The 57,671-nt window shown below is 68.4% G+C and carries 43 protein-coding genes (2 of these 43 only partly in view); 19 read left to right on the top strand and 24 right to left on the bottom strand.

The genetic code is table 11. The features are described from left to right. Window positions 1-9,300, top strand: partial view of a filamentous hemagglutinin N-terminal domain-containing protein gene (locus tag ACVCL3_RS05610; protein ID WP_447100680.1) — the 3' portion only. Its footprint begins 1,509 nt before the window's first position; 9,300 of the gene's 10,809 nt are visible here — the last part of the coding sequence; its start codon lies off the left edge, out of view; its stop codon occupies window positions 9,298-9,300. Then, window positions 9,279-10,424, top strand: a complete 1,146-nt coding sequence (locus ACVCL3_RS05605; RefSeq protein WP_447100679.1) for a hypothetical protein — start codon at window positions 9,279-9,281, stop codon at window positions 10,422-10,424. Before ACVCL3_RS05610 ends, ACVCL3_RS05605 begins: the two co-directional genes overlap by 22 nt. A gap of 39 nt (window positions 10,425-10,463) precedes the next feature. Here the strand turns inward: ACVCL3_RS05605 and tssA are convergent, their stop codons facing one another. Both tssA and ACVCL3_RS05595 read right to left on the bottom strand, forming a co-directional pair. Continuing rightward, the gene (gene tssA, locus ACVCL3_RS05600) at window positions 10,464-11,498 is read right to left on the bottom strand and encodes a type VI secretion system protein TssA (RefSeq protein ID WP_395117330.1); all 1,035 of its coding nucleotides are present in this window, start codon (window positions 11,496-11,498) and stop codon (window positions 10,464-10,466) included. An 89-nt stretch (window positions 11,499-11,587) separates the two neighbouring features. Beyond that, on the bottom strand, window positions 11,588-12,142 hold the full coding sequence (locus ACVCL3_RS05595) for an NADPH-dependent FMN reductase (RefSeq protein WP_447100678.1): 555 nt from the start codon (window positions 12,140-12,142) through the stop codon (window positions 11,588-11,590). A gap of 28 nt (window positions 12,143-12,170) precedes the next feature. On the opposite strand from ACVCL3_RS05595, the gene dapD reads away from it, so the two are divergent. The 5 genes from dapD (at window position 12,171) to dapE (ending at window position 16,327) form a co-directional block, all read left to right on the top strand. After that, entirely contained in the window at window positions 12,171-13,127 is a 957-nt protein-coding gene (dapD, locus tag ACVCL3_RS05590) for a 2,3,4,5-tetrahydropyridine-2,6-dicarboxylate N-succinyltransferase (protein WP_447100677.1), read from the top strand. A gap of 101 nt (window positions 13,128-13,228) precedes the next feature. Beyond that, window positions 13,229-13,582: a Spx/MgsR family RNA polymerase-binding regulatory protein gene (locus tag ACVCL3_RS05585; RefSeq protein WP_395117336.1), complete on the top strand. Its 354-nt coding sequence runs from the start codon at window positions 13,229-13,231 to the stop codon at window positions 13,580-13,582. Between the two features lie 31 nt (window positions 13,583-13,613). Next, complete coding sequence (locus ACVCL3_RS05580) at window positions 13,614-14,081, top strand: DUF2165 family protein (protein ID WP_447099545.1); 468 nt, start codon at window positions 13,614-13,616, stop codon at window positions 14,079-14,081. A 2-nt stretch (window positions 14,082-14,083) separates the two neighbouring features. Further along, complete coding sequence (locus ACVCL3_RS05575) at window positions 14,084-15,145, top strand: VIT1/CCC1 transporter family protein (protein ID WP_395117339.1); 1,062 nt, start codon at window positions 14,084-14,086, stop codon at window positions 15,143-15,145. A gap of 42 nt (window positions 15,146-15,187) precedes the next feature. Continuing rightward, complete coding sequence (gene dapE / locus ACVCL3_RS05570; RefSeq protein ID WP_447100676.1) at window positions 15,188-16,327, top strand: succinyl-diaminopimelate desuccinylase; 1,140 nt, start codon at window positions 15,188-15,190, stop codon at window positions 16,325-16,327. An 84-nt stretch (window positions 16,328-16,411) separates the two neighbouring features. Here the strand turns inward: dapE and ACVCL3_RS05565 are convergent, their stop codons facing one another. From ACVCL3_RS05565 to ACVCL3_RS05515, 11 genes are all read right to left on the bottom strand, one after another. Further along, window positions 16,412-16,615 (bottom strand): Sec-independent protein translocase subunit TatA, encoded by a 204-nt coding sequence (locus ACVCL3_RS05565; RefSeq protein ID WP_447100675.1) that lies wholly within the window; start codon window positions 16,613-16,615, stop codon window positions 16,412-16,414. Window positions 16,616-16,629: 14 nt separating this feature from the next. Continuing rightward, complete coding sequence (locus tag ACVCL3_RS05560) at window positions 16,630-17,271, bottom strand: nitrous oxide reductase accessory protein NosL (RefSeq protein WP_447100674.1); 642 nt, start codon at window positions 17,269-17,271, stop codon at window positions 16,630-16,632. 12 nt (window positions 17,272-17,283) lie between these two features. Then, complete coding sequence (locus ACVCL3_RS05555) at window positions 17,284-18,117, bottom strand: ABC transporter permease (protein ID WP_447099312.1); 834 nt, start codon at window positions 18,115-18,117, stop codon at window positions 17,284-17,286. Continuing rightward, window positions 18,114-19,043: an ABC transporter ATP-binding protein gene (locus ACVCL3_RS05550; RefSeq protein WP_447100673.1), complete on the bottom strand. Its 930-nt coding sequence runs from the start codon at window positions 19,041-19,043 to the stop codon at window positions 18,114-18,116. Before ACVCL3_RS05550 ends, ACVCL3_RS05555 begins: the two co-directional genes overlap by 4 nt. Further along, window positions 19,040-20,305, bottom strand: a complete 1,266-nt coding sequence (locus ACVCL3_RS05545; RefSeq protein ID WP_447100672.1) for a nitrous oxide reductase family maturation protein NosD — start codon at window positions 20,303-20,305, stop codon at window positions 19,040-19,042. The genes ACVCL3_RS05550 and ACVCL3_RS05545 overlap by 4 nt, the downstream gene beginning before the upstream one ends. Window positions 20,306-20,358: 53 nt before the next feature. Further along, window positions 20,359-22,305, bottom strand: coding sequence for a TAT-dependent nitrous-oxide reductase (nosZ, locus tag ACVCL3_RS05540; RefSeq protein WP_447100671.1), 1,947 nt, complete (start codon window positions 22,303-22,305; stop codon window positions 20,359-20,361). Window positions 22,306-22,338: 33 nt separating this feature from the next. Beyond that, on the bottom strand, window positions 22,339-24,528 hold the full coding sequence (locus ACVCL3_RS05535) for a 4Fe-4S binding protein (RefSeq protein WP_447100670.1): 2,190 nt from the start codon (window positions 24,526-24,528) through the stop codon (window positions 22,339-22,341). Continuing rightward, window positions 24,528-25,595, bottom strand: coding sequence for an FAD:protein FMN transferase (locus tag ACVCL3_RS05530; protein ID WP_447100669.1), 1,068 nt, complete (start codon window positions 25,593-25,595; stop codon window positions 24,528-24,530). Before ACVCL3_RS05530 ends, ACVCL3_RS05535 begins: the two co-directional genes overlap by 1 nt. Before the next feature lie 47 nt (window positions 25,596-25,642). Continuing rightward, window positions 25,643-26,719, bottom strand: coding sequence for an NAD(P)/FAD-dependent oxidoreductase (locus tag ACVCL3_RS05525; protein WP_447100668.1), 1,077 nt, complete (start codon window positions 26,717-26,719; stop codon window positions 25,643-25,645). Window positions 26,720-26,913: 194 nt separating this feature from the next. Beyond that, window positions 26,914-27,822 (bottom strand): cyclase family protein, encoded by a 909-nt coding sequence (locus ACVCL3_RS05520; RefSeq protein WP_447100667.1) that lies wholly within the window; start codon window positions 27,820-27,822, stop codon window positions 26,914-26,916. Between the two features lie 20 nt (window positions 27,823-27,842). Further along, window positions 27,843-29,576: a hypothetical protein gene (locus tag ACVCL3_RS05515; protein WP_447100666.1), complete on the bottom strand. Its 1,734-nt coding sequence runs from the start codon at window positions 29,574-29,576 to the stop codon at window positions 27,843-27,845. Window positions 29,577-29,777: 201 nt separating this feature from the next. On the opposite strand from ACVCL3_RS05515, the gene ACVCL3_RS05510 reads away from it, so the two are divergent. Further along, window positions 29,778-29,921, top strand: a complete 144-nt coding sequence (locus ACVCL3_RS05510) for a hypothetical protein (protein ID WP_447100665.1) — start codon at window positions 29,778-29,780, stop codon at window positions 29,919-29,921. Between the two features lie 187 nt (window positions 29,922-30,108). On the opposite strand, the gene ACVCL3_RS05505 is transcribed toward ACVCL3_RS05510, so the two are convergent. From ACVCL3_RS05505 to ACVCL3_RS05485, 5 genes are all read right to left on the bottom strand, one after another. Further along, window positions 30,109-30,264 carry a hypothetical protein gene (locus ACVCL3_RS05505; protein WP_168709697.1) on the bottom strand — a complete coding sequence of 52 codons (156 nt, stop codon included), beginning with the start codon at window positions 30,262-30,264 and terminating at the stop codon, window positions 30,109-30,111. A gap of 104 nt (window positions 30,265-30,368) precedes the next feature. Further along, window positions 30,369-30,758, bottom strand: coding sequence for a hypothetical protein (locus tag ACVCL3_RS05500; protein WP_136259908.1), 390 nt, complete (start codon window positions 30,756-30,758; stop codon window positions 30,369-30,371). A gap of 57 nt (window positions 30,759-30,815) precedes the next feature. After that, window positions 30,816-33,074, bottom strand: a complete 2,259-nt coding sequence (locus ACVCL3_RS05495) for a toll/interleukin-1 receptor domain-containing protein (protein WP_447100664.1) — start codon at window positions 33,072-33,074, stop codon at window positions 30,816-30,818. Between the two features lie 251 nt (window positions 33,075-33,325). Then, window positions 33,326-35,743: a penicillin acylase family protein gene (locus ACVCL3_RS05490; RefSeq protein ID WP_447100663.1), complete on the bottom strand. Its 2,418-nt coding sequence runs from the start codon at window positions 35,741-35,743 to the stop codon at window positions 33,326-33,328. A 26-nt stretch (window positions 35,744-35,769) separates the two neighbouring features. Next, window positions 35,770-36,537 carry a phosphodiester glycosidase family protein gene (locus tag ACVCL3_RS05485; protein WP_447101569.1) on the bottom strand — a complete coding sequence of 256 codons (768 nt, stop codon included), beginning with the start codon at window positions 36,535-36,537 and terminating at the stop codon, window positions 35,770-35,772. 169 nt (window positions 36,538-36,706) lie between these two features. Here ACVCL3_RS05485 and ACVCL3_RS05480 point away from each other — a divergent pair, with 169 nt between their 5' ends. Next, window positions 36,707-37,195: an NUDIX hydrolase gene (locus tag ACVCL3_RS05480; RefSeq protein ID WP_447100662.1), complete on the top strand. Its 489-nt coding sequence runs from the start codon at window positions 36,707-36,709 to the stop codon at window positions 37,193-37,195. A gap of 51 nt (window positions 37,196-37,246) precedes the next feature. Here the strand turns inward: ACVCL3_RS05480 and ACVCL3_RS05475 are convergent, their stop codons facing one another. The 3 genes from ACVCL3_RS05475 to ACVCL3_RS05465 form a co-directional block, all read right to left on the bottom strand. Then, on the bottom strand, window positions 37,247-38,023 hold the full coding sequence (locus tag ACVCL3_RS05475) for a lipoate--protein ligase family protein (RefSeq protein WP_447100661.1): 777 nt from the start codon (window positions 38,021-38,023) through the stop codon (window positions 37,247-37,249). Continuing rightward, the gene (locus ACVCL3_RS05470; protein WP_447100660.1) at window positions 38,020-38,307 is read right to left on the bottom strand and encodes a biotin--protein ligase; all 288 of its coding nucleotides are present in this window, start codon (window positions 38,305-38,307) and stop codon (window positions 38,020-38,022) included. The genes ACVCL3_RS05475 and ACVCL3_RS05470 overlap by 4 nt, the downstream gene beginning before the upstream one ends. 147 nt (window positions 38,308-38,454) lie before the next feature. Continuing rightward, window positions 38,455-40,530 (bottom strand): phytase, encoded by a 2,076-nt coding sequence (locus ACVCL3_RS05465; protein ID WP_447100659.1) that lies wholly within the window; start codon window positions 40,528-40,530, stop codon window positions 38,455-38,457. A 225-nt stretch (window positions 40,531-40,755) separates the two neighbouring features. Between ACVCL3_RS05465 and ACVCL3_RS05460 the strand changes: the two genes are divergently transcribed. After that, the gene (locus ACVCL3_RS05460) at window positions 40,756-43,203 is read left to right on the top strand and encodes a TonB-dependent receptor plug domain-containing protein (RefSeq protein ID WP_447100658.1); all 2,448 of its coding nucleotides are present in this window, start codon (window positions 40,756-40,758) and stop codon (window positions 43,201-43,203) included. A 154-nt stretch (window positions 43,204-43,357) separates the two neighbouring features. Beyond that, window positions 43,358-44,650 carry a histidine-type phosphatase gene (locus ACVCL3_RS05455; RefSeq protein ID WP_447100657.1) on the top strand — a complete coding sequence of 431 codons (1,293 nt, stop codon included), beginning with the start codon at window positions 43,358-43,360 and terminating at the stop codon, window positions 44,648-44,650. A gap of 95 nt (window positions 44,651-44,745) precedes the next feature. Here the strand turns inward: ACVCL3_RS05455 and iolG (ACVCL3_RS05450) are convergent, their stop codons facing one another. Next, window positions 44,746-45,723 (bottom strand): inositol 2-dehydrogenase, encoded by a 978-nt coding sequence (gene iolG / locus ACVCL3_RS05450; protein WP_447100656.1) that lies wholly within the window; start codon window positions 45,721-45,723, stop codon window positions 44,746-44,748. Between the two features lie 13 nt (window positions 45,724-45,736). Further along, on the bottom strand, window positions 45,737-46,720 hold the full coding sequence (gene iolG / locus ACVCL3_RS05445; protein WP_447100655.1) for an inositol 2-dehydrogenase: 984 nt from the start codon (window positions 46,718-46,720) through the stop codon (window positions 45,737-45,739). A 131-nt stretch (window positions 46,721-46,851) separates the two neighbouring features. Between iolG (ACVCL3_RS05445) and ACVCL3_RS05440 the strand changes: the two genes are divergently transcribed. The 8 genes from ACVCL3_RS05440 (at window position 46,852) to ACVCL3_RS05405 (ending at window position 57,526) form a co-directional block, all read left to right on the top strand. After that, entirely contained in the window at window positions 46,852-47,742 is an 891-nt protein-coding gene (locus tag ACVCL3_RS05440) for a MurR/RpiR family transcriptional regulator (protein ID WP_447100654.1), read from the top strand. A gap of 72 nt (window positions 47,743-47,814) precedes the next feature. Continuing rightward, window positions 47,815-49,764: a bifunctional 5-dehydro-2-deoxygluconokinase/5-dehydro-2-deoxyphosphogluconate aldolase gene (locus ACVCL3_RS05435; protein WP_447107246.1), complete on the top strand. Its 1,950-nt coding sequence runs from the start codon at window positions 47,815-47,817 to the stop codon at window positions 49,762-49,764. 1 nt (window position 49,765) lies between these two features. Beyond that, entirely contained in the window at window positions 49,766-51,598 is a 1,833-nt protein-coding gene (gene iolD / locus ACVCL3_RS05430) for a 3D-(3,5/4)-trihydroxycyclohexane-1,2-dione acylhydrolase (decyclizing) (protein WP_447100653.1), read from the top strand. Continuing rightward, window positions 51,595-52,485 (top strand): myo-inosose-2 dehydratase, encoded by an 891-nt coding sequence (gene iolE / locus ACVCL3_RS05425; protein ID WP_447100652.1) that lies wholly within the window; start codon window positions 51,595-51,597, stop codon window positions 52,483-52,485. The genes iolD and iolE overlap by 4 nt, the downstream gene beginning before the upstream one ends. A gap of 205 nt (window positions 52,486-52,690) precedes the next feature. Next, window positions 52,691-53,509 carry a 5-deoxy-glucuronate isomerase gene (gene iolB, locus ACVCL3_RS05420; RefSeq protein ID WP_447100651.1) on the top strand — a complete coding sequence of 273 codons (819 nt, stop codon included), beginning with the start codon at window positions 52,691-52,693 and terminating at the stop codon, window positions 53,507-53,509. A gap of 174 nt (window positions 53,510-53,683) precedes the next feature. Next, window positions 53,684-55,180: a CoA-acylating methylmalonate-semialdehyde dehydrogenase gene (locus tag ACVCL3_RS05415; protein ID WP_447100650.1), complete on the top strand. Its 1,497-nt coding sequence runs from the start codon at window positions 53,684-53,686 to the stop codon at window positions 55,178-55,180. A gap of 182 nt (window positions 55,181-55,362) precedes the next feature. Then, window positions 55,363-56,709 (top strand): MFS transporter, encoded by a 1,347-nt coding sequence (locus tag ACVCL3_RS05410; RefSeq protein ID WP_447100649.1) that lies wholly within the window; start codon window positions 55,363-55,365, stop codon window positions 56,707-56,709. A gap of 4 nt (window positions 56,710-56,713) precedes the next feature. Then, window positions 56,714-57,526, top strand: coding sequence for an inositol monophosphatase family protein (locus ACVCL3_RS05405; RefSeq protein ID WP_056716325.1), 813 nt, complete (start codon window positions 56,714-56,716; stop codon window positions 57,524-57,526). Window positions 57,527-57,551: 25 nt separating this feature from the next. On the opposite strand, the gene ACVCL3_RS05400 is transcribed toward ACVCL3_RS05405, so the two are convergent. After that, window positions 57,552-57,671, bottom strand: the end of a protein-coding gene (locus ACVCL3_RS05400) for an NAD(P)/FAD-dependent oxidoreductase (protein ID WP_447100648.1). The gene runs 768 nt beyond the window's last position; the window shows 120 of its 888 coding nt (coding positions 769-888); its start codon lies off the right edge, out of view; its stop codon occupies window positions 57,552-57,554.

The raw sequence follows: 57,671 nt of genomic DNA, 5'->3' as shown, positions 1-57,671 counted from the left end.
AATTCCGAAGCTGGCGACATCACCCTCAATGCCGACCTCGACTACAACGGCAAGGGAACCAACTCGCTCACGTTCAATGCGGCGAACGACATCGTCATCAACAACAAGATATTCGATTCGGTGCTTGGCGGCGACGTGCTGAACCTGTCGTTGCTCGCCGGCCGCAACATTTCGCTCAACAACGATATCTCGCTGGGCGGTGGTACGGCCACGCTGACTGCGACTGCAGGCAGCATCTCGCGCACTGCGGGCACGATTTCCGGCAGCGCCCTGACTCTCACGGCGGGCGGCACCAATGGCGCGATCGGCGCATCGGGTGCCATCCAGACGGACGTCGACAGCATCGTGTTCAGCGCGAAGGGTACCGGCGCGGTCAACATCGTTGATGCCAATGGCGTGAATGTCAGCGGTACCGCCGGCAGCGGCAATGTCGGCATCACCACCACCACGAGCGATCTGGGCGTGGTGGGTTCGGGCATCGTCACCGCCGGTGGTGCGGTGACGCTCGGAGCCGCCGGCGGCGGCGCGCGCATCAACATCGGCACGGGCGTCGCAGTGGATACCACCAATGGTGTCGCTACCGGCGCAAACGTCAGCCTGGTTGCAGACAACGTCGACATACTCGGAACCATCAATGCCGGCACCGCCGGTATCGTGGCCATCCGGCAGGCTACGGCGGGAAGGCTCATTTCGCTGGGCCCCGACGCTCCGTTTCCCGCAGATCCCCAGCTTGGCGTGACGAGTGCCGAACTGGATCAGATCACCGCCAACACGATCGTGATCGGTGACGCCAACAGCGGTGACCTGGGTATCACGGCGGCCATCGCTCCGGCCCACGCCACCACCCTCTCGCTGAATACCGGAGGGACCATCTCGCAAGTGGGGGGAGCCACCATCACGGTCGGCACCCTGACTGGCAGCTCGGCCGGTGCCACCACGTTGGGAGAGGCCAACCAGATCGGCAATCTCGGAAGTTTCACCGCCTCAAGCTTCAGTCTGACCAATGCCGCTGCGCTCACGCTTGTCGGCAACGTGACGACCAGCGGAGCACAAACCTACAACACGGCATTGGTGTTGGGCGGCGACCGCGTGTTGAGCGGTAGCGACATCACCTTTGCCTCGACTGTCGACGGCGCGCATGCGTTGACCGTGAACGCCAGCGGAGTCACCAGGTTCGACGCTGCGGTCGGCGGCACGACGGCGTTGACCAGCCTGATCACGGATGCCGCCGGCAGCGCCACGTTGAGTGGCAATGTCGCCACCAGCGGCATGCAGAGCTGGGGCGACGCGCTGACGCTCGGTTCCAATGTCATGCTGACTGGAACGACGATCAGCCTGGCGGCCGTGACAGGTGCCGGCAACAACCTGACGGTGACCGGCAATGCGGTGCTGGCAGGGGCGGTGGCTGGTGTGGGCGTGCTGCAGGTCAGCGGCACGACGAATCTCAATACCGCCAGCGTGAGCACCAGCGGTGACCAGGCCTACAACGGCTCGGTGACGCTGGGTGCCAATGCAACGCTGGCCAGCAGTGGCAGTGGCACGATCGGCTTCGGCTCCACGGTGAATGGCGCGCACACGCTGGCGGTGAACACCGGCGGCGCCGCCAGCTTCGGCGGCGCGGTCGGCGCAACGACGGCACTGACCAGCCTGACGACGAACAGCGGCACGTTCAGCGCGGTCGACCTGACCGTCAACGGCCCGTTGTCGGTCACCACCACGGCCGGAGGGATCACGCAGGGAGCCGGTTTCTACACGGTCAACGGAACATCGACTTTCAACGCCGGCAGCAACGCGATCACGCTGACCTCGCTCAACGACTTCATCGGTACGGTGAGCCTGACCGGCGGCACCACGCAGATCACCGATGCCAACGCGCTGGCGCTGGGTACCTTGCAAACAGGCAGCCTGACGGTCAGCAGTGGCGGGGCGCTTGACCTGGGCCATGGTTCGGTTGCCGGCGACCTGTCGGCAACTTCAGGGACGTCCATAACGCTCAATGGAGCGCTTGCCGGACTCGGCAACGTGGCGTTCAGCGGATCTGCGCCAAGCGGTACTGGAAGCATCGCCGGCACCGGATCGATTACAGGCATCGGTGGGTCACCGTTTGCGCTTGTCGGCGCCAACCAGGGCACCTCCGGCGGGATCAGCTTCACGGGTTTCATCGCGGCCGACGCCACGGCGGTCACCGGTGCTGCGGGTTTCGACGATGCCAGCAAGGTCAGCCAGGGCATGACCTTCGTCAACGCCACCAGCGTGGGCGGCAGCGGCACGATCGCGAACGTGGTCGGCAGCTTCGCCGACAACACCGGGACCTCGTCGGCGAGCGGCATCGTCTACAGCGGCTTCGATGCGGTGACGGGCACCGGTGGCAGCGTGACCGGCGTGACCGGCAGCTTCAATCTCGGCACGAAGGTGTCCAGCGCGTCGACGCTCGACTACAGCGGCTTCGGCGTCACCACGCTGACCGGCAGCGGGGCCGGTGCCACGATCGCGGGCAGCGGCCAGACCTACACGCTGGACAACACGGTCATCGACCAGGGCAGCAGCGGTGGCGTGACCTGGACGGGGTTCGGCAACATCGCCGATACCAGCGGCACGGTGGCCTTCGGCACCGGCGGCAGCGTCAGTGGCAACGTGACGGCGGCGACGCTGAACTACGGCAGCCACAGCGGTGCCGTGACGTTCGACCTGGCCGATGGCAGCGGCGCGACCACGGGCATCGGCGGGACGTGGGCGGGCGTCACGGCGGTCACGGGCAACGGCAATGGGGCGATTACGGGCAGCAGCACCTTTGCCCTGAGCGGAGCCAACGCGGGCTCGGCGGGCGGTGTTGCCTTCACCGGCTTCACGGCCGCCGACGCGGCGACCATCACCGGTGCCGCGGGTTTCAACAGCGCGGCCAAGAGCAGCCTCGGCATGACCTTCGCCAACGCCACGAGCGTGGCGGGCAGTGGCGCGATCACGAACCTGGGCGGCACCGCGTTCAACCTGAGCGGCACCAAGACGGGCAATGCCGGCGGTGTCGGCTATAGCGGCTTCACCGCGGCCGACACGACGACGGTCACCGGTGCTGCGGGTTTCGACGATGCCAGCAAGGTCAGCCAGGGCATGACCTTCGTCAACGCCACCAGCGTGGGCGGCAGCGGCACGATCGCGAACGTGGTCGGCAGCTTCGCCGACAACACCGGGACCTCGTCGGCGAGCGGCATCGTCTACAGCGGCTTCGATGCGGTGACGGGCACCGGTGGCAGCGTGACCGGCGTGACCGGCAGCTTCAATCTCGGCACGAAGGTGTCCAGCGCGTCGACGCTCGACTACAGCGGCTTCGGCGTCACCACGCTGACCGGCAGCGGGGCCGGTGCCACGATCGCGGGCAGCGGCCAGACCTACACGCTGGACAACACGGTCATCGACCAGGGCAGCAGCGGTGGCGTGACCTGGACGGGGTTCGGCAACATCGCCGATACCAGCGGCACGGTGGCCTTCGGCACCGGCGGCAGCGTCAGTGGCAACGTGACGGCGGCGACGCTGAACTACGGCAGCCACAGCGGTGCCGTGACGTTCGACCTGGCCGATGGCAGCGGCGCGACCACGGGCATCGGCGGGACGTGGGCGGGCGTCACGGCGGTCACGGGCAACGGCAATGGGGCGATTACGGGCAGCAGCACCTTTGCCCTGAGCGGAGCCAACGCGGGCTCGGCGGGCGGTGTTGCCTTCACCGGCTTCACGGCCGCCGACGCGGCGACCATCACGGGCGCTGCAGGTTTCGACGACATTGCCAAGACCAGCCAGGGCATGACCTTCGTCAACGCCACCAGCGTGGGCGGCAGCGGCACGATCGCGAACGTGGTCGGCAGCTTCGCCGACAACACCGGGACCTCGTCGGCGAGCGGCATCGTCTACAGCGGCTTCGATGCGGTGACGGGCACCGGTGGCAGCGTGACCGGCGTGACCGGCAGCTTCAATCTCGGCACGAAGGTGTCCAGCGCGTCGACGCTCGACTACAGCGGCTTCGGCGTCACCACGCTGACCGGCAGCGGGGCCGGTGCCACGATCGCGGGCAGCGGCCAGACCTACACGCTGGACAACACGGTCATCGACCAGGGCAGCAGCGGTGGCGTGACCTGGATGGGGTTCGGCAACATCGCCGATACCAGCGGCACGGTGGCCTTCGGCACCGGCGGCAGCGTCAGTGGCAACGTGACGGCGGCGACGCTGAACTACGGCAGCCACAGCGGTGCCGTGACGTTCGACCTGGCCGATGGCAGCGGCGCGACCACGGGCATCGGCGGGACGTGGGCGGGCGTCACGGCGGTCACGGGCAACGGCAATGGGGCGATTACGGGCAGCAGCACCTTTGCCCTGAGCGGAGCCAACGCGGGCTCGGCGGGCGGTGTTGCCTTCACCGGCTTCACGGCCGCCGACGCGGCGACCATCACCGGTGCCGCGGGTTTCAACAGCGCGGCCAAGAGCAGCCTCGGCATGACCTTCGCCAACGCCACGAGCGTGGCGGGCAGTGGCGCGATCACGAACCTGGGCGGCACCGCGTTCAACCTGAGCGGCACCAAGACGGGCAATGCCGGCGGTGTCGGCTATAGCGGCTTCACCGCGGCCGACACGACGACGGTCACCGGCGCTGTGGGCTTCGACAGCTCGGCCAGGAGCAGTCTCGGCATGACCTTCGCCAACGCCACGAGCGTGGCGGGCAGTGGCGCGATCACGAATCTGGGCAGCACCGCGTTCAACCTGACCGGTACCACGGCAGGCAACGCCGGCGGCATCGACTACAACGGCTTCACCTCAGCCGACACCACCACGGTCACCGGTGCCGCGGGCTTCGACTACACGGCCAAGACCAGCCTGGGCATGGCCTTCGCCAACGCCACGAGCGTGGCGGGCAGTGGCGCGATCACCAACCTGGGCAGCACGGCGTTCAACCTGACCGGCATCATGGCAGGTACGGCAGGCACCACCAGCTTCAACGGCTTCGACGCGGCCGACACCACGGCCGTCACCGGCGCCGCAGGTTTTGACAGCTCGACCAGGAGCAGCCTGGGCATCGCCTTTGCCAATGCCACGAGCGTGGCGGGCAGCGGCGCGATCACGAACCTTGGGGGCACCGCGTTCAATCTGGTCGGCACCAAGACCGGCAATGCCGGTGGCGTCAACTACAGCGGCTTCACCGCGGCCGACACCACGTCCGTCACCGGTGCCGCCGGTTTCGACAGCGCGGCCAAGAGCAGTCTCGGCATGACCTTTGCCAACGCCACGAGCGTGGCGGGCAGTGGCGCGATCACGAACCTGGGCGGCACCGCGTTCAACCTGAGCGGCACCAAGACGGGCAATGCCGGCGGTGTCGGCTATAGCGGCTTCACCGCGGCCGACACGACGACGGTCACCGGCGCCGTGGGCTTCGACGACAACGGCAGGACCAGCGAGGGCATGGCCTTCGCGAACGCCACCAGCGTGGGTGGCAGCGGCTCGATCGCGAACGTGGTCGGCAGCTTCGCCGACAACACGCGTATCTCGTCAGCTAGCGGCATCGCGTACAGCGGTTTCGGTACGGTTACGGGCACCGGCGGCAGCGTGACCGGGGTGACCGGCAGCTTCGATCTCGGCACGAAGGTGTCGAGCGCCTCGGGCATCGACTACAGCGGCTTCAACCTCACCACGCTGGCCGGAAGCGGCGCCGGCGCCACGATTGCCGGCAGCAACCAGACCTACAACCTGACCGGCACAGACGCCGGCAACAACGGCACGCTGAGCTGGACGTCGTTCGGGAACCTGAGCGACAGCGGTGCCGGCACCTTCATGTTCGCGAACGGTGCGGGCGTGTCGGGCATGCTGACTTCCGCTGCCGCAGGCACATTGGATTACAGTGCGTACACGACCGCGGTGAATGTGGACCTGGGAGGCACGGCGACCGGTACCGGGGGCTGGAGCGGGATCACCGCGGCGAAGGGCGGTTCTGCCTCTGACACGATCAGCGGCAGCAGCCAGACCTACAATCTGACCGGCCTCAATGCCGGCAACAGCGGCACCGTGAGCTGGACCTCGTTCGAGAACATTGCCGATGCGGGTATCGGCACGTTGACCGCCAGCAACCAGACCTGGAGCCTGACCGGGCACAACCAGGGCACGGCGACCAATCTGGCAGGCGCCTTCTCCGGCATCGGCAATCTGATCGACACCGGCACCGGCCACTTCCTCATGCACTCGGGCGCTGACGGGGACATCTCCGGCGGCCTCGACGCCGGCATCGACGGAAGCCTGGACTATTCGGGCTACACCACCGCGGTCAACGTGAACCTTGCCGGTGCGGGCTCGACAGGCGTAGGCGGTACAAACTCCGGAATTTCAGCGGTAACGGCGAGTTCGAACCTCGGCATCAGCGGCAATGCGAGCAACGGGCTGACGATCACCACGACGGGCGCCGGAACCACCACAACCCTGGGCGCGACCACGGTCGGAGGCGATCTGAACATCACCGCCAGTGGGGCGGTCTTGCAGACAGGCGGTGCGCTGAGCGTTATCGGCACGAGCACCATCCATGGCGGTTCGAACGCGATCACCCTGACAGGTGGCAGCAACGACTTCGGCGGCACGGTGAATCTCACCGGCGGTGCCACCCAGATCAATGACCTCAACGCACTGACCCTTGGCACGGTGAACACCGGGGCGCTGACGGTGAGTGCGGGCGATCTCACCCTGGCTGGTGCGGTCAATGGCACGGCGGTCAGCCTGACCTCTTCCGGCGCGATCAGCGAAGGCGCAGGCGGCAGCCTCACGGCCACTTCGCTGACCGGTCATTCGGCCGGTACGACGACCCTTGCCGGGACCAATCACATCGGCTCGCTGGGCAGCTTCAGTGCGGCGGGCTTCGCGTTGATCAACGCCCAAGCCTTGACGGTGAATGGCCCGGTAAGTGGCGGTGCGGGTACCGCGCTGACCACGACCGCCGGCAACCTGACGATCAATGGTGCAGTGAGCGGCACCACGACAACGCTGAATTCCGCCGGTGGGATCAGCGAAGGCGGCAGTGGCAGCATCACGGCAGGCACCTTGAGGGGTCAATCCATCGGTGCGACTGCGCTCAACGGCGCAAACCACATCGGCACCTTGGGCAGCTTCAGTGCGGCGGGCTTCGCGTTGACCAACGCGCAGACCCTGGTCGTGGGCGGCACCGTCGACGGGGGGGCCAGCACGGCGTTGACCACGACGAGCGGCGACCTGGCGATCAACGGTCTGGTGAAGGGCGCCACCACCACGCTGGTCTCGGCGGGCGCGATCACCGAAGGCGCCGGCGGCAGCATCACGGCGAACCTGTTGACCGGTCATTCGATCGGAAACACCACACTCGATGGCAACAACCACATCAACATACTGGGCGGCTTCAGCGCAGACTTCAGCCTGACCAACGGTCAGACGCTGACCGTCGAAGGCCCGCTCGATGGTGGCCCGGTCGTGGCGCTGACCACGACGGCCGGCGACCTGATCATCAATGGCACGGTGACCGGCGCCACCACCACGCTGACCTCGGCCGGTGCGATCATCGAAGGCACCCATGGCGTCATCACCGCCGATAACTTGACCGGCAGCTCCGCTGGCAGCACCAGCCTGCTCGGCGCCAACCAGGTGGCAGCCCTGGGCGCATTCGTCAGCGGTGGCGACTTCGCCTTCAACACCATCCGGACCTTGACGGTGAATGATGCACCGTCGGCCAATGGTGGTGCCGGCGACCTTACGCTGACGGCCAGCGGGGCGAACTCGGACCTGATCCTGGCCAGCACCCTGACCGGCAACACGGTTACCTTGGGTGCAGGCCGCAATATCAACCAGACGGCTGGTGCGATCCATGCGAACACGTTGACTGGCAGTTCGGTCGGCAGTACCGCGCTCGGTGGCGCCAACCACATCGGCACGCTGGGCAACTTCACGGCGGCGAACTTCGCGCTGACCAACGCGCAGGCGCTGGCGGTGACGGGCTCCGTGGACGGCGGCGCGAGTACTACGCTTAAGACCACCAGCGGCAATCTGGCGATCAACGGCACGGTGAAGGGCACGACCACGACGCTGGCCTCTGCTGGCGCAATCACCGAAGGCGCCGGCGGCAGCATTGTCGCCGGCATGTTGACCGGCAGCTCCGCCGGTGCCACCACGCTCAACGGCGCCAACCGCATCGGCACCCTGGGAGGCTTCACGGCCGCCAGCTTCGCCTTGACCAACGCACAGACATTGGCCGTCAGCGGCACGCTGGATGGCGGCGCCAGCACCTCGCTGAAGACCACCAGCGGCGATCTGGCGATCAATGGTCCGGTGAAGGGAACGGCCACCTCGCTCACCTCGGCCGGCGCGATCAGCGAAGGCGCGGCGGGCGTCATCACGGCCGGCACCCTGACCGGCAGTTCGGTCGGCGCGACCACGCTCAACGGCGCCAACCAGATCGGCACGCTGGGCAGCTTCACGGCAGCCAATTTCGCCCTGACCAGTGCGCAGGCGCTCACTGTCGACGGTCCGCTGGATGGCGGCGCCAGCACTTCGCTGAAGACCACCAGCGGCGATCTGGCGATCAACGGTTCGGTGAAGGGAACGGCCACCTCGCTCACCTCGGCCGGCGCGATCAGCGAAGGCGCCAGCGGCATCATCACGGCCGGCACGCTGAGCGGCAGCGCGGTGGGTCCGACCGTGCTGGGCAGCGCGAGTTCGCCCAACAAGAACATGGTCGACACGCTGGGCAACTTCACTTCGCTGGCCGGCTTCAGCATGACCAACGACAAGACGCTGACACTGGCGTCGGTGGCCGGCAGCGCCTTCACGGTGAACGCGGGCACCTCGCCGTTCTACCTGTCGGTGACCCATGGCGACCTGTTCCAGCTCGGAACGACACCGCTGTATGACGGCATAGGCGTATGGGGTTCCACCGGGCGCCTGGGTTCCAGCTCCCAGCCGATCTACGTGGTGGGCACGGGCCTGCAGAACATCGCCAACGTCGGCCTGCCGCCCGCTTACTTCTATGCGGTGGACAGCTCCGGCAACCTGCTGCCGCTGGGCGGTGGTTTCGCCATCAACGTGCCGACCGCCTCCGGTGCGGGCAGCGCGCAGAACGGCAACCACGGCGACTCCTACATCGACCCGAGCGTGATCACCGCCAACTACCGCTCGTACGGCATCGTGCCTTCCGGCGTGCGCCTGCCGCCCGACCAGCAGAGCGGTTGCGATCCGGATCAGCCGGACCAGGCCGCCTGCCAGGACCCGGACGCACTGGGCATGGTCATGCCATGGCCGAAAGCGCCGCAGTGACCGGCATCGGCAAACTCGGCGCAGGCATCGCGGTGGCGATGCTTGCGCTGGGCCTGACCGGCCCCGCCGCGGGCCAGGCAGCGCCGCAGATCGCGCCGCGGCTGACCGGGGAACTGATCATCGCGCAGCTGGACACGGCGCAACACGACCTCGCCGCACGTGCGACCGGGTCGCCTGGCTCCAATCTCGCGGCAACCAGCCAGAAGCTGGCCGACCTGGGCCGGGACTTGCGCAAGGCGCTGGGCAAGGATCTGGCCAAGCCGATCGACATGCTGGGCAACGAAGAGAAGGCGCAGGCCTACCGCGCCGAAGCCGCCGTGCAGCGCACGCAGGCGTTCCTGGAGGCCAGCAAGGGCTGCCTGGGCCAGGATGTCGCCGCGATGGCGGCTGCACTGGCCCGCACCGTGGCGTTGAAGGCGGCTGCCTCCGGCGGGTCGAAATTGCCGCCGGTGATCAATGGCGTGGAGACGCTGGATCGACGCCCGCTGTTCGTCCTGCATGGCGACGGCGCCGGGGCAGCGTTCGCACTGACCGGGGAAAACCTGCTTGACGCACAGTGCGCCAGCCCGGTGGTCAGCGCGACCGACGCACAGAGCAAGCCGCAGGCGGTGCAGCCGGTGGTGACCGGCGTGTTGCCCAATCGCATCGAATTGAAATTGCCTGCCGGTGCGCTGCCATCGGGCAGCTACGTGCTCAACGTGGTGGCGCAGCGCAAGGTGTTCCTGATGGGCTGCACGGCGCAGCCGCCCACCTCGGCCGTGCTGGAGGTGGCGCCCGCGCCGAAGGTCTCGGTGAGCTACGCGCTGACCCAGACCTGCCCGGCGCCCGGCGGCGGACAGGGCCGCGCCATGCCGGCGGTCACCGGCAGCATGCCCGAGGGTGTAGGGCGGGGCACGGTGGCCAAGTACGTCACGGTCGACGGTTGCGCCGATCCGCTCAGCTACGCGATCAGTGCGACGGTGACGTTCGGCGACGGACACGGCAGCACGGTGGGGCCGATCAGCCAGATCGCCTCGGCCGGCATCACGGCCGGGCTTCCGGGCGGCCTGTCGCTGAGCTGGGACCCTTCGGTGCACCAGCTCGTGGTTCGCCCCGCAGCCAGCAGTTGCAAGGGCGTTTACTGACGAGGTGCCGCGCCCGCCGGACTTGTTCCCGGCGGCGGGCTATTCGTCTTCCGGCGTACCCGACACCACGCGCAGCTCGGAAATGCCGCCCGGCGCGAGATCCCTGAGCAGGTCCATGAAATCCATGCCGACCAGCCGCTGTGCGCGCCGCAACAGCAGCGGTACCGGGCTTGAGGGTTCGCAGCGCGTGTAGTAGTCGCAGATCTCGTCGAGCCGGCGCATCACGTCCTGCGGCCCGGCGATCGGACCCGAGGCCCGCGCCGCGTTCGGTGCACCACCCTCCGCGCCACCTTCGCCAGCCCCTTCGCCTTGCACTTCGGCCGGCAGTCGACGCGCCAGCTGCGGGTCGAGGAATTTCTTCAGCTCGTAGATGTCGCTGAGCAGGTTCTTGAAGTCCGGACCCATCGTGCCGACGTGGTCGTTGAACAGGGCGTCGATGGCCTTGGCATGCTCCAGTGACTCGCTGATCGCGGCGGTGGTCTGGACCAGCTCCTCCTCCGCGCAATCCATGCAGCACGCTTCCATCTCGGTGATGCTCGGCTCGGGGCCGTCGCCGGGCGTGGTGACCTTCAGCGTGCCGTTGGCGATGCGCAGGTCGCGCAGGCTGAAACGGCCCATGCGCGGCGACTGCACGAACGGCGTGGTGCGGAAATAACCGAGCACACCCTGCAGGTCGTTCAGCGGCACCACCGCGTTGACGCGCATGGTCGGGTCGTTGTCGTCCTCCGCGTCCAGCTGCGGATGCACGGTGTCCCAGAATTGTTCCAGCAGGCCGCGGATCAGCCCCAGCCCGGCGCTCCAGCCGGGCATGCCGGAGCTGCGCATCCAGGCCGTGGTCAGGTGCACCGCCGGGCGCAAATCCTTGGAGCGTTGCAGGATCGCCTCGGACAGCTCGACGACTTTCTCCCAGTCCGGCTCCTCGGCAGCCTTGACCGCATCGCCCACGGCGCGCTCGGCCTTGGGCGCGGCGGCGCGCTCCAGGGCGAGAAACTCCGGGTCGTACTCGAGATCCGGTCCGGCCGGCGATTCGTCGGATACCGGGGCCAGCAACGGCTCCAGATTGTATCGCGCCATGGATCTCCCCCCGTGGTCGAATGGTCCCCCATTATCGCCCATCGGCGGCGCAAAACCAGTCGCAGGCGTGGTGGCCGGCGACGCCGGGATCAACGTGCAAAGCGGCGAATCCAGGCCACGTAATCATCGACGAAACCTTGCAGGAACTTGCGCGTGGAGTCGTTGGCGATGCTGCCGTCATCGGCGATCAAGTCCTCCTTGAAGTGGATGAATACCTCCGGCTGGGCCAGCGTGGGCACGTCCAGATAGGCCAGCACGTTGCGCAGGTGCTGCTGCGCCATCGCGGTGCCGGTCGAGCCGATCGAGGTGCCGATCACCGCCGCCGGTTTGCCGGCGAACGAGTTGGTGCCCCAGGGGCGCGAGGCGATGTCGATCGCGTTCTTCAGCACGCCCGGGATCGAGCGGTTGTACTCGGGCGTGACGAACAGCAGCCCGTCCGCCCCTTCGATATCCTTCTTCAGCCGCGTGGCGGTGGCCGGGTAGGCGGCGTCGAAATCCTGCGAGTACAGCGGCAGGTCGTTGATCTGGATGTGGCGGAACGCAAGGTCGCCCGGTGCCAGTTTCTCCACTGCGCGGGCCAGTCGACGGTTGAACGAATCTGCACGCAGGCTGCCTACCAGCACGGCAATCTTGATCTGGCTCATGTTCGGCTCCTCGTGGGGATGTGGAAGAATGGACGTCCGGCCAATGTACTGCGCCGTCGGGTTAAAAGCGCATGAACCCGACCGCACCCGCGCTGGCAGCCTGTACTCTTTGCCGTTCGCCGCAGCGGCCGCCTTTCATCGACCGAATCGAATCGCCATGCAATCCATCGAAACCCTGATCGACGACGCCTTCGAGCGTCGCCACGCACTCACCCCATCCGAGATCGAAAGCCATCTGCGGCCGGCCGTGGGGCAGGTGCTCGACCTGCTCGAATCCGGCGAGCGCCGCGTCGCCGAGCCGGACGGCCACGGCGGCTGGACGGTGAACCAGTGGCTCAAGAAGGCCGTGCTGCTGTACTTCCGCATCAACGACAACCGCGTGGTCGACGGCGGCCCGGCGCAGGCGTTCGACAAGGTGCCGCTGCGCTTCGCCCACGGCAATGACGCCGAACTGCAGCAGCTCGGTGCGCGCGTGGTGCCCGGCGCGCTGGTGCGCCGCGGCGCGCACATCGCGAAGGACGCGGTGCTGATGCCCAGCTACGTCAACATCGGCGCCTGCGTCGGCGCCGGCACCATGGTCGACACCTGGGCCACGGTGGGTTCCTGCGCGCAGATCGGCGCGGGCGTGCACCTGTCCGGCGGCGTCGGCATCGGCGGCGTGCTGGAGCCGTTGCAGGCCAACCCCACCATCATCGAGGACGGCTGCTTCATCGGCGCGCGCTCCGAGGTGGTCGAGGGCGTGGTGGTGGAGAAGGGCAGCGTGATCGGCATGGGGGTTTTCCTGGGCCAGTCCACCCGCATCTACAACCGCGCGACCGGCGAGGTGAGCTACGGCCGCGTACCGGCCGGCAGCGTGGTGGTGGCCGGCAGCCTGCCGGCGAAAGACGGCTCGCACAGCCTGTACGCCGCCATCATCGTCAAGCAGGTGGATGAAAAAACCCGCAGCAAGACCAGCATCAACGACCTCCTGCGAGCTGCCACATAGGAGCCCGCTCGCGGTCGATGCCCTGGCGGGCATCGGGATTCGGGATTCGCAGAAGCAAGAGCATCGCCCGCGAGCGGGCTCCTACAGGAAGGAAGATCGGGATGACGACTGTTTATGGATTGCCCACTTGCGACACCTGCCGCAAGGCGCGCAACTGGCTGGTCCGCTTCGAGGTGCCGCATGATTTCGTCGACTACCGCGCCAACCCGCTGCCGGCGTCGACGCTGAAGGACTGGGCGGCGCAGCTCGGCGGCTGGGAGAAGCTGGTCAACAAGTCCTCCACCACGTGGCGCAACCTGCTGCCGCAACGCAAGAACCCCGGCAGCGACCCGGAGTGGACACTGCTGCTGAAGGAATATCCCGCGCTGATCCGCCGTCCGGTGGTGGTGCGGGACGACGGCACGGTGAGCGTGGGCTTCACCGACAACGGCTTCAAGAAGCTGTTCGGGCGCTGACGTGTCGATGCGGCTTTCGAAGATCGGGTTGGTGGCGACGATCGCACTGTGGCTGGCGCTGGTCGCGTTCGGCAACCTCACCGACTACGGCAGCAACCTGGTCTTCGTGCAGCATGTGCTGGCGATGGATTCGATCTTCCCCGACGCCGCCATCCACTACCGCGCGATCCATGCACCGCTGCTGCAGCATGCCGCCTACGTTCTGATCATCGCCGCCGAAGCACTGGCCGCCGTCCTGTGCGGCGCCGGCGCCTGGCGCATGTGGCGCGCGCGCCGTGCGCCTGCGACGGCGTTCCGGTGCGCCGGTCAGCTCGCCGTGGCCGGCCTGGGCGTCGGCGTGCTGTTGTGGCTGGGCGGCTTCATGGCGATCGGCGGCGAATGGTTCGGCATGTGGATGTCCACGCAGTGGAACGGGCTGGGCAGCGCATTCCGCTTCGTCGTCGTGTTGCTGCTGGCGCTGGTCTGGCTCGGCCAGCGCGACGACGAGCTCGGTGATTGACGATGACCCACGGCCGCACCCGCCGCTTCCGCAACAACCTGCGCATCGAGCGCGACAACGCCGCGCTGTACGCGCGGCTGGCCGAGCTGGCCGACGACCCGCAACTTCAGCACGCCTACCGGCGCATCGCCGCGGGCGAGCGCGGCAATGCGCAATTCTGGGAGGCGCGCCTGCGCGAACTGGGCGAGGCCGTGCCGCGGCAGCGGATCGGCCTGCGCGTGCGCGCGCTCAGCTGGTTTGCGCGACGCTTTGGCACCGAGTTCGTGATGCCGACCGTGGTGCGGTTGGCGCACGCGGATCATGAGGCCACGCCGGTCGACCGCAGCGGCCACCGCGACCACTTTCCGTTGCCGCGTCCGGCCGGTCCGCACGGGTTGCGCCATCGCGCGCAGAGCGGCAACACCTTGCGCGCCGCCGTGCTCGGCGCCAACGACGGGCTGGTGTCCAACGTCAGCCTGGTGATGGGCATGGCCGGCGCCGCCACCGGCGATCGCGCCGTGCTGCTGGCCGGCCTGGCCGGCCTGGTCGCAGGCGCGTGCTCGATGGCCCTGGGCGAGTGGCTGTCGGTCAACAGCTCGCGCGAGTTCTACCAGGCGCAGATCACCGAGCGCGCCGAACGCCTGGCGGTGGCCCCGGAAGATGGCCGCGAACACATCGCCGGCATCTATCGCGACAAGGGGCTGGAACCGGCGGCGGCCGAGCACCTCGCCGAACACGTGACCGAAACGCCGCGCGCGGCGCTGGACATGCTGGTGCGCGAGGATCTCGGCGTCGACCCGGCCGAGCTGGGCGGCTCGGCCTACGGCGCGGCGATCTCCTCGTTCTGCCTGTTCGCCTGCGGCGCGCTGTTTCCGGTGGCGCCGTATTTCTTTCTGGGCGGACAAGCGGCATTGCTGGCCAGCGTGGCTTCCACTGCTGGCGGATTGGCGCTGATCGGCATCGGCACCTCGCTGTTCACCGGGCGCAGCATGCTGTTCTCGATCGCCCGGCAATTCGTCATCACCAGTGTCGCGGCCGCGATCACTTTTGGCGTGGGGCATTTGCTGGGCGTGGTGCTGAGCTAGCTTGGTATGCTGCGGCATCCCCCGGCACTGCGCAGGAACCCCATGTCCGACGTGCTCGAACTTGCCCGCGACCTCATCCGCCGTCGTTCGGTGACGCCGGAAGACGCCGGTTGCCTGCCCTTGATCGGCGAGCGCCTGGAACGCGTCGGCTTCCGCGTCGAGCACCTGCGCTACGGCGAGGTCGACAACCTGTGGGTCACCCATGGCGCCGCCGGTCCGACACTGGTCTTTCTCGGCCACACCGACGTGGTGCCCAGCGGTCCGGAAGCCGCCTGGCAAAGCCCGCCGTTCGAACCGACCATCCGCGATGGCCGTCTATACGGCCGTGGCGCCGCCGACATGAAAGGCTCGGTGGCAGCGATGGTGGTCGCACTGGAGCAGTTCGTGGCCGCGCATCCCGAGCATCGCGGCCGACTCGGCCTGCTGCTGACCAGCGACGAGGAGGGTCCGACCAATCTCGACGGGGTGCGCCGCGTGGTCGAGCATTTCCGCGGGCGCGGCGAGCGCATCGACTGGTGCGTGGTGGGCGAGCCATCCTCGAAGGAAACACTTGGCGACCTGATTCGCGTCGGACGTCGCGGCTCGCTGTCCGGCACGCTCGTCGTGCGGGGCGTGCAAGGCCACGTGGCGTATCCCGAGAAGGCGCTCAACCCGATCCACGCCTTCGCTCCCGCCCTGGCCGAACTCGCCGCCGAGCGCTGGGACGAGGGCAACGCGGATTTCCCGCCCACCTCGTTCCAGGTCTCCAACCTCAACGCCGGCACCGGCGCGAACAACGTGATCCCCGGTGAACTCGTCGCGCTGATCAATTTCCGCTACTGCACCGCCAGTCGCGCCGACGACCTGCGCGCGCGCACCGAGGCGATCCTGCATCGCCATGGACTCGACTTCGCACTCGACTGGAATCTCTCCGGCGAACCCTTCCTCACCCCGCCCGGCGGCGTGTTGCGCGAAACCGTGGTGGCAGTCTGCCGCGAGCTGTGCGGCATCGATCCCGAACAGAGCACCGGCGGCGGCACCTCGGACGGCCGCTTCATTGCCCCGATGGGTGCCGAAGTTGTCGAGCTCGGCCCGGTCAACGCCACCATCCACAAGGTGGACGAGTGCGTGGACGTGGCGGAGCTGGAGAAACTGCCGGCGGTGTATCGGGCGTTGTGCGAGCGGTTGCTGGCCGGGGCCTGACCTGACGATGACGCTTCAACAGGCGAGTCTCGACCGCCGTGGCGGTGCCTGCATCAGGCAAGTCAACGCATCCGGATCAGCGCCTCAATGTCGTGGTTGGCCATCCGCATCCCGCCGCACCGTCGGCGGCGTGGCCTCGTGCGGCTGGCCGCCCTTGAGCCCCTGGCGGAAATCGGCGATGGCGCTGCCGAGGTCGCGGCCGACGTTGCGCAGCTTGCCGGTGCCGAAGATCAGCACTGCCAGTACGAGCAGCACGATCCAGTGCGAGAAACTCTCCAGTCCGGGCATGTTGCGGATTCCTGTCATGGGTGGGGGCGTGGATGCGCCGGCGAAAGCGCGGCTTGCGGATGGCTCGACAGGCCGAGCGACGGCGTGGGCGCAGCGAGGCATTGCAGCGTGCCGTGAGCGCCGCTGGCCCGGGCGGGGCAGCGGTAGTCCAGCGTGGCCACCAGTGCGGGCGTGATCTCGGCGAAGTCGAGCACGGCGCCGCCATGCTCGCGTGCGAATGTTTCCGCGGCAGCGCGGCTGGCGAACGGCGCCAGGGTTGGCCCCATCGAGCCGGCCAGCGGCTGCCAGGCCACGTAGACTGCGGTGCGCGCGTCGATGAAGCTGGCGGCGGCGTGGTCGGGTTGCTGCCAGTCGATGCGCGCGCTGTCCTGCACGAACAGTTCCTGCAGCGCGGACTGGTTTTCCGGTTGCAGCACGTAGGCGAAAAAGTCGCGGGTGGAATCGAACACCAGCGGCTTGGCGCGGCCGCTGATCCAGGCCTCGGCGCGCGGGCCGGGCGAGCCGTCCAGGTACATGCCGCACACCGCGCAGGCATCGTCCGGGTGGGTGTCGACGGCGTGGCGTGCGGGTGCGGGATTGCCGCCGCAACCGGCCAGCACGGCCAGCGCCAGCACGAAGACAGCGCGGCGCAGGTTGGTCATCGGCGAGCAGGGCATGCGCGGAGTCCTTCAGATTTCCTTGCGCCGGAACGCGAGCATCGCCCAGGCGAACGGCGCCACCGCCCAGCCCAGCAGCAGCGCGTAGAGCAGGGCTGGCGGATAGACGTGGTGGGCGGTCATGCCGGTCAGCAGGTCGTTGCCGGCGCCGTCGCCCAGCGCGGTGAGGTTGACCAGCCGGAACACGTCGACCGGGTTGAACAGCAGCAGGTACGGATACACCGCGCGCTCGACCGGGTTGCCGCCGCTGACCACCAGCAGCGCCAGCAGCGCAAGGTCGAACAGCACCACGCTCACCAGCCAGCCGACCAGTGCCAGTCCGGCGGCGCGCGACTTGTCGGTGGTCTGTACGCTGATCAGGCAGGCCAGCCCGACGAAGCAGGCGCCGAGCAGGGATGCGCTGAGGATGAAACGGCCGATCTGCAGCCACGCCTGCATCGTCTGCTCCGGCGGCTGCATCCACTGCATGATCGCGACCGCGAACCCGAAGCCGGCCAGCGTGGCGGCGGCCAGCGCACTGCAGTGGCCGAGGAACTTGCCGGCCACCAGTTGCCCGCGCGAGAGCGGATAGCTGAGCATCAGCAGCAGGGTGCCGTCGTCGCGCTCGCCGACGATGCTGCCATAGGCAATCAGCAGGCCGATCAGCGGGATCACGAACGCGCCCAGCGTGGTCAGGCTGGCCAGCGTGGCGTCGAACGAGGTGAAGCCCACGCGTCCGGCTGCCGCACTGCCGAACCAGGCGATGCCCAGCGCCAGCAGCGCGAACAGGATGGTCAGCGCGATGGTCCAGCGGTTGCGGAAGTCGTCGCGGAATTCCTTGGCGGCGACGGTGAGGATCGGGTTCATGCGGCCACCTCCGCGGTGGATGGCGGGCCGGCGCCGAGCCAGTCGTAGAGTTGTGCCAGCGTCGGCTCGCGCACGTCGAGATCGACGATCGCCGGGTCGGCCAGCAGCTCACGCAGCATGCGCAACTTGCTGGCGCGCGGCACCTGCAGTTCCAGCCGGCCATCGGGGCGCGGCTGCGCCGACAGGCCGCCGGTTTCAAGGCGCGCGAGCAATTCGGGCATCGCCTGCTCGTGCGTGCGCAACAGCACCTGCGCCGGCAGCGCGGCCTGCTCGCCCAGCGCGTGCAGGCTGCCGGCGGCAAGCAACTTGCCCTGGCGCAGGATCAGTGCGCCGTCGATGTGCGGTTCCAGTTCGGCCAGCAGGTGCGAGGAGACCAGCACGCAGCGGCCATCCGCGCGCAGCTCGCCGACGATGCGGTACAGCTCGCGGGTGGCCTGCGGGTCGAGGCCGGTGGTCGGTTCGTCCAGCAGCACCAGATCGGGCGAACCCAGCAGCGCCTGCGCGAGGCCAAGGCGCTGGCGCATGCCCTTCGAATATGTGCCGATGCGCCGGTCGGCGGCGTGGGCCAGGCCGACGCGTTCGAGCAACGTGGCTACCTGTGCGCGTGGCGCCTGCTTCAGTCGTGCCAGATAGTCGAGCAGTTCGCGGCCGCTGAGGTTGCCGTAGAAGGTGGCGCTCTCGGGCAGGTAGCCGATGCGCCGGCGCAGCGCGTGTGCGCGCCACGGCGACTGGCCAAGCACCTCCAGCCGGCCGCCGCTGGGTGCTATCAGGCCAAGAATGAGTTTGATCAGCGTGGACTTGCCCGCGCCGTTGTGGCCGAGCAGGCCGATCACCTGGCCGCGCGGCACGACGGCGCTGATGCCGTCGAGTGCGGCGAGGTCGCCGTAACGCTTGGCCAGTGCGTGGCATTCGATCGGGTGGTTCATGGCGTGGCCGGGGAAGTTTTCATCAGCGGGTGGCTGTCCTGCACCGAGGGCGGCGTGAACACGGGGAACGCGCGCTGCACGTAGCGCATCAGCAGCACCGCGGGGCTGGACATCAGGTTGCGCGCGGAGGGGTATTTCCACAGCAGCACGTCGACGCCGTCGTTGGGGCGGAACGGGATGTCGCCGATGCCGTCGGCGTCCAGGTCCCAGCCGAGGTAGTCGCTCCAGAAATTGCCGCGGCCGCGCTCGGACCACTCCTGCGCCAGGTTCTGCACGTACTTCACCTGGATGCGGTTGTCCTGGAAATGGTTGCCCCACAACCGGTTGTTCTCCGAGCCGGCGGTGACGTGGATGCCGATCTGCGAGTCGGCGACGAGGTTGTCGTGGAGGGTGTTGAACTGCGACAGGTAGACGAACAACCCCTTGCCTTCGGTGCCGTCGATCAGCCCGCCCTGGGTGTCGCGCTGGCCGTTGATCCGTCGTATCAGGTTGCCGGCGATCTCGCTGTGCGAGATGTAGTTGAGCAGGAAGCCGTAGGATTCGTCGTCCTCGGCGGTGTTGCCGATCACCTTGAGGTGATCGGACGACATCAGCGCATACCCGGCCAGGTTGCTGCGGCTGACGTTGTCCCGCAGCAGGTTGTGCTGGGAGTACATGTAGTGGATGCCGTAGCGCACCTCGTGCACCACGTTGCGCGCGATGGTGTTGTGAGGGCTGACGTAGACGTAGATGCCGTCGCGCGAGTCGGCCACGTCGTTGTCCTCGATGGTGCAGCCGGTGTCGTTCCACAGGTGGATGCCGTCGCCGCGGTCGGCCACGCGCAGCGAGCGCATGCCGCGGATCACGTTGTGCGCGACGCGCACGTTGGCCGCGCCGTCGAGGTAGACGCCGAACAGGCTCTCCTCGATGCGGTTGCCCTCGAGCGTGACGTCGCGCGCCTGGCGCTCGACGAAGATGCCGGCGTTCATCGCGGTGAGATCGGTGCCGCTATGGCGGATGGTCAATCCACGCACGGCGACCTGCGCGGCGCCGATGCGCACCACGTCGCCTTCGCCGCCGCCGTCGAGAACGGCGCCGGGTTCGCCGACGAGGGTGACCGGCTTGTCCAGCCGCAGGTGCACCACGTGCACGCCGGTCGGCACGCTGATGGTGGTACCCGGCGGCGCCGCGGCCACGATCTGCTCCAGCGACTCGCGCGCATGCACCGGCGCCGCCGGCGGCCATGCCAGCATCAGGAACGCGAGGAAACGAAGTGCATGCATGGGAACGGCGATCCGCTCGTGCCGCCGCGCACTGCGCGGCGGCACGACGCGGCTCAGGCCTCGACCAGCATCCGCCCGCTCATCTCCATGTGCATCGCATGGCAGAAGAACGTGCAGTAGTACCAGAACACCCCCGCCTTGTCGGCGGTGAAGGTGGCCGAGGCGGTGGCGCCGGGGCTGATCTCCATGTTGATGCCGTAGTTGACGATGCAGAAGCCGTGGCTGACGTCCTCCACCGCGTCGATGTTGGTCACCACCACGGTCACCTCGTCGCCCTTCTTCACCTTGAAGCTGCCCATGCTGAAGATCGGCGCGGCCGAGGTCATGTACACGAACACCTTGCGGCCTTCGCGGATGACCTTGCTGTCGGACAGCACGTTGACGCCGTGCTTCTTCGCCATCGCCACCGTCTCGGCGAAGAACGGGTCGTCGCGGTCCCAGCTCTTCTTCACCTTGTCGATCAGCTGCCGGCGGTGCAGCAGGATCACGTCGTGCGGTTCGGCGTAGACCGGGCCGTCGGCGACCAGCTTCATGGTCTCGCCGGAGATGTCGATGAGCTGGTCGTTGTCCGGATGCAGCGGGCCGGTGGGCAGGAAGCGGTCCTTGGAGAACTTGTTCAGCGACACCAGCCACTTGCCGTCGGCGTCGCGCGTCTCGCCCATCGAGGTATGGCAGTGCCCGGGCTGGTAGGCTACGTCGATCTTCTGGCGCAGGTAGGCGACCTTCTTGCCGTCGTGGGCGGCGATCGCGTCGGCGATGTTCCACTTGGCGATCTGGCTGTCGATGAACAGCGTGGTGTAGGCGTTGCCGCGACCATCATAGGCGGTGTGCAACGGACCCAGGCCCAGTTCGGGCTCGGCCACCACCGTATCGCGCGGGTCCTTGAGCTTGCCGGCGAAGCAGTCGTCGATGCGGCTCCACTCCATCACGGTGACGGTGGGCGAGAGCTTGCCGTTGGCCACCACGTACTTGCCGTCGGGGCTGGCGTTGATGCCGTGCGGGTTCTTCGGGATCGGGATGTACAGGGTGAACGAGGAGCCGTGGCGGCCGTCGAGCACCGGCACCTTGGAGCTGCCGATGGTCTTGAAATCGCCCTTCTTCACCGCTGCCTCGATGCGCGCGATGTTGAACACCACCGCCCAGTCGCGCTCGGCCTGCATCGTGCCGGGCAGGTCCATGCCGCCCTCGCTGTTGTAGCAGGTGGAGATGGCGTACTTGCCAGCGTAGTCGGCCTCGGTGTTGTCCAGGTTGCCGTCCACCAGCACCTGCCAGACGACCTCCATGGTGTCGCCATCGAGCGCGCTGAACATGGTCTGGTACTTTTTCGGATCGTCCAGGTCGCGCCCGTCGTTCGGTGCCGGGACCATGAACTCGCCATTGGCGAATACGTAGCCGGTGCGCGGCGCGCGCTGCACGCGCAGGCCGTGGATCGCCTGCACGTTGGGCACATTGGTGATGCGGTCGCAACGCATCACGTCGCAGCGGATGCGCGCGACGCGGGTGTGCGCCTTGTCGTTGATGAAGATGTAGCGGCCGTCGTAGTGGCCGTCGGTCTGGCTCATGTGCGGGTGGTGGCAGTCGCCGCCGGGCGGGAAGTTCGGGCCGAGCACGCGCTTGCTCTCGTTGGTGACGCCCCAGCCGATGGTGAAGTCGGGGTTGAACACCGGGATGCGCATCAGCTCGCGCATCGAGGGCACGCCGACCAGACGCACCTCGCCGGACTGACCGCCGCTCCAGAAGCCGTAGTACTCGTCGAGCTGGCCGGGCGGCACATGGTCAGAGGCGGCTTCGTGCTCGCCGTGCTCGCGCTGGCGTTCGGCATCGTGTCCGGCGGCGGCACCTTCCGCGCCACCGTGGTCCCCCTTGCGACCGCAGCCCGCCAGTGCCAGTCCCGCCGCGCCGGCCAGGCCGGCCAGCGCGCTGGTCCTGATGAAGTTGCGACGCGCGGGGTCGGCGCCTTCCTCGATTGCTTCGGGTTTGATTTTCGATTCGTCGTGCATGGCTTCCATCCGCAGAGGCAGGTGAGGTGGGGATCAGTCGGCGAAGGGCGCCGGCTCTCGGGTTTCCGGCGCGTTCGCCGGGGTAATCAGCGTGATCGGCGTGGGCAACGGTCGTGCGGCGCGTTCGCGCTTCTTGCGTTGCTGTACCACCGGTGGGCACTTGTGGTCGTTGACGCGGGTGACCTGGCAATCCAGGCAGTAGTGGCATTCGTTGAAGTCGATGCGGCCATCCGCATGGATCGCCTTGACCTCGCACTCGTTGGCGCAGACCTGGCAGGGGCTGCCGCACTCGGGGCGTCGGCGCAGCCATTCGAACAATCGCCAGCGTCCGGACACGGCCAGTCCGGCACCCAGCGGGCAGACATAGCGGCAATAGAACTTGTGGTTGAACGCGGATACGCCGATCAGCAGCACCGCGTAGAGCACGTAGCTCCACGAGCGCGCGAAGTGCAGGGTGAACGTGGTCTTGAACGGCTCGATCTCGGCGTAGTGCTCGGCCGTGTTGAGCGACTGAAGCGACATGCCGAACAGCACCAGCAGGATGACGTACTTCAGCGCCCACAGCCGCTCGTGCACCGCCCGCGGGAACTCGAACTGCGGCACGTGCAATCGCTTGGCCGCGTTGTTCACCAGTACCTGCAGCGCGCCGAACGGGCACAGCCATCCGCAGTAAACGCCGCGCCCGAGCAGCAGCAGGGTGGCGGCGACGAATACCCACAGGATGAAGATCAGCGGGTCCATCAGGAAGGTTTCCCAATGGAAGCCGTGCAGCACCGACTGGATGAAGGTGAAGATGTTCACCACCGACAGCTGCGCCAGCCCGTGCCAGCCGATGAACACCAGCGTGTAGATCAGGAAACCGGTGCGCACGCGTTCGAGCAGCACGGGCCGCGTCACCAGCCAGTCCTGGAACAGCAGGATCAGCGTCAGCACGGTCAGCCCCGCCAGCAGCACGGCGATGTCGATGCGGCGGCCGTACCAGATCTTCTGCCACAGTGCGGCGTCGGCCGGCAGTGCATTGGACTGCGAGTCGGTGCTGCTCTCCGGCCGCGTGGTGTAGACCGCCGGCATGCGGTAGTCGCGGGTGAAGGTGTGGTAGATGCTCTGCAGCGGGCCGACCTGGCGGTTCACCATCAGCTGCAGCGTCCACGGCCGGGTCGCATCGAAGCCGCTGCCGCTGTTGCGCACGATGAAGATCGCCTGCTCGACGAAGTCGGGCTTGCCACGCAACGGGGTGTCGTTCAACTGAACCAGGTCGGTGTCCTTGAACAGCACCAGCTTGCCGTCCTGCAGCACGTGCACGCGGTCGAAGATGCCGCCGCGCACATAACCCACGCCCTTGAACGAATAGATGCCGTTGGCCATCACCGCGATCGCCGAGTCGCCGGGCTTGAGCTGCCTCATCAGGTCGGCGTGGGCGGTCGGGCCGAGCAGGTTGCGGCCCACCGTGGGCGGGGTGACGTCGGCGAAGTACAGGTCGATGAAGACATCGCCCTCGTGGCCGGGCGCCGGCGCGGTGGGATCGTCGACCAGGCCGCTCTCCGGCTGGCCCTTGAAGGCGTCGGTGATCGCCTGGCGCTTGAGCTGCAGGTGGGCGATCGCGCCGTTGCCGGTCAGCGTGTCCCAGTCGGCCGGCTGGTAGTAGTCGGTGCGCACCGCCGCGGTCCTGGCGTCGGCGTCGGCCGCGCCGGCGATCAGCTTGCGCGAGGCAGCCACCTTCAGCGCCGAGTTCATGATCGTCTCGTTGACCACCATCGAGGTCACCGTGGCGCTGCTGATCGCGTCGATGCGCACGCTGCCGCTGGCACCGCCGCCGACCACGATCTGGTCGTCCACGCGATGGCCGATGTAGCGCGCCACGAAGTCGTACAGCTTCTGCACGGGGATGCCGACCAGCAGGATCGGCTCGTGCTGCTCCAGCACGCGGGCGTCGCGGATGCTGCCGTCGGTGCCGATCGACACCAGCAGGTTGATCGGCGCGCCGGAGTAGGCCGGCACCGGCGCTACCATCACCGTCTCGAACACGTAGCCGATCACCTTGTCGCCCCGGTACACCGCGGCGGCCGGCGGCGTGCCTTCGATGTCGCCGTAGCGGGTGGCCTGCGGAAATACCTCGTGCAACTGCGGGTGCTTCGCATCGATGCCGGCCAGCGCGGCGGGTGCCGGCAACAACAGGCACAGCGCCAGCAGCAGGCGGGTGACGAGCGGGCGTGACAAGCGCATCACACGCGCTCCGCCGTACCGGCGATCAGCGGCAGGTCGCGCGAGCGCCAACGCTGCCCGCCCGTGCGCGAGAACGCCAGCCACTGCTGATCCTGCGCGTCCATCAGTGCGGACAGGCGCGGCAGCTCCAGCGAGAACGCCGCCGTGCTCATGCCGTCGGCCAGCACCGAACGCTGCGCCATCACGGTGACGCTGGAATAGCTTTGCGGCGACCAGCCGGTGCGCGGGTTGACGATGTGGAACAGGCGCCGGTCGGCGGAGAAGAACACGCGGTAATTGCCGGACGTCGACACCGCCGCGTTGCGCAATTGCAGCACCACTGCCACGCGGCTGACGTCGCGTGGATCGACAATGCCGACGTTCCAGTGCCGCGCTGGGTCGTTGCCGCAGATCGCGTGGATGTCGCCACCGGCGTCGATCAAGCCGTACTCGATGCCGGCGCCGCGCAGCGCGGCGATGCCCTGGTCGACCACGTGGCCCTTGGCGATGCCGTCCAGCGTGATCGCCATGCCCGGGCGCAGCAGCCGCGCGCCGCGCGCATCGAGTGCGAGGTCGCGGTAGCCGACCAGCGCGTCGCGGCTTTCAGCCACGCGCTGCTCGTGCGCGTCGGTGGCCGCCGTGCCGCGCAGCGTTTCGAAGTAGCGCAGCACCGGCAGCACGGTCGGGTCGAACGCGCCGTCGGTCAGTCGCGACAGCGACAGCGCCTGGCGCAGCACCGCATCCAGTTGCGCCGGCACCTGCGCCAGCCGGCCCTCGCGGTTGAGTCGCGCCAACGGGCTGGCGGGATCGAAGCGGGTCAGCTGCGCGGCGGTCGCGGCCATGCGCGCGAACGCCGCCTCGATCGCCACGCCCGCGGCTTGCACGTCATCGGCCAGGCAGGTCACCGCCACCGAGGTCTGCATCAGCGTGCGCTCCCGGCGCACCTGCCACAGGTTCTGCTTGCGCTTGAGCACCGCCCAGCCGCCGCCGGCCAGCAGGCCGCCGGCGATGGCGAGCTGGCCGGCCTGCTTCAGCCAGCGCCGGCGTTCGGGCGAACGCAGGTCGTCGGAGGCGGAGGGACGGTGCATGGGATGTCTCCCGGGATGAGTGATTGAACGCGTGCGGGCGGGCGAGGTCAGGCCGTGGCCGCCACGCGTGGCGGCGGCTCGGCGACGACGGCGTCGCGCTCGGCATCGCGCACGCCCAGGCGCCGCTGCAAGGCGGGGCTGGTGGTCGTGTACTGCAGGTTCACCTTGTCGCCGGGATGCAGGTGCGCGTGCACGGCGAACGCGCACAGCGCGCTTTCATGGAAGCCCGACAGGATCAGCTTCTTCTTGCCCGGGTAGGTGTTGATGTCGCCCACCGCGAAGATGCCGGGCACCGAGGTCCGGAAGGTCGCCGGGTCCACCACCAGTTGCTGGCGTTCCAGCGCCAGTCCCCATTCGGCGATCGGCCCCAGCGCCGGATGCAGGCCCCAGAACACCAGCAGGTGCGAGGCCTCTATGCGCTGGACCATGCCGCTGCGCGTGCGTACGCGCACCTGCGCCAGTGCGTCGTTCGCCGTTTCCAGGCCGACGATGTCGCCTTCGCAGAACTGCATGCGCCCCTCGTCGCACAAGGCCTGCATGCGTGCCACGCTGGCAGGCGCCGCGCGGAAGCTGGACGAGCGGTGCACCAGCACCACGCTGCGCGCGCGCTCGACCAGCTCCAGCGCCCAGTCCAGTGCCGCGTCGCCGCCGCCGGCGATCACGATGTCCTGGTCGTCGAACAGCGCCGGCTGGGTCACCTTGTAGTGCAGCGTGCGGCCCACCAGCGGCGCGGCTTCCGGCAGGTTCAGCGTGCGCGGTGCGAACGCGCCCAGGCCACCGGCGATGATCACCGCGCCTGCGTCGAACGCCAGCCCGCCGCTGGTCTGCAGGTGGAAGCGACCGTCCTGCATGCGTTCCAGCGAGGTGACGGTGTGGCCCAGGTGGAACTGCGGCGCGAACGGCCGGATCTGCTGCTGCAGCCGCGCGATCAGCTCGCGCCCGCTGCACACCGGCACCGCCGGGATGTCGTAGATCGGCTTGTCCGGATACAGCTCGATGCATTGCCCGCCGGCATGCGGCACGGCATCGACCACGTGCGCATCCAGCCCGAGCAGGCCCAGCTCGAAAACCTGGAACAGGCCGACCGGGCCTGCGCCGATGATGACGGTGTCGCAGCTGATCATGGATCGCGCCCGCTTGTGGACAGGGCGGATCATGCGCGTGCGCCACGCGCTCACGCTTGACTGTGGTCAACTTGGCCCGGGTGGCCCATGCGGTCGAATGTCGCGCCGGCATTGACGCACGCCGCGCGACGGGGTGCCTCCGCGATCAGTCGAGTTCCGGCGGCGCACAGCGCTGCCGCATGCCGCCGGTTACCTCAACCCGGGCGCGCCCACGCCCGCACCGGGAACGTGCCCATGCCTGCCATGCGCATCGGCACGGCGGAGAAGCGCAGCTTCTCGGCGGGCAGCATGGCGAGTGAGGCGAGGTTCTCGACGATCGGGATGCCGGCGGCCAGCAGGATCGAGTGGGCGGGGCGTTGCGGATCGCCGGTGTCGTCGATGTTGAGCGCGTCGACGCCGACCAGCACCGCGCCGTGGTCGCGCAGGTACTCGGCGCCGTCGCGGCTGAGGAAAGGTTGCGCCTGCAGGTAGGCACTGGTGCCCCAGCGAGCGGCCCAGCCGGTATCGAGCAGTACGGCGCGCCCGCGCACGTCCAGTGCCGCGAGCGCGGCGCGGTCGATGCTTCGACCGCGCATGCCCTGCAGGTGGATGACCACGGCATCCACGTCGGCGATGTCGCCGAGCGGCAGCTGGGCGACGTCGGCGGCGCCGGGGTAGCGGTGGGAGGGTGCGTCGATCGCGGTGCCGGAGTTGGCCACCATGTCGATGCGCGCAATCTGGAACGTCACGCCCTCGGCGTAGCGGCCGATGCTGGCCTGGTGGCTGAGATGGTCCGACACGCGGGGCGCGGGCAGACCGGGGTAGACCTCCTCGCCGCTGTGCACGACGTGGGCGAGGTCGATCAGGTCCGGCCGGACGGCGTTGCCCGGCGCGGCTTGCGGCTGGCGCTTGTGACGTTCGCGGATGATCGACTTGTTGAGGATGCGCACGGCGCCGACCATCAGCAACCGCATGTCGCGCACGATGTAGTCGGCCAGCGCCGCGTCGTCGATGTCGTCGCCGTCGATGTCGAGCCGGAATCCCTGGCCCTGGATGCCGCCGCCGTTGGAGAAGTCGACTTCGAAGTCGAAACAGGCGCGGCATTCTTCGGTGGATCGACTCATGTGGTTTGCTCCGGTCTCGCCTACATTCTCCCGTGTTCCAGCGGTCGCTGGCGATGCATCAGGGCCCATTCGGCGTGTTCGGCCAGGGCGGCCTCGCCCAGCGCGTGGAGGATGGCGCGTTGCTCGGTGGCGTTGGTGGTCAGGGCCAGCGCCTTGCGCGCCTCGTCGAAGATGCGTTGCATGAAGCGGTATTGCTTGATGAGTTCCTTGTCGGCCTTCTTGAACGCATAAGCCTCGCGCACGGCGGCGAGGATCGACAGCACGCCCATGATGACCACCAGCGTGTTCTTGGTATCGGCGGCCAGGCGGTGTGCGAGCGCCGCCAGCACGATGCTGATGCCGATGCCGGCAAGCAGGCTGGCGAAGCCCAGCATTTCGGTGAAGCGATGCTGGCGCGTGCGCTGCGCAGCCTTGCTGCGGAAGTAGTCCACCTGGCCACCATGTGCGCCGTCTCCGACCCATTCGCTGATGACCTCGCGCAACTCACTCTCCGGGTTGCCGCTGCCCGGCACGCGGCAGAGTGCGGCGCTGCGCATCACGTTGCGCGTCCAGCCAAGCTCGATGTCCTGTTTCTGCATGAAGCTGTCCTGTGCAAACTCGGGGTCGCCGGTGAGCGAGATCCCGGCACGGCGCCAGTAGCCTTGCACGCGCAGGCCTTCCGCCAGTGCCCGGTAATCCAGGTATTTGCGATGCCAGCCGCGTCGCCGCGCGAGCGTGGCCACCCATACGCCGCCGGCGAACAGCAGCAGGAATACGTAGATGAAGTCGTCCTGGTCAGGCAGGTTGTCGTAGATCGTGAAGGCGATGGCCATGACTGCTGCCAGCGTGTAGAGGGTTCGCATCGCCAGCAGCACACGCTGGCGGAAATGCACCGCCAGCCAGTCCGCCGCACGGAACAGGGCCGCCTCCGGCCGCGCCAGCGTCGCGGTGTCGCTTGGCGACCCATCGGCACCGGCACTGCCGTGGATCTCGCTGCGGTATTTCAGGCAATCCGCGTCGAACTCGGCCATGCGCGCGAAAGTCTGGTGGAACATCGCAGGCATCGGAACGTCGGGCAATGAAACTTCGGTCTGCGTGCGCCACAGCAGCTGCCCTGGCTGCAGTGGCGGGAGCGGCGCGCCGTCGTCGGTATCGCGCGAGCAGACGATCTGGCAGACCAGCCGCTCGTCGCCGCTGCCCAGCAGGTGATGACGGCCGCCGCGGCGGCGCTCGGTCAGGCCCGGCATCACGCCGCTGAGAAAGAACTCCGCCACCTGGGCGGTACCGCCGAGCCGGGTCGACGCTTTGCCGTCCCAGATCGCCAGCAACAGATGGCAGTGCCGCGCAATGAACACGCCGGCCCGTCCGTACTGCCGATCGCGCTGGGGGCCAGGATTGCCGATGCCGCGGGGGGTGCTGTCCGGCAGCAGCGGCAGCTCGATCACCCGGGCACGCGCGGCGAGCGCATCGAAACGGTCGCGGGTGGCCGCGTGGTGGAAGTCCTCGACATAGAGTTCGCGCGGCAACGGCAGCGGCGCGATCAATCGCGCGCCGAGCGCCAACGCCTCTTCCGCCACCAACTGGTCGCCGCCCTCGGCCAGCGCGGACAGCACCACCAGCGGCAGCACGGGAAAATCGCGCTGCAGTTGCGCCAGGAATTCCCGCACGCGGCGCCGCACCAGGTCGACTTCGCGGGCGGGAATGTTGCGGTGGCTGGTGACGCCGATCACCAGCGGTACGCTGGCAGGTGCGAGGAGGCGAGGTCGATGTTCCATGGTGGGCAAGGGGTCGCGTCAGGTAATTTCGATTTTCGGATGGCGCCAACGCCTTGAGCGGATGAAGGCGGCAAGCCTTGCTCAGGCCTGCCGCCTGCGCCGCCTTGCTAGTTGTTTTTGATCCTCGGGTCTGTGGTGGTGTCGGGAGATACGCAACTCTGACTGCCAATCACACAGGCGAACCAGTTGCTGATGGCATCCATGACCGAGTCCGAGGAACCCGCGGCCGGCGTACCGGCACTGGCAAGTGCCGAAGTCGCCGCCAAGGCGATGCCAAAAGCTACAGACAATGCGATGCGCTATTTCATGGTTTCATCCTCACGTTATGCGGAAATGCCTCATTGAACATCGATTATTTCGGTACAAGAGCCGGCGTGTTTCGTTATCCGCTCATGGCTGGTCTCCTTCAGTTCGCTAATCGGTCGGCATCGGGCGCGCAGATATTGCGGTGGCTGGTCACGCCGATCACCGCGATACGCTCGCAGGTGCGAGGGGGCAAGATCGATGTTCCATGCGAGGCACTGGGTTAGTGTCAGAGGTTCTTGATCTGTGGGTTGGTCGTTGTGTTCGGCGAGAGCGTGCCCAACTGTTCCACGTTCTGGTCGGAGTCGCGGTTGCTATCCTGGGTCTGGTCGTCTGGCTGCGGTTCGGCCGGGATGTTCTGATTGTCTTTGCTGGTCTTTGGCATGATGGTCTCCAGGCTTGACTGGTATGCGATGTTGCCGTTCGGATCGAGGTACCCTTGGCATTGCTTCCTCGCTGTCCCTGCGCCAAAGCGCCTGCATGGTGGCGCTACAGGTTCTTGATCACCGGATTCGTCGTGGTGGCCGTAGGCAGCGTGCTGATGGTCGAGTATGGGGCGCCATTGATCGTCGCGCAGAGCTGGTAGATCCACTCGCCGCTCGAGCTGGTGCTGTCGTTGGCATCGGTGATGGTGATCTTGTCGCCGTTGTTCGCGAGTTGCGCCTGACCGAACACGCCGGATGGAGGCGATTGGATCCAGGCGAACCCGGGATGGGTCGGATCGCTGATCGCATTGAATGATCCCGGGCTCACGCCGGGGCCGCTCAGGTGCCAGGTGATCGTCACCGACTGGCCGTGGGCGATCTGGTTTCCGTTACCCGACTGGTCGACGTCGAGGCTGCCGTTTTTCAGTGTCACCTCAAGTGTTACGTTGGGCATGTCGTACTCCTGCAGGGATCGATGGGCGGCGTGGAAGGCGGGCCGCAGCGCCTTGATTCAGGGCTTCGGGTGCGGCGTGCGCACCGCTGCCGTGACGGGCGCCGGAGTGCTGGCGTCGACCTGCATGATCTGCGCGATGCGCGTCGCGAAGGCGGGGTTTTCCGGGTAATCCACGCGGGCACGCCGCAGGATCGCCAGCAGCGCCGGGTCGCGGTAACCGGCATTCCAGAGGCGCTCGATCAGCAGCCTTGCTTCGGCATTTTTCTGCAGGCCAAGCAACGCCTCGACCTGCAGCGCGAGCAGGCGCGGATCGTCCTTGCCGTCCTTCACCGATTGGCTCGCCTCCCATGCCTCCTCGCGCAGCCGTCGTGTCGCTGCTGCGTCGCTGGCGGTGTCGGCGAGCAGCAGCTTCGCGGACAGCGTATCCAGCACCAGGCCGCGGTCATCCGGTTCCTTGGCGAGTAACGGTTGCAGGATGTTCATGGCGACCTGCACCTGCGCCTGCGCCGCCGCGGACTGTCCGCCGGCAAATGATTGCGCGGCCTGCTCGCTGCGTGCCGCGGCGTCAATCTGCTGCCATGTAACGTTTGCTGGATCCTGTCGAGTGAGCCTGGACAGGATGGCCAGCGCTTGTGCGGCCAGCGTCCGTGCCGCCGGCAGGTCCCCGTGCAGGCGTTTCAGGCGGCTCAATTGCACGAGATAGAGCGCCGATTTTGCCTGAAAGCCGGTTTGCGTCGGCGCGATCGCGATCAGCTGGGCGGCGATGTCGACCGCCTGCTGGAGGTCGCGGATGCCCGCGTCGACGTCGCCGGTCAGGGCCAGCGTGCGGCCTAGGATCGCGCGCACCCGCAGCATGTTTTCGCGCTGGTCATTGTTCTTGGGGTCGGCGGCGGCAAGCCGGGTTTCGATCGCGTCGTCGGCGTGGTACTCGGCGATCGCCTCTGCCAGATCGCCACGCTGCAAGGCCAGCTTGCCGAGATTGTTGTGTGCAATCCCCAATGCAGCCGACCAATCACTGTTGACGGGATTGGCCGCGACCAACCCGCGACCCAGTGCCAACGCGTTCCGGTAGGCGCTGGCGGCGGCGGCCGGCTGCCCGCGTGCTTCCAGCACGTGACCGATATTGCTGTTGACGTTCAGCAGTTCGAACTTCAGCGACAGGTCATTGCCGGCACGCGCCTGTGCCTGCTGCAGCACGTTCTGCGCGGATTCGAAATCCCGCCAGGCGGCGTCCAGCTTGCCCTGATACCAGTCGGTCATGCCGACGAAGGACCACGACCGGGCATGGGCGACCTGCCGCGCCGCGTCGCCGGGTGCTTCCTCGGCGAGGCGCCCGGACAGCTGCAGGGCTGCCCGATACGACTCCATCGCGCCGGACAGGTTGCCTTGATCCAGGCGCACGCTGCCGATCTTCTCCAGTGCCTTGGCGCGCTGCTCCAGGGTCTCGTCGGTGACATCCGTGGCCGGCAGCGACTGGAAGTAGGCCATCGCTTTGTCGTCGACGCTCTGCATGATGTCCAGCCGGGCTGCTTGCGCCAGCTTGTCGTTCAGATCGCCGAGCATGAACCCGACCAGCGCCTCGGCCTGCTTCTGCCGGCGCTGGGCGGCCTGGCTGGCCTCCACCGCGGCGTGGCGCGAAACGATGGCGAGGACCGCCAGCGTGGTGGTCACCGTCATCACGGTCACTGCCAGTGCCGCCACCATCGTCATCCGCCGCGCGCGCCGCCGCAGCTCGCGCTGCTTGAGCATGTCGAAGCCCACGCCGAGCATCCCGGCGATCAGTTTCAGCTTGGCGTTCGCCTTGCCGTCCTTGTCCGGGCGGGCGTCGGCGGCGATGGGCTCGGCGCGTTGCGTGGCGAGCAGGCCGGTGGCGTCGAGCTCGAAGCGCAGCGCGGGGGCGAAACATTCCTCCGCCTCGCGGCCGGGCAGGTCGCTGGCGTTCGGTTCGCCGTCCACGATCAGGCAAAGGATCCGCTCGTCACGACCGAGGCGCTTGTACGCCAGCACTTCCTCGCTCACCCAGTGCGACGCCGCCGAATGCGGCGAGCAGATCACGATCAGGTTGGCGGATTGCTCCAGCGCCTCGATGATCTTGCGGCCGAGGTCGTGCGCGCTCGCCAGTTCGTCGCGGTCGCGGAAGATCGGCGTGAGGCGTCTGGGGATGGGGCCGGTCGTGGTGATCTGCCCGACCAGGCGTTTCGGCACCGCATAGGTTTCCAGCGCCTTGTGGAGCCAGTCGGCCCAGGTCTTGTCCTGGTGGCTGTAGCTGATGAAGGCGTAATACCGGAACCCTGGTGATCCCGTGCCCTGCGTCATGACATCCGGCACTCCCGTGCCTGGTCATGCAGTCCCTTGCGGGTTGTCCCCGCGTCGAGACGGCCGGCAGCAGCTCAATCACTACCGTGTCGGTGGTCTGTGCGTCGGCGCAACATAGCACCAATCATGAGAACTGCGTCACACTTTTCGGCACGCCGCGCCGGGTGGCGGGGTGGCGGGAGCCATGCCGCCCCGCGGGGGCGACGCGCCGGACCTGCGAGGCCCGGGCGCCCGGGCATGCGAGGTCGTGGTCAGCCGGCTTCCGGTTGCAGCGTCAGCGTGTGCGTGGCCTGGCCCGGCAGCAGCGGAGTGGGACGCCCCTGAACCCAGTCCTGGTGCCCTGCGCCGAAGAACGGCGAGAGCGGGTTGTCGCTCTGGCCGCCGGGCATTTCCAGGATGCCGCGGTCTTCGTGGCCGGGGGAGACGTCGAGCCGTTCGGAGGCGCCGAAGCCCGGTACCGCCACGCGCGGCATGTTGTGGTCGCCGGGCAGCGGCTGGTCGGGCATGTCGATGAAGCGCGCCAGCCATGCGGGCAGGGCGGCGGCCAGCGGATGCCTGATGTCGCTGCGATTGATCTCGCCCCAGTGGCGTGCGGCGAGGCCGCCGGGTTGCCGGTCGAGCTGCCGCGCCACCTGGAGCGCGGAGTCGGCGAGCAGGGCAGGCCAGTCGGGATACTTCGGATCGAGCAGCCAGTCGGGTCGCGCGTGGATCAGCATCCAAACCGCCGCTTCCGGGCTGTGTTCGCCGGGCCAGCGGAAATCCGCATGGCGTTGTTTCACCCGCGCGACGAACGGCGCCAGCACCGCCTGGCTGACCTGCGTGCGGAAAGCGCGCACCAGCCGGTAGTCGACGCTGTCGACGGCGGCGCGGCCGCGCCAGTGGCGGGTGAGCCGGCTCATTTGCTGCAGCAGCGGGTCGTGGCTGTCGGCCAGTGTGTGTTGCAGCAGCGCCTGCCAGCGGGTGAGGAACAGCGCGTGGTCGTCGAGCTGGATGTCGAGCAGGTCGCCGGGGGTGAAGCTGGCGCGCGCGTGCAGGTCGTCGCGGATCTGCTGCGCGCGCGCGCCGAGATCGTGCCCGCCGTTGCCGAGCAGGCTCAGCGCGGCGCCGTCGACGGTGCGGTTGTTGGCGGTCCACAGTCTGCCGTCGGCGGGATTCTCGATGCGCGGGTACTGCGCGGGCGCGGCCCAGCCCTGCCAGCCGATGCCGGACGCGGACCAGTCCGACGGCAGCAGCGGGTCGATGCCCACGCGCAGCGGGATGCTGTTGCCGGCGATGGTCCAGCCGATGCTGCCGCTGCTGTCGGCCACCAGCAGGTTCTGCGGCGGCATGCCCAGGGTGGGTGCGAGCTGCAGCGCGTCGGCCACGTTCGCCACTTGCTCCATCCGCAGCAGGCCGAGGTTGTAGCTGCGTGGCTGTTGCGCGATCCAGGCCAGCGCCAGCGGCGTGCCGTCGGTGTCGGTGGCCATGATCGGGCCCCAGCGGGTGTCCTCCACTTTCAGGATGGTGTCGGGCTGGCCCTTGACCTGGATGTGCTCGTCGTGGGTTTCCAGCGCGGCCCAGCCGTCAGGCACCTTGTAGCGCGTGGAATCGGCCGGATCACGCCGCACGCGCACCCAGTCGGCCCAGTCGCCGTAGCTGTTGGTGAAGCCCCAGGCGACCTGGCCGTTGGAGCCGGCGATGATCGCCGGCGTGCCGGGCAGGCTGACGCCGTTGACGTCGCGCCGGCCGTGCGGTGCGCCGGCGTCGGGATAGCGCAAGCGGGCGCGGAACCAGATGTTGGGTACGCGCAAGGCCAGGTGCATGTCGTTGGCCAGCATCGCCGCGCCGTTGCCGGTGAGCCATCCGGCCACGGCGAAGTTGTTGCTGCCGGGGCGTGGCGCATCCAGCGCGGGTGCCACCGCGGCGGCCAGGCCCGCGGTGGCCGCATTGGCCGGCAACTGGCGCAGGTCCAGCACGTCCGCGCCGGGCACCACTGGCGAACGCGACAAGCGCCCGCGCAGCGGCGCCTCCCAGTCGGGGTCGGGCGCGAGCAGGAAATCCACCAGCGATGCCGGCAGCACGTCGCGCATCTGGGCAAGGCGCAACTCGCGCTCGTTGCGCCCGCCGCTGTTGAGGTCCAGGTACATCGCCGCGATGACCAGGGCGCTGTCCTGCGGCTGCCACGGCTGCGGCTGGCTGCCCAGCAGCAGGTATTCCCACGGCCGCACGCGCAGGTCGGCCAGCCCCGCGTTGACGCCGGCGGCGTAGCGGCGCAGTACGTCCTTCTGCGCCGGCGGCATCGCGGCCCATGCCGCGTCGACCACCGCGCGCAGGCGATGGCGGCGATGGTCGAGATCCACCGGCAGCGCCGCCGGCCCCACCAGCGCGGCCAGCTCGCCCGCGCTCGCGCGGCGCATCAGGTCCATCTGGAAAAAGCGCTCCTGTGCGTGCACGTAACCCATCGCCCAGGTGACATCGGCGCGGTTGCCGCCTTCGATGGTGACCGTGCCCAGCGCGTCGCGGCTGATCGTCACCGGCGCCTGCAGCGCCGCCACCGCGCGCGTGCCGTCGAGCCGCGCGCGACCGCCGGCGAGCAGCCACCACGCCGCGGCGAAGGCAACCAGCAGCAAGGCCAGCAGGCTCGCCAGGACGGCGCGTGCGATGCGCCAGGAGCGTGAGGTCACGGGCATGTCGTCATGGGGTGGGTGGTCACGGATCAAGGCTTGGCGAACACGGCAAAGATGCCGGCGTACGGCTTGACCATGAAGGCCGGCGCGCCGGCGTAGCCCGCGCCGCCCACGTAGATCTGCGAGATGCTGCCGTCCAGGTACAACGCATCGCGGCAATGCAGCTTGTCGCGGAACAGCCGTCCAAACGTGTGGAAGTTCACCGGCGCCTCGCTCACCGCGAACACCACTTCATGCGGCGACGGCGCGCACACGCCGCTGCGCCACTTGAGGCTGGCCGAGTCGTCGATGAACTGCTCGTTGAGCTTGCCGTCGATCAGCAGCATCGGGCCGGACTGGGTCGCCGCCTGCACTGCCTTGTCGTCGGCCTTGAACGCCTCGCTGGTGCGTACCGCGGCATGGCCGTCCGGGTAGATCGCGAACACGCCATTGGGCAGCAGCGAGAAATTGCCCGATGCGGGATTGCCGTGGACCAGGTTCAGTGGCACCAGCGTCTTGCCGTCCTCCACGTACAGGCCCAGCGGCGCAAACTTGTGGTCGTAGATGCCGGCGTTGGCCGCGAACAGCAACCGTTGGCCATGTGCCTCGCCCCACTGGCGCAGGCTCTCGACGCTGCCGAACGGCTGGCCATCCTGCGGATTGCGCCAGTGCAGGCCCAACTGTTCGCGCTTGAGGTTGATGTGCACGACCCGGTACTGCTGCCCGGCAAACGCCACCTCGTCGCTGTCCAGCGCCCGCGCCTTCGACGTGCAGCCGGGCAGGGTGAGCAGCAGGCCGAGCAACACCGCGGCCGGCATCCAGCGGCGGCGGCTTCGGGCGGTCGAGTGGCATGGGATGCGGAAAGTCATCCCCTGATGGTCGCGGCGCAGCGGCGATCGTGCAACCCCGCGCGCGCAACGTTCTCCCGCCGTGGGTCCGGCACGTCGCCATTCGCCGTTAAACTCGGGTTTTTGCCGCGAGAGCGCGATGCCCTACACGCCGATCGTCGCCACCCTGGGTTACGTGTTGTCGCCGGATCGCAGGCAGGTGCTGATGATCCACCGCAACACGCGGCCGGACGACCAGCACCTGGGCAAGTACAACGGGCTGGGCGGCAAGATGGAGCCGGGGGAGGACATCGCCATCTGCATGCGGCGCGAGATCCGCGAGGAGGCCGCCATCGAGTGCGAGTCGATGCGCCTGCGCGGCACGCTGAACTGGCCGGGTTTCGGCAAGCACGGCGAGGATTGGCTGGGCTTCATCTTCCTGATAGACGCCTGGCGCGGCACGCCGCTGGAATCCAACCACGAGGGCGCGCTGGAATGGGTGGCGCGCGAGCGGTTGCTGGAGCTCCCCATGTGGGAAGGCGACCGCCACTTCCTGCCGCTGGTGTTCGACGACGACCCGCGGCCGTTCCACGGCGTGATGCCGTACAAGGACGGCCGCATGCAATCCTGGTCGTTCAGCCGGTTCTGAAGCGCGCGTAGGGCGGGCACTGCCCGCCGACTCTCGCCGGTGGCGCGACGTCTACGCCACGTCGGCCAGCCACGCCTGGCTGGAGAACCGCTCGCGCGCCAGCGTCTCGGCGCGGGCCAGTTCGTCGGGGCGCAGGACGTCGTCGGTGAGGCCGTGGCGCTGGCGGAAGGTATCGATCATGCGCGCGATTACAGCCTCGCGCGGCAGGCCGGTCTGGCTGCGCAGCGGATCGACACGCTTGGCTGCGCTGGTGGTGCCCTTGTCGGAGAGCTTCTCGCGGCCGATGCGCAGCACGTCGAGCATCTTCGCCGCGTCGATGTCGTAGGCCATGGTGACGTGGTGCAGCACCGCGCCGCCGCGGTGCGCCTGCGCCGCGCCGGCGATCTTGCCGCCGGCGGAGGTGATGTCGTTGAGCGGCTGGTACCAGGCCTTGATGCCCAGCGTGCCCAGCGCCTCGATCACCCATTCGTCCATGTACGCATACGCCTGCTGGAACGACAGCCCCTTGATCAGCGACAGCGGCGCGCAGATCGAATAGGTGATGGTGTTGCCCGGCTCGATGAACATCGCGCCGCCGCCGGAAATCCGCCGCACCACCTCGATGCCGTGGCGCTGCGCGGCCTCCATGTCGACCTCGTTGCGCAGCGACTGGAAGCGGCCGATGACCACGGCCGAGGAGGCCCATTCCCAGATGCGCAGCGTGGGCGGGCGGTGGCCGGCACCGACCTCGTGCACCAGCACGTCGTCCAGCGCCATGTGCAGGCTGGGGGATTGCGGCAGCGTGTGGATCAGTTGCCAGTCGTGGTCACGCCATTCGCTGCGCATCATGCGGTGTCTCCATCCAGGGCGCGGCGCACCGCGATCGCGATCGCCTGCGCCGAAAGGCCGTACATCATCACGTCATGGGCAAGGCCGTGCTCGATGGCTGCGGCGAGCTCGGTCTCGCCGGCGTTCCACGGCTGGCCCTCCAGCGCGCGGTTGATCGCTACCAGCGCGCTGTCCGGTTCCAGGAAGAAATCCCCGCTCACCTGCACGTCGGCGAGCCGGTCGTCGCGCACCTGCAGGTCGACCACCACCAGCTTGCCGCCGGGCATCTTGTATTCGCCGTGCATCCATCGTCCTCGTGCCGCCCACTGTCGTGGCGCGCAACGGGGCAATTTTGCCGCGTTCCGGCGGGCAGGGGAAATCCCGCACGGGTTCCCCTGCAGTCCGCCGGACGAACGTGCCGTGGGCCGGTGCCGCGTGCCGCGGCAGGAACCTCAGCGCATCTCCAGCTTGAGCGCCTTGGCGATGGATTCCCACGGCACGTACTTGTAGTTCTGGTTCTCGACCGGCAGCACGTTGCGGCCGTCCTGGGCGATCATCGCGCCGTGCTTGAAGCCCGGGCCCAGGTTGCGGCTGGTGACCTCCAGCCCGTCGGTTTCGGAAATGCCGTCGATGCCGCGCGCGCCGTCCGCCACCACGGCGAACGAGCCCAGGTAGGCACGGTCGCCGTCGCGGCGGTACACCGCGTAGCTGTTGTTGCCCTGGCTGGACACCACGATGTAGCCGCGGCCGCCGCCCAGGTCGTAGATGCCCACGCCTTCGAGGTCGTCCTTGATCGCCTTGTTGTCGGCCACGCGGTCGACCGCGGTCATCGCGTCGCCGCCGTCGGGCTCGGCGCTCATCCGCCACAGCGCCACGTCCTCCTCGCCCACGTAGAGCACGCCGGATTCGTCGTCGGCCACGCAGCCCTCGGCCTGGCTGGCGAGGTGGAACTCGCGCACCTGCGCGATGCGCACGCGGCCGTTGCCGGCGTCGAGCAGCTCCCACTGGCGCATCAGGCCGTCGCCGGTGTTGACGAAGACGTAGGTCTTGGCGGTCTTCGCGCTGCGGTACATGCACAGGCCGTACGGGTCGGCCATGCCGGTGTCCTGGACGCCGTCGGCGACGTCGACCAGCTCGCGCCGGTCCGGATCGAGCCGGTAGATCGCCACGGACTTGTGCGTGCGATCGCTGGCGGTGACCAGGGTGACCTGCTTGCCGCCCAGCGCGAAGCCGTTGCGCAGGTCGGTGTTGTTCATCTTGCCGTCGGCGCGGAACTGCAGCAGCTTGCCCTGCATGTCGTACACGGCCATGCCGGCCTTCTTGTCGGTGGCGACGATGAGGCTTTTCGCCGGGTCGGTCGGATGCGCCCAGATCGCCGGATCGTCCGCGGCATCGCCGTAGCTGGCCACCGGCACGGTTTCCACCAGCGCGGTGACGGTGGGCAGCGGCGGCCGGGCCACGGCGCGCGGGTCCTGCGGCGTACCCGCCGGCAGGTTCAGCGCCTTGGCCACGTCGGCCATCGACACGATCTGGTGGTTGGCGCCGCCATCCTCGTCGCTGACCAGCAGCACGCCGTGCGCGTAGCCCTCCAGCGCGGCGCTGGTGGCGAACAGCGGGCCGGGTTCGGCGACGGCCGTGCCGCTGGCGGCGGTGCCGACCTGGAAGCTGCCGAGATACGTGTCGTGGTCGGCGCGGTCGTAGACGTTGATGCGTCCCTCGGCGCTGTCTGCGGCGAGCAGCCACTGGCTGCCCTTGCCGCCGTCGTACAAGGCCACGCCCTCGACCTTCTTGCCGAGGTGGCCCAGCCGCGGCGCATCGACCAGGCGCGCCGACAGGTCGGCTTCCGGGTCGCCGTCGAGATGCCACACGCCCACCGCCTGCTCGGCCACGTAGAGGTTGCCGTGCCGATCGGCCGTGCACTGCTTGAGCTTGGAGGGCAGGTTGACCCGGCGCACCTGGCGCGCGTCGAGCTTGCCGTCGGCGTTGGCGTAGATCATCTGCTGGTCGACTTCGCCGCCGTCGCCGACCACCACGGCGTAGAGCGCGTCGTCCAGCTCGTAATGGAACAGGCACAGGCCTTCCACGGCGAAGCCGAGCGGGATGGCGCGGGCGCCGGCTTCGACCGGCTTGTCGCCGTCCATGGTGAACAGGCGCAGGCTGTTTTCGGTGGCGTCCAGCGCGGCGACCACCGTGGTCGAGCGGTCTCCCAGCGCGAACCCGTAACTCACGTCGACGCCGGCGGCTTCACCGGCCGCCACCGTGGCCTGGCGCTTGCCGTCCAGGCCGTACACCTCCAGCCCGCCGAGTGCGGCGGTGGCCAGCAGGCGGGCCGGCGCGTCGGGCGTGGCGCCTTCCACCAGCAGCGCGAAATCCGTCTTGCCGCTTTGCGTCGCCTCGCTCTGCGCGTGCGCGCGCACCAGCGTGGGTGCGGGCGTGGCGCCGGCCTCGTGCGCGGCCGGGCTGCAGCCTGCCAGGCCGGCGAGCAGCGCCAGCGATGTCGCGAGTGTGTAACCAAGCCGTGCTTTCATTCCTCGTCTCCTCAGTGCGGGGCGGCGTATGCGGCCAGGGCTTCGTTGCGCGTGGGCCACCATACGACAGCGGAAAGCGTTTTGCACGAAACATTCTAAACGTGTTGCATTTTGGAATGTTTGTTCGTATTCTCGGGCTGCCATCACTTCGCCGCGGGGGCGTAAGTCGGGGGTGGCACATACCTCGGGGGTAGATGATCCATGCACACTTTTCGACGAAATGCGTTGCACGCGGCACTACTGCTGGCCGGTTGCGTGATCGCCACGCCCAGCCTTGGCCTGGCCAACGATGCCGCCGTACCGGCGGGCGCCCAGGCTCAAGGCGAGTCGCAGGGCAACGATGGCCAGGCCGCCACGACGACGGGCGCCCAGAAGGAAAAGGCGGTGGATCTGCAGTCGGTGGTGGTGACCGGCAACATCGGTTACCGCAACCACATCGACGTGCCTGCGCCGGTGCTGGTCTACGATCAGCAGTTCTTCGCCAAGTTCGAGCCGGTCTCGGTGGGCGACCAGCTGCGCCGCGTGCCGGGCATCGCCTTCGTCGGCGACATCGGCGAGTCGGTGGCGCCGGAGATGCGCGGCCTGGGCAACGGCTACACCCAGATCCTGGTCAATGGCCGCAGTGTGCCGGGCATCGGCAACGACCGCTCGGTGGCGGTGGATCGCATCCCGGCCGAGATCATCGACCGCATCGAGATCGTGCGTTCGCCATCCGCCGATTTCGACAGCCAGGGCGTGGGCGGCACCATCAACATCATCCTGAAAGACGGCGCGACCCTGCCGCCGGGCGTGATCGCGCGCATCGGAGAAACGTGGGACAAGAAGACCGGACGGATCCGTCCGAATGCGTCGGTATCCTGGTCCGGCCGCAATGATGCGGACACGGTGTTCTATTCGCTCACCGTCGATGCGCAGAAGCGCTTCAACGAAAAGCACGCGATCCAGGAAGTGGTCGACAGCAGCACGGCCGGCTTTGCCGACGAGGTCGCCGCCCACGGCAACGGGCACAGCCTGCAGAGCTGGGACGACATATCCAGGTCCCGCGCCGCCTCGCGCGAGGAGCAGGGCGATCAGCGCGACTCGAAGGATCTTTCCTTCAATGGCGACGTGACCTTCCGCATGTCCGACAACTCCACCCTGCGACTGGATGCGTTCGCGCTGAAGACCCGCCGCACCGAACACGAGGACACCCGTACCTACGAGGGAGACGGCAGCGTCGGCGGACTGGACCTGGCCAATCCGGAGTTCAAGTACGAGACCACGCCGATCGACGAGGACAGCTACGGCCTGTCAGCCCTGTTCGACACCTCGTTCAACGAGAACACCGATTTCGAGGCCTACTTGGCCCGCAACACCACCAAGGGCAGCGAGGTCAAGCACTACTTCAAGGACACGCCGGACAAGAAGGACAAGATCAAGGGCACCGCGGCCGACGACAAGAACTGGCAAGGCGATACCTCGATCACCCGGCGCATGCCGGACCTGGCCCGTTCCATGGGCATGGATGCCGCCACGCTGAAGGTGGGCGTGCAGCTGAAGAACAAGGACCGCACCTTCACCAGCACGCAGATCTCGGGGTTGAGCAAGTCCAAGCAGAAGGGCACCGATGGCCGCTTCGACTACAAGGAGGATCGCTTCGACACCTTCGCCAAGGTGGATTGGGAGATCAACCCGCGGCTCACGGTGACCACTGGCGTGCGCGGCGAGAAGACCCGCACGACGCAGGACTACATCACCGTCGACACCGAGAACGGCGCTCCGGTGGGGCAAAGCACCGGCCACGCCAGCAGCCATGAATTCATGCTCAACCCGTCCGGGCACCTGCAATGGAAGGTGACTGATCACGACCAGCTGCGCTTCAGCGTGGCGCGAACCGTGCGCCGCCCCAGCGTCGACCAGTTGGTGCCGTCGGTGACGGTCGAGTCGCCTGGCGACTACGACGTGACGATGGGCAACCCGAACCTGAAGATGGAGCGCGCGCTCGGCTTCGACCTCGGCTACGAGCGCACCATCGGCCGCAACGGCGTGATCGGCATGAACCTGTTCCAGCGCAACGTCTCCGACCTGATCGGCCTGGTCCGCACCACGCGGCCGGTGACCGACGCCGGCCAGGACCCGGACGACTTCCCCGGCGGCCTGTACACCTACCAGAACCTCGGCAGCGCCAAGGTGCGCGGCGTCGAGTTCGACATGTCGATGCCGCTGAGCTTCATGGGCATGGAACACACCGGCATCTTCGGCAACTACACCCGGCTGTTCTCCGAGCGGCTCAATCCGATCACCGACCGCGACACCACCATCGACGACCAGCCCTCCTACGTCTACAACGTGGGCGTGACGCAGGACATCCCGGCGTGGAAGGCGGCGTTCGGCGCCAGCTACCAGAAGCAAGGCCCGGCCTACCAGCACAACTCGCCCGGCGAGATGCAGACGACGACGTACGGAGGCAACCTGGAGATCTTCCTGGAGAAGCGACTCGGCAAGGCGTTCGTGCTGCGCCTGACCGGCAACAACCTGCTCGATTCGTGCAGCCAGCAGCTGGAGCAGGATTTCGCCGGCGACGACGCGGCCGAGATGATGGCCAACAACCGTGCGTACAACGTGGACTTCATGGAGCTCGAGCGCGAGTGCTCTTCGCCGCGCTGGTCGCTCACGCTGCGCGCGGTGTTCTGATCGGCGGGCGGCGGACCTGCCCCGGCCGCGTGCCGGAGGCGGCCGCCGCCACGCCAGGCAGTTCCGTCCCCACGGTTCCTGGCGGCGATCCACTCCCCCGGATCGCCGCTTTTTTTTCCACCACCGGCAACATCCGATGCATGTGGAGCAGACCATGTCGCTGAAACGTCCGAACATCCTCTGGCCCGCGCTGGCAGGCATCACCCTGGCCCTGGCCGGGCTGGGCGGCTGCGCGCAATCGCCGCCGGGCGAGCCGGCCGTTGCCGCCAGCGATGCACCGGCCGCCGCATCCGGCACGCTGAAGCTGGAACGCGTGGTGATGCTGATGCGCCACGGCGTGCGCCCGCCGACCAAGCCGCAGGTGACCCCGGAAGGCACCCATCCGCAACCGTGGCCGAGCTGGGACGCCGGCTACGGCGAGCTGACAGGGCATGGTTATGACGCGATCCGCCTGCTCGGCCAATGGGACCGCGGCAACTGGGTCGCCCGCGGCCTGCTGCCGGCCGAGGGTTGCCCGTCGGCGGAGGCGGTGAAGGTGGCTGCCAGCGCCAAGACGCGCACCCAGGACACCGCGCGCGCACTGCTCGAGGGCATGGCGCCGGGCTGCGGCATCCACGTGGCGTACCCGGCCAAGGCCGACGACATCGAGTTCCACCCGTTCTCGACCGGCGCCATGATGCTCGACCGCGGCAAGGCGCTGGCCGCGGTGCAGGCGCTGGTGCCTGCCGGTGGCATGGCCGCCGAGGTCAAGGCGCAGGCGCCGCTGTTCGCCTTGCTCAACAAGGCGATGGGCTGCACGCCGGGGGCGGCCTGCGACATGTCGCGCATGCCGGCAGGCATCGACAACAGCGACGAGGAGCGGCCGAAGGTGGGCGATCCGTTCGGCATCGCCTCCACCGCCAGCCAGACCTTCCTGCTCGAATACCTGCAGGGCATGCCGATGAAGGACGTGGCCTGGGGCCACCTCACCCGCGAGCAGATCGGCGAGCTGCTGAAATTCCACGCGCTGAAGTTCCACTACGAGGGGCGCGCGCCCTACGTGGCCGCCCGCGCCGCTTCGCCGCTGGCCGCGCGCATGCTCGGCGCGGTGGAGCACGGCCCGAAGCTCACCGTGCTGGTCGGCCACGACACCAACATCGCCGACCTCGGCGGCATGCTCGACCTGCACTGGCAGGTGCCCGACTACCCGCGCGACGATCCGCCGCCGGGCGGCGCGATCGGCTTCGAGGTGTTGTCCGATGCCGCCGGCAAGCAGTTCGTGCGCGCGTTCTACCGCGCGCAGACCATGGACCAGGTGCGCGAGCTGCAGAAACTCGACGCCGCCAACGCGCCGTCGTACCAGTACCTGCCGATCCCCGGCTGCGCCGAGCGCTGCCCGATCGCGGACTTCGAGCAGATCGTGAGCTCGAAACTGGTCGAGCCGCTGCGCAAGCCCGCGGCGGGTTGACGTTCACGAGAGCGGCGGGCAATGCCCGCCCTACGTGCGCCGCAAACCGTAGGGCGGGCACCGCCCGCCGCGCCTCGCGCAGAGCCGCGCCTCGCTCAGAGCCGCACCGGCGCCCCGCTCCTGATCGACTCGGTGGCCGCCTCGGCCAGCGCCAGCGCCGCGACGCCATCGGTGTAACCGACCGCGGCGGGCTGGCCATCCAGCATGTCGGCGAAGTGGTCCATCTCGCGGCGGTAGGCCTCGGCGTAGCGGTCGAGGAAGAAATTCTGCAGCCGGTCGCTGGCCACGCCGGCGTCGCTCCACACCTGGGTGGTGCTTTCCAGCACGTTGTCCGCGCGCACCATGCCTTTGGATGCAAACGCCTCGATGCGCTGGTCGTAGCCGAAACCGCTGCGGCGGCTGTTGGAGATCACGCAGAGCTTGCCCGAGGCGGTTTTCAGCACGGTGCGCGCGGTGTCGACGTCGCCGAGTTCGCCGATCACCGGGTCGACCAGGCAGCTGCCGGCGGCATACACCTCCACCGGCTCCTCGCCCAGCAGCCAGCGCGCCATGTCGAAATCGTGGATGGCCATGTCCTTGAACAGGCCGCCGGAGATGGCGACGTAGGAGGGCGGCGGCGGCGCGGGATCGTTCGAGGTGATCTGCAGGCTCTCGATGCTGCCGATGGCGCCGCTGTCCAGGCGCGCCTTCAGCGCCTGGAAGTTCGGATCGAAGCGGCGGTTGAAGGCGAGCAGCATGTTCGCCCCGGCCAGTGCCTTCGCGGCGCCGCGGGCGCGCGCGTAGTCCTGGTCGACGGGTTTTTCGCAGAAGATCGCCTTGCCGGCGGCCGCGGCGCGCAGGCTGTAGTCGAGGTGGGTGTCGGTGGAGCTGGCGATGATCACGCCGCGGATCGACGCATCGGCCAGCACCGCCTCCAGCGTGCCCACGGCGGTGTTCCATTTGCCGGCCAGCGCCTGCGCCGAGGCGTCGATCGCATCGACCACGGCGGCCAGCTCCAGCCGTGGGTGCAGCGCGGCGTTGCGGGCGTGGATGTGGCCGATGCGCCCGGCGCCGATGAGTGCGACTTTGTGCATGCTCGTGTCTCGCTCAGAGTTTGAAGACTTCGCCGTGCTGCGCGGACCATGCGCAGGCTTCGGCCAGGGTCAGTGCGGCGACGCCGTCGGCGTAGCTGGTGAAGGGTTCGGCGCGGCCGTGCACCACCTCGGCGAAGTGCGCGATCTGCGCGCGGTAGGCGTCGCGGTAGCGCTCGGCGAACGCCGGCATGATCGGCGCGCCGCTGCTGCCGGCCTCGGTGAGCATGTGTACGGTGTCCTGCGCCACGTTGTCGGCGCGGATCATGCCGGTGGCGCCGAATGCCTCGATGCGCTGGTCGTAGCCATAGCCGCTGCGCCGGGTGTTGGAGATCACGCACAGCCGCCCGCTGGCGGTCTTCAGCACGCAGCGCGCGGTGTCGACGTCGCCCTGGCGGCCGATCTCCGGGTCCACCAGGCAGCTGGCGGTGGCGTACACCTCGACCGGATCCTCGCCCATCAGCCAGCGCGCCATGTCCAGGTCGTGGATGGTGAAGTCCTTGAACAGCCCGCCGCTGGTGGGGATGAAACCCGATGGCGGGGCAGCGGGGTCGTGGTTGACCAGGTGCAGGGTTTCCAGCTTGCCGACCACGCCGGCATCCAGCTGCTGCTTGAGGCGCGCGAACTGCGGGTCGAAGCGGCGGTTGAAGCCGAGCAGGAAGCGCGCCTTCCCGAAGCGCGGCTGGGCGGCGCGCACCTTCTGCAGGTCCAGGTCGATCGGCTTCTCGCAGAACACCGCCTTGCCCGCCTCGACCGCGGCCAGCGCATGGCCCAGGTGCTGGTCGGTGGTGCTGCAGATCAGCACGCCGCCGATCGCCGGATCGGCCAGCGCCTGTTCCAGCGAGGCCATGCTGGCGCCGTGGGCACGGGCGAAGGCGGCTGCCTCGGCGCGCGGGTCGACCACGTATTTCAGGCGCAGGCCGGGTTGCCGGGCCGCGTTCGGGCCATGCACATGGCCCATGCGGCCGGCGCCGATCAAGGCAACGTCGATGCTGTCCAAGAGTAAACTCCCCACGCCGTTCGCGTTCAAGAAATGGAACTGATATTCCGTTTCAAAGTGTAATAGAATTTCCAGAAAGTTGTGCAATATTTCATCCGGCGCCCGCAGGGCGCAAGCACGAAGGAACCCCCATGGTCGAAATGGACGTGCCGCCCACCACCGCGGACGAATTGCGTACCGCCATCCTCGATCGCTATGAATCCCTCAGCAAACGCCTGCAGCAGATCGCCCGCTACGTGCTCGACGAGCCGAACGCGGTGGCGCTGGAAACGCTGGCCGTGCTGGCCGAGCGCTGCAACGTGCAGCCGTCGGCGATCGTGCGCTTCGCCAAGTCGTTCGGTTTCGACGGCGCCTCGCAGATGCAGCGGCTGTTCCGCGATGGGCTGCTCTCGGGCAACGCCGCGCTGGGCTACGGCGAGCGCGTGCGCCAGTTCAGCCAGAGCGTGGACGGCAAGTCGGTCGCCGACCCGGCCCAGGTGCTGGCCGAGTTCGTCGAGGGCAACGTGCTGGCCCTGCACAACCTGGCCGACGCGGTCGGCAGCCGCAACCTGGCCGCCGCGGTCAAGCTGATCGGCGAGGCCGAGACCGTCTACGTGGCCGGCTTCCGCCGCTCGTTCCCGGTGGCGGCCTACCTGGCCTATTCGCTGCACCAGGTGGACAAGAAGACCGTGTTCATCGACAGCATCGGCGGCATGACCCGGCAGCAGATCCACGCGATCACCCGCCGCGACCTGCTGATCGCGGTGAGCTACCACCCGTATGCGGAGGAGGCGGTGCAGCTGATCGAGGCGGCCTCCGAGCAGCACTGCAAGGTGCTGTCGATCAGCGACAGCCTGGTCAGCCCGGTGGCCAAGCCGGCGACCGTGGTGCTGCAGGTGCGCGAGGCGGAGATCCGCAAGTTCCGCTCGCTGTCGGCCTCGATGTGCCTGGCCCAGGCGCTGGTGATCGGCTATGCATTCGCCAGCAACGCGCCCAAGCGCAACAGCTCGAAGCTGCCCGTGCGCAAGCCGGCCAAAAAATGAAACGTATGTTGCTATTTCTTGGAAAATGGAATATATATTACGTGCACTCGGCGCGGTGGGCGCCGGGTACCCGTGAGAGAAGTGCATATGGAAGGGGCGCGGCGCCAGCTTGACCTGATCACCATCGGGCGGTCCTGCATCGATCTGTATGGCGAACAGACCGGGGGGCGGCTCGAGGACATGATGTCGTTCGCCAAGTACGTGGGCGGCAGCCCCACCAACACCGCCATCGGCGCCGCCCGGCTGGGCCTGCGCAGCGGCCTGGTCAGCCGGGTGGGTGCCGACCACTTCGGTCGTTTCATCCGCGAGCAGCTGGTGCGCGAGGGCGTCGCCACCGACGGCCTGGTCACCGACCGCGCGCGACTGACCGCGCTGGTCTTCCTCGGCATCCGCGACCCGGACACCTTTCCGCTGATCTTCTACCGCGAGAACTGCGCCGACATGGCGCTGTCGGTGGGCGACATCGACATCGACTTGCTGCAGTCGGCCGGCGCGGTGCTGATCAACGGCACGCACCTGTCGCAGCCGAACGTGTTCGAGGCCTCGGTGCACGCCTGCGAGCTCGCCCGCGCGGCGGGTGCGCGGGTGGTGTTCGACATCGACTACCGCCCGGTGCTGTGGGGGCTCACCGGCCGCGACATGGGCGAGAACCGCTTCGTCGCCGACGCCGCCGTCACCGCGCGGCTGCAGGAGGTGCTGCCGCTGTGCGACCTGATCGTGGGCACCGAGGAGGAGATCCACATCCTCGGCGGCAGCACCGACACGGTCGAAGCCCTGCGCGCGATCCGCGACAAGACCGCTGCGCTGCTGGTGTGCAAGCGCGGCGCGCTCGGTTGCTCGGCCTTCCCCGACGCCATTCCCGACAGCCTCGACGGCGGCGTGGTCGGCCGCGGCTTCAAGGTCGAGGTGTTCAACGTGCTCGGCGCCGGCGATGCCTTCATGGCCGGCTTCCTGCGCGGCTGGCTGCGCGACGAGCCGCTGGCAACCTGCTGCGAGTACGGCAACGCCTGCGGCGCCATCGTGGTGTCGCGCCACGGCTGCGCCCCGGCGATGCCGACCTGGGACGAACTGCAGTGGTTCCTCGGCGACCACGGGCGCCCGTTCCGCCTGCGCGACGACACGGTGCTGGAGGACCTGCACTGGTCGACCACCCGCGTGCACGTGCACGAGGACCTGACCGTGCTGGCGATGGACCATCGCAGCCAGTTCGAGGACCTGTGCCGCGAGAGCGGCGCCGACCCCTCGCGCATCGCCGCGTTCAAGGCGCTGGCGCTCAAGGCGGTGGACCGGCTGGCGCAGGGCGACGACCGTTTCGGCGTGCTGCTGGACGGCCGCTACGGCATGCGCGGGCTGGAGGCCGCGGCCGACCATCCCTACTGGATCGGCCGCCCGATCGAGTGGCCCGGGTCGCGCCCGCTGGCGTTCGAGAGCTCCGCCGACGTGGCCACCGAGCTGGCCACCTGGCCGCGCAACCACGTGGTCAAGTGCCTCGCGTTCTATCACCCGGACGACCCGCAGGAACTGCGCGAGCGCCAGGAGCGGCAACTGCTGCGGCTGCAGGATGCCTGCCGCAAGACCCGCCACGAATTGCTGGTGGAGATCATCGCCTCCCGCCACGGCGCGGTCGACGCGCACACCACCGCGCGCGCGATCCGGCGCCTCTATGATCGGGGCATGAAACCGGATTGGTGGAAGCTCGAACCGGCGGCCGACCTTGCCACCTGGGCGAACATCGAAAGCGCCATCCGCAGCCACGATCCGCGCTGCCGCGGCGTGCTGATGCTGGGCCTGCAGGCGCCCAGCGACGAGCTGGTGGCCTCGTTCCGCATCGCCGCGGCCAGTCCCATCGTCAAGGGTTTCGCGGTGGGCCGCACGATCTTCGCCGACGCCGCGGCGCGCTGGCTGGCCGGCAGCATCGACGACGAGACGGCGATCGCCGACCTGTGCGGGCGTTTCGCCGTGCTGGTCGACGCCTGGCGCGAGGCACGCGCGGCGGCGCAATTTCCACGCGAGGCGGTGTGAGATGGCGACCGTGCGACTCACCGCCGCGCAGGCCACCGTCCGCTGGCTGATGGCGCAATACGTGCGCGTCGACGGCGAGGAGCTGCCGTACTTCGCCGGCGCCTGGGCGATCTTCGGGCACGGCAACGTGGCCGGCCTGGGCGAGGCGCTGCAGGCCGTGCACGAACGCTTTCCCACCTGGCGCGCGCACAACGAGCAGGGCATGGCCCACGCGGCGATCGCCTACGCCAGACAGATGCGCCGCCGCCGCGCGATGGTGTGCACCACCTCGATCGGCCCGGGCGCCACCAACATGGTCACCGCCGCGGCGCTGGCCCACGTCAACCGCCTGCCGGTGCTGCTGCTGCCCGGCGACGTGTTCGCCAGCCGCCAGCCCGACCCGGTGCTGCAGCAGGTGGAGGATTTCGCCGACGGCACGGTCTCGGCCAACGATTGTTTCCGCCCGGTGTCGCGCTACTTCGACCGCATCGTGCGACCCGAACAGATCATGGACGCCTTGCCCAAGGCGCTGGCCACCATGCTCGACCCGGCCAGCTGCGGCCCGGCCACGCTCGGCTTCTGCCAGGACGTGCAGGCCGAGGCGTTCGATTATCCCGAATCGTTCTTCGCGCGCCGGTTGTGGCGCGAGCGCCGCCAGAACGCCGACGCCGGCGAGCTCGATGCGCTGGTCGCCGCGCTGAAGGCGGCAAAACATCCGCTGCTGGTCGCCGGCGGCGGCGTGCTCTACAGCGAGGCGGAAGACGCACTGAAGGCGCTGATCGAAGAGACCGGCCTGGCCGTGGCCGAGACCCAGGCCGGCAAGGGCGCGCTGGCCTGGGATCATCCCCACGCGCTGGGTTCGATCGGCGTCACCGGCTCCAGCGCGGCCAACGCCGCCGCCGCACGCGCGGATCTCGTCGTCGGCATCGGCACGCGGCTGGCGGATTTCACCACCGGCTCGCGCAGCCTGTTCGCCAACGCGCGCAAGGCACAGATCAACGTGCAGCCGTTCGATGCACACAAGCACGATGCGCTGGCCGTGGTCGGCGATGCGCGCACGGTGCTGCAGGCGTTGACCGCCGCCCTGGCCGGCTGGCGCGCGCCGGCGATCGCCGCCGATGAAGTAAGGGCCTGGAACACGGCGGTGGACGCCGTCACCGCGGCACCGGCCGCGGCGAATCTGCCCAGCGATGCCCAGGTCATCGGCGCGGTGCAGCGCAGCGTGGACGATGACGCGATCGTGGTGTGCGCGGCCGGCGGCCTGCCTGGCGAGCTGCACAAGCTGTGGCGTACATCGCGCAGCGGCGGCTACCACGTCGAGTACGGCTACTCGTGCATGGGCTACGAGATCGCCGGCGGGATCGGCGTGAAGATGGCCGCGCCTGATCGCGACGTGGTGGTGATGGTCGGCGACGGCAGCTACCTGATGCTCAACTCCGAACTGGCCACCTCGGTGATGCTGGGCCGCAAGTTGATCGTGGTGCTGCTGGACAACCGCGGCTACGGCTGCATCAACCGCCTGCAGCACGCCACCGGCGGCGCCGGCTTCAACAACCTGCTGGCCGATGCCGCGCACGCGGTGCTGCCGCCGATCGACTTCGCCGCCCACGCCGCCAGCCTGGGCGCGCTGTCCGAGCACGTGGGCACCATCGCCGAACTGGAATCCGCGATGGCGCGCGCCCGCGCCGCCGACCGCAGCTACGTGGTGGTGATCGACACCGATCCGCTCAAGGCCACCGAAGCCGGCGGCTGGTGGTGGGACGTGGCGGTGCCTGAGGTTTCCGAACGCCCCGAGGTCGAGGCCGCGCGCCGCGCCTACGAGCAGGGCATCCGACAGAAGAAGGATTTGTCATGAGCATCCGTTTCGGCGTCAGCCCGATCGCCTGGGCCAACGACGACATGCCCGAGCTGGGCGGCGACACGCCGCTGGACAGCATCCTGCACGACATCCAGGAGCTGGGCTTCGAAGGCGTCGAGCTCGGCGGCAAGTTTCCGCGCCAGGCGGACGCGCTGAAGCCGCTGCTGGCGAAGTACCGGCTCGACCTGATCGGCGGCTGGTACAGCGGTTCGCTGCTGGTGCAGTCCGCGCAGGACGAGATCGCCGCGCTGCAGCCGCATCTGCAACTGCTCAAGGCGATGGGCAGCACGGTGTTCGTGTTCGCCGAAACCAGCAACGCGATCCATGGCCAGCGCGGCACCGCCATGCGCGACACGCCGCAGCTGGGTCCGGACGAATGGCCGATGTTCGGCCAGCGCCTGACGGAGGTGGCCGACTACATCCAGGCGCAGGGCATCCGTTTCGCCTACCACCATCATCTCGGCACGGTGGTGGAACGCGCGGCAGACCTGCAGGCCTTCCTGCGCCACACCGGCGCGTCGGTGGGGCTGACCCTGGACACCGGCCACGCCGCGCTGGGCGGCATCGACGCGCTGGCGCTGATCGCCGCACACCCCGCACGCATCGCCCACGTGCATTGCAAGGACGTGCGCCGCGAAGTGTTCGACACGTTGCGCGCGTCCGGCGCGAGCTTCCTCGACGGCGTGCTCGCCGGCATGTTCACCGTGCCGGGCGATGGCGGCCTGGACTACGCGGCCCTGATGGCCGCGCTGGCGAAGATCCGCTACAGCGGCTGGATCGTGATCGAGGCCGAGCAGGACCCGGCCCTGGCCGATCCGCGCACCTACGCGCAACTGGGCCTGGGCACGCTGCGGGAGCGCGCCGCCGCGGCGGGGTTGCAATGATGACGTTTTCGACCACCTTTCGAGCACCCGTCATCCCAGCGAAAGCTGGACCAGCGCGAAGCGCGCAGAACGCCGATGAGGCGGCCCCGAAGGGGCGAGCGCAGCGAGTCATCCAGTGCCTTGGCTGTTCAAGGGCGCGGGGTCGCTGGACCCCAGCTTTCGCTGGGGTGACGAGCAAAGAGCGAGTTGCCCGAGGTACCCGCTGATGGCCGGCCTGCGCGTTCGCCCGCATTCTGCTGCCGCCGACGGCACCGTGCTGGAAGTGACCCCCGCCAGCGCCGGCTGGAATCACGTCGGGTTCAAGCTGGTGAAGCTGGCTGCCGGGCAGCGCCACGCCGGCGGCGAGGCGGGGCGCGAAGCCTGCCTGGTGATCGTCGCCGGGCTGGCGGATGTCGATGCGGGTGGTCGTCATTTCATGCACGTCGGTGGGCGCAGCAATCCGTTCGAGGATCGCGCGCCCGGCGCCGTCTACATGCCTGCCGGCATGCCCTGGGAGGTGATCGCCAGCGGCCCGGTGGAACTGGCCGTGTGCACCGCGCCCGGCACCGGGCAGGGCGAGCCGCGGCTGATCGCCGAATCGTCGATGAGCCGCGAAGTGCGCGGCGAAGGCACCAACACCCGCCACGTGCGCAACATCCTGCCGCAGACCGAGCCGGCCGACAGCCTGCTGGTGGTCGAGGTGATCACGCCGGGCGGGCACTGGTCCAGCTATCCGCCGCACAAGCACGACACCGCCGCGCCGGGTGCGGAAACCGCGCTGGAGGAAACCTATTACCACCGGCTCGACCCGCCGCAGGGTTTCGCCTTCCAGCGCGTCTACACCGACGACCGCTCGCTCGACGAAACCGTCTGCGTGGAAGACGGCGACGTGGTGATGGTGCCGCGCGGCTACCACCCGGTCGGCACGCCGCACGGTTACGACCTGTACTACCTCAACGTGATGGCGGGCCCGCACCGCCAGTGGATTTTCCGCAACGACCCTGCCCACGACTGGATTGTGCGGCGCAAGACCCCGTCGGGTTGACGTCGACTTCAAGTCCCCGAAATCCGATCACGCTGAGCGTAGCTTGCGTGAGCAAGCTGAGTCGAAGCGCCGCGTGGCGGCGCGCCCTTCGATTTCGGCGCTACGCGCCTGCGCTCAGGGAGATCGGGCGGATGGGTGCGGGTTCGGCAACAAACACATCATCAGGAGTGAGTCATGCGCACCATCGAACATTTCATCGACGGCCAGACGGTGGTCGGTACCTCCGGCCGCTACAGCGACGTCTTCGATCCCAACAGCGGCAAGGTGCAGGCGAAAGTCTCGCTGGCCAACGCGGCCGAGCTGGATCGCGCGGTGCGCAGTGCCGCCGCGGCGCAGCCGGGCTGGGCCGCGGTGAACCCGCAGCGGCGCGCGCGGGTGATGTTCGAGTTCGTGCGCCTGCTCAACGCGCACAAGCAGGAACTGGCCGAGCTGCTCGCCAGCGAGCACGGCAAGGTGGTTTCGGACGCGCACGGCGACGTGCTGCGCGGGCTGGAGGTGATTGAGTTCGCCTGCGGCATCCCGCACCTGCAGAAGGGCGAGTACACCCAGGGCGCCGGTCCGCGGATAGACGTCTATACGGCCCACCAGCCGCTGGGCGTGGTCGCCGGCGTCACCCCGTTCAACTTCCCGGCGATGATCCCGATGTGGATGTTCGGCCCGGCGATCGCCACCGGCAACGCGTTCATCCTGAAGCCGTCCGAGCGCGATCCCTCGGTGCCGGTGCGACTGGCCGAACTGATGATCGAGGCCGGCCTGCCGCCGGGCATCCTGAACGTGGTGCACGGCGACAAGGAGATCGTCGACGCGATCGTGGCGCACCCGACGATCAAGGCGGTGAGCTTCGTCGGCTCTTCCGACGTGGCGCAGTCGGTGTACGCCGCCGGCGCGGCGCATGGCAAGCGCGTGCAGTGCATGGGCGGCGCCAAGAACCACGGCATCGTGCTGCCGGACGCCGATCTCGACCAGGTCGTCGCCGACCTGATGGGCGCGGCCTACGGTTCGGCTGGCGAGCGCTGCATGGCGCTGCCGGTGGTGGTGCCGGTGGGCGAGGCCACTGCCGAGGCGCTGCGGGCCAAATTGCTGCCGGCGATCGCCGCGTTGCAGGTGGGCGTGTCCAGCGACCCGAGGGCGCATTACGGCCCGGTGGTGTCGGCGGCGCACAAGGCGCGCATCGAGGGCTATATCCAGCTCGGCGTGGACGAAGGCGCGGAGCTGGTGGTCGATGGCCGCGGCCTGAAGGTGCCCGGCCACGAGGGCGGCTTCTTCCTGGCGCCCACGCTGTTCGACCACGTGAAGCCGACGATGAAAACCTACCAGGACGAGATCTTCGGCCCGGTGCTGCAGGTCGTGCGCGCGCACAGCTTCGAGGAGGCGCTGCAACTGCCGTCGCAGCATCAGTACGGCAACGGCGTGAGCATCTTTACCCGCAGCGGCGACGCCGCGCGCGAATTCGCCGACCGCGTCGAGGTGGGCATGGTCGGCATCAACGTGCCGATCCCGGTGCCGGTGGCATACCACAGCTTCGGCGGCTGGAAGCGCTCGGGCTTCGCCGACCTCAACCAGTACGGCATGGACGGCGTGCGCTTCTATACGCGCACCAAGACGGTCACCCAGCGCTGGCCCAAGGGCGGCGAGGCGGTGGAGCAGAGCTTCGTGATCCCCACCTTGTGACGGCGACTTTCTCCAATCCGTTCCCGCTGAACGAAGTTCGCGCAGCGGGCTAAGTCGAAAGCGCCGACGACTGGCGCCTGCCATGAATTGGAATGATTCTTCCAATATATGTTGAAATGAAATAAGCTTGCTGCAACGAGGCCGCCGCTGCCCGCGCCGGCCGACCGAGAGGGGGGATCCGCATGGCGCGTGGATGGCTGGCATTTTTCGCAACCGGCGCTGACCAGCCCGAGCTCGCCGACAAGGACGTCATCGACCGGCAGTATCGCAAGCATCGCCTGCGCGTGATGCTTGCGATCACGCTGGGCTACGGCCTGATCTACACCTGCCGCCTGGCGCTCGGCGTGGTCAAGAAGCCGATCATCGACGCCGGCATCTTTACTCCTGCCGAACTGGGTCTGATCGGTTCGGCGCTTTTTTACACCTACGCGATCGGCAAGCTCACCAACGGTTTCCTCGCCGACCACGCGAACATGAAGCGCTTCCTCGCGTTCGCCTTCCTCACCACGGCGCTGTGCAACCTGGCGATGGGTTTCGTCACCGCGGTGTGGCTGGCGGTGGTCCTGTGGGGTCTCAACGGCTGGTTCCAGAGCTTCGGCGCGCCCGGCGGCGTGGTGGCGATGACCGCGTGGTTCTCCAACCGCGAACGCGGGCGCACCTACGGCATCTGGAGCACGGCGCATTCGATCGGCGAGGGCCTGACCTTTCTCGTCGTGGGCGCCATCGTGGCCGCGTTCGGCTGGCGCTTCGGCTTCTGGGGGCCGGGCGTGATCGGCGTGGCCACCGCGATCGGCGCCTACCTGCTGCTGCAGGACCGCCCGCCCACGCTGGGCTTGCCGGCGGTCAACGACTGGAAGAACGACAACTTCGGCGAAACGGCCAAGCCGAAGATCGCCTCGGTGCTGAAACTGCAGCTGTCGATCCTGAAGATGCCCGCGATCTGGGTGCTGTGCCTGGCCTCGGCGACCACCTACGTGACGCGCTACGCGATCAATTCCTGGGGCGTGCTGTACCTGCAGGAAGTGCACGGCTACTCGCTGACCATGGCCGGCACGCTGCTGATGATCAGCACCCTGGCCGGCATGGCCGGCGCGGTCGCGTTCGGTTTCATTTCCGACAAGCTGTTCGATGCGCACCGCCCACCGGTGAACCTGATCTTCGCGCTGCTGGAACTGGCCGGGCTGTTCCTGTTCTTCTACGGGCCCAACCACCTCTGGTCGCTGATCACCGCCATGGTGCTGTTCGGCATGGGGCTGACCGGCCTGGTCACCTCGCTGGGCGGGCTGTTTGCGGTAGACATCGCGCCCAAGCGCGTGGCCGGCGCGGCGATGGGCGTCATCGGCATCTGCAGCTACATCGGCGCCGGCGTGCAGGAGCAGGTGTCCGGCACGCTGATCCAGCACGGCATGACCATGGTCGATGGCGTGCGCCACTACAACTTCGGCCCGGCGATCAGCTTCTGGATCGGCTCGTCCGTGCTTTCCATGCTGCTGGCGCTGAGCCTGTGGCGCACACGTCGCAGGGACTGAAACCATGTTGCGCGCTTCCCCCGAACTCAAGGCGATGATCAAGGCCGCCCAGGTAGCCGGTGACGGCCTGCTGCAGCGCTTCGGCCAGCTCGGTGAACTGGTGGCGCGCACCAAGTCCGGCCCGGCCGACCTGGTCTCGATCGCCGACGAGGAAGCCGAGCGCAGCACCCGCGAAATCCTCGGCAAGGCGCAGCCATCGTTCGGCTTCATCGGCGAAGAGGGCGGCACCACCGGTGGCAGCGACGATGCGCAGAGCTGGATCGTCGACCCGCTGGATGGCACCACCAACTTCCTGTTCGGCACGCCGCTGTGGGGCGTCAACATCGCGCTCGCGCGCGAGGGCGAGGTGGTGGCCGGCGTGACCTGGTTGCCGGTGTTGCGGGAAATGTTCGTGGCGGCGAAAGGCGAGGGCGCCTGGCTCAACAGCGAACCGATCCGCGTCTCCACCCGCAACCGCCTGGTCGACAGCGTGCTCGGCTGCGGCATCCCGTTCGCCGGCAAGCCCGATCACCCGGTGTTCGCCCGCGAGATGGCCCTGCTGTCCGGCGAAGTCGCCGGCATCCGTCGCACCGGCGCGTGCTCGGTCGACATGGCCTACGTCGCGGCCGGACGCTGGGACGCGTACTGGGAACGCTCGCTGTGCGCCTGGGACATGGCGCCGGGCATCATCCTGGTGCGCGAAGCCGGCGGCGTGGCCAGCTCGGTCACCGGTGGCCCGGTGGACGTGCATGGCGGCAATGTCTGCGTGTCCAACGGGCACATCCAGGCCGCGCTGGTGGAACGGCTCAACCGGGCGCTGGAGACATCGGCTTCGTGAATCGCGGGCCAGGTTCGGAAGTTGGTTACGACGCCGGCCACACCAGCGAGCGGTGAATCTGCGCACCTGCCCAGGCGCCGTCGCCCACTGCAAGCGAAACCGAGTGCGGCATCTTCGCGGCGTCACCGCAGGCGAACACGCCCGG

This window comes from Rhodanobacter sp. UC4437_H4 (assembly GCF_052978425.1).
This window is presented reverse-complemented; position numbering and strand designations above follow the sequence as displayed.

Excerpts from the sequence above, each read along its gene's own strand:
- ACVCL3_RS05605 (WP_447100679.1), top strand. The coding sequence starts at position 9,279 with ATGGCCGAAAGCGCCGCAGTGACCGGCATCGGCAAACTCGGCGCAGGC.
- tssA (WP_395117330.1), bottom strand. The coding sequence starts at position 11,498 with ATGGCGCGATACAATCTGGAGCCGTTGCTGGCCCCGGTATCCGACGAA.
- ACVCL3_RS05595 (WP_447100678.1), bottom strand. The coding sequence starts at position 12,142 with ATGAGCCAGATCAAGATTGCCGTGCTGGTAGGCAGCCTGCGTGCAGAT.
- dapD (WP_447100677.1), top strand. The coding sequence starts at position 12,171 with ATGGACGTCCGGCCAATGTACTGCGCCGTCGGGTTAAAAGCGCATGAA.
- ACVCL3_RS05585 (WP_395117336.1), top strand. The coding sequence starts at position 13,229 with ATGACGACTGTTTATGGATTGCCCACTTGCGACACCTGCCGCAAGGCG.
- ACVCL3_RS05575 (WP_395117339.1), top strand. The coding sequence starts at position 14,084 with ATGACCCACGGCCGCACCCGCCGCTTCCGCAACAACCTGCGCATCGAG.
- dapE (WP_447100676.1), top strand. The coding sequence starts at position 15,188 with ATGTCCGACGTGCTCGAACTTGCCCGCGACCTCATCCGCCGTCGTTCG.
- ACVCL3_RS05565 (WP_447100675.1), bottom strand. The coding sequence starts at position 16,615 with ATGCCCGGACTGGAGAGTTTCTCGCACTGGATCGTGCTGCTCGTACTG.
- ACVCL3_RS05560 (WP_447100674.1), bottom strand. The coding sequence starts at position 17,271 with ATGCCCTGCTCGCCGATGACCAACCTGCGCCGCGCTGTCTTCGTGCTG.
- ACVCL3_RS05555 (WP_447099312.1), bottom strand. The coding sequence starts at position 18,117 with ATGAACCCGATCCTCACCGTCGCCGCCAAGGAATTCCGCGACGACTTC.
- ACVCL3_RS05550 (WP_447100673.1), bottom strand. The coding sequence starts at position 19,043 with ATGAACCACCCGATCGAATGCCACGCACTGGCCAAGCGTTACGGCGAC.
- ACVCL3_RS05545 (WP_447100672.1), bottom strand. The coding sequence starts at position 20,305 with ATGCATGCACTTCGTTTCCTCGCGTTCCTGATGCTGGCATGGCCGCCG.
- nosZ (WP_447100671.1), bottom strand. The coding sequence starts at position 22,305 with ATGCACGACGAATCGAAAATCAAACCCGAAGCAATCGAGGAAGGCGCC.
- ACVCL3_RS05535 (WP_447100670.1), bottom strand. The coding sequence starts at position 24,528 with ATGCGCTTGTCACGCCCGCTCGTCACCCGCCTGCTGCTGGCGCTGTGC.
- ACVCL3_RS05530 (WP_447100669.1), bottom strand. The coding sequence starts at position 25,595 with ATGCACCGTCCCTCCGCCTCCGACGACCTGCGTTCGCCCGAACGCCGG.
- ACVCL3_RS05525 (WP_447100668.1), bottom strand. The coding sequence starts at position 26,719 with ATGATCAGCTGCGACACCGTCATCATCGGCGCAGGCCCGGTCGGCCTG.
- ACVCL3_RS05520 (WP_447100667.1), bottom strand. The coding sequence starts at position 27,822 with ATGAGTCGATCCACCGAAGAATGCCGCGCCTGTTTCGACTTCGAAGTC.
- ACVCL3_RS05515 (WP_447100666.1), bottom strand. The coding sequence starts at position 29,576 with ATGGAACATCGACCTCGCCTCCTCGCACCTGCCAGCGTACCGCTGGTG.
- ACVCL3_RS05510 (WP_447100665.1), top strand. The coding sequence starts at position 29,778 with ATGACCGAGTCCGAGGAACCCGCGGCCGGCGTACCGGCACTGGCAAGT.
- ACVCL3_RS05505 (WP_168709697.1), bottom strand. The coding sequence starts at position 30,264 with ATGCCAAAGACCAGCAAAGACAATCAGAACATCCCGGCCGAACCGCAG.
- ACVCL3_RS05500 (WP_136259908.1), bottom strand. The coding sequence starts at position 30,758 with ATGCCCAACGTAACACTTGAGGTGACACTGAAAAACGGCAGCCTCGAC.
- ACVCL3_RS05495 (WP_447100664.1), bottom strand. The coding sequence starts at position 33,074 with ATGACGCAGGGCACGGGATCACCAGGGTTCCGGTATTACGCCTTCATC.
- ACVCL3_RS05490 (WP_447100663.1), bottom strand. The coding sequence starts at position 35,743 with ATGCCCGTGACCTCACGCTCCTGGCGCATCGCACGCGCCGTCCTGGCG.
- ACVCL3_RS05485 (WP_447101569.1), bottom strand. The coding sequence starts at position 36,537 with ATGCCGGCCGCGGTGTTGCTCGGCCTGCTGCTCACCCTGCCCGGCTGC.
- ACVCL3_RS05480 (WP_447100662.1), top strand. The coding sequence starts at position 36,707 with ATGCCCTACACGCCGATCGTCGCCACCCTGGGTTACGTGTTGTCGCCG.
- ACVCL3_RS05475 (WP_447100661.1), bottom strand. The coding sequence starts at position 38,023 with ATGATGCGCAGCGAATGGCGTGACCACGACTGGCAACTGATCCACACG.
- ACVCL3_RS05470 (WP_447100660.1), bottom strand. The coding sequence starts at position 38,307 with ATGCACGGCGAATACAAGATGCCCGGCGGCAAGCTGGTGGTGGTCGAC.
- ACVCL3_RS05465 (WP_447100659.1), bottom strand. The coding sequence starts at position 40,530 with ATGAAAGCACGGCTTGGTTACACACTCGCGACATCGCTGGCGCTGCTC.
- ACVCL3_RS05455 (WP_447100657.1), top strand. The coding sequence starts at position 43,358 with ATGTCGCTGAAACGTCCGAACATCCTCTGGCCCGCGCTGGCAGGCATC.
- iolG (WP_447100656.1), bottom strand. The coding sequence starts at position 45,723 with ATGCACAAAGTCGCACTCATCGGCGCCGGGCGCATCGGCCACATCCAC.
- ACVCL3_RS05440 (WP_447100654.1), top strand. The coding sequence starts at position 46,852 with ATGGTCGAAATGGACGTGCCGCCCACCACCGCGGACGAATTGCGTACC.
- iolD (WP_447100653.1), top strand. The coding sequence starts at position 49,766 with ATGGCGACCGTGCGACTCACCGCCGCGCAGGCCACCGTCCGCTGGCTG.
- iolE (WP_447100652.1), top strand. The coding sequence starts at position 51,595 with ATGAGCATCCGTTTCGGCGTCAGCCCGATCGCCTGGGCCAACGACGAC.
- iolB (WP_447100651.1), top strand. The coding sequence starts at position 52,691 with ATGGCCGGCCTGCGCGTTCGCCCGCATTCTGCTGCCGCCGACGGCACC.
- ACVCL3_RS05415 (WP_447100650.1), top strand. The coding sequence starts at position 53,684 with ATGCGCACCATCGAACATTTCATCGACGGCCAGACGGTGGTCGGTACC.
- ACVCL3_RS05410 (WP_447100649.1), top strand. The coding sequence starts at position 55,363 with ATGGCGCGTGGATGGCTGGCATTTTTCGCAACCGGCGCTGACCAGCCC.
- ACVCL3_RS05405 (WP_056716325.1), top strand. The coding sequence starts at position 56,714 with ATGTTGCGCGCTTCCCCCGAACTCAAGGCGATGATCAAGGCCGCCCAG.